General features: G+C 36.1%; 48 protein-coding genes (2 of these 48 only partly in view). 27 read left to right on the top strand and 21 right to left on the bottom strand.

The features are described from left to right. Nucleotides 1-915 carry the 5' portion of an AIPR family protein gene (locus LW139_RS10955; protein WP_166541155.1) on the bottom strand. 885 nt of this gene lie to the left of the window's left edge, so 915 of the gene's 1,800 nt are visible here — the first part of the coding sequence; the start codon lies at nucleotides 913-915; its stop codon lies off the left edge, out of view. Between the two features lie 513 nt (nucleotides 916-1,428). On the opposite strand from LW139_RS10955, the gene LW139_RS10950 reads away from it, so the two are divergent. Then, nucleotides 1,429-2,421: an alpha/beta hydrolase family protein gene (locus LW139_RS10950; RefSeq protein ID WP_166541156.1), complete on the top strand. Its 993-nt coding sequence runs from the start codon at nucleotides 1,429-1,431 to the stop codon at nucleotides 2,419-2,421. 91 nt (nucleotides 2,422-2,512) lie between these two features. Here the strand turns inward: LW139_RS10950 and catA are convergent, their stop codons facing one another. After that, complete coding sequence (gene catA / locus LW139_RS10945) at nucleotides 2,513-3,154, bottom strand: type A chloramphenicol O-acetyltransferase (protein ID WP_247849941.1); 642 nt, start codon at nucleotides 3,152-3,154, stop codon at nucleotides 2,513-2,515. A gap of 247 nt (nucleotides 3,155-3,401) precedes the next feature. On the opposite strand from catA, the gene LW139_RS10940 reads away from it, so the two are divergent. Continuing rightward, nucleotides 3,402-3,887, top strand: a complete 486-nt coding sequence (locus tag LW139_RS10940; protein ID WP_247849940.1) for a hypothetical protein — start codon at nucleotides 3,402-3,404, stop codon at nucleotides 3,885-3,887. A gap of 88 nt (nucleotides 3,888-3,975) precedes the next feature. Here the strand turns inward: LW139_RS10940 and LW139_RS10935 are convergent, their stop codons facing one another. The 3 genes from LW139_RS10935 to LW139_RS10925 are packed head-to-tail and all read right to left on the bottom strand — an operon-like array spanning nucleotide 3,976 to nucleotide 8,457. Beyond that, the gene (locus LW139_RS10935) at nucleotides 3,976-6,489 is read right to left on the bottom strand and encodes a PEP/pyruvate-binding domain-containing protein (RefSeq protein ID WP_247849939.1); all 2,514 of its coding nucleotides are present in this window, start codon (nucleotides 6,487-6,489) and stop codon (nucleotides 3,976-3,978) included. Beyond that, nucleotides 6,473-7,354: a phosphatase PAP2 family protein gene (locus LW139_RS10930; RefSeq protein ID WP_166541159.1), complete on the bottom strand. Its 882-nt coding sequence runs from the start codon at nucleotides 7,352-7,354 to the stop codon at nucleotides 6,473-6,475. Before LW139_RS10930 ends, LW139_RS10935 begins: the two co-directional genes overlap by 17 nt. Then, complete coding sequence (locus LW139_RS10925; protein ID WP_166541160.1) at nucleotides 7,348-8,457, bottom strand: glycerol acyltransferase; 1,110 nt, start codon at nucleotides 8,455-8,457, stop codon at nucleotides 7,348-7,350. The genes LW139_RS10930 and LW139_RS10925 overlap by 7 nt, the downstream gene beginning before the upstream one ends. A 137-nt stretch (nucleotides 8,458-8,594) precedes the next feature. Between LW139_RS10925 and LW139_RS10920 the strand changes: the two genes are divergently transcribed. The 4 genes from LW139_RS10920 (at nucleotide 8,595) to LW139_RS10905 (ending at nucleotide 13,148) form a co-directional block, all read left to right on the top strand. Beyond that, nucleotides 8,595-9,080 (top strand): GNAT family N-acetyltransferase, encoded by a 486-nt coding sequence (locus tag LW139_RS10920; protein ID WP_166541432.1) that lies wholly within the window; start codon nucleotides 8,595-8,597, stop codon nucleotides 9,078-9,080. Between the two features lie 192 nt (nucleotides 9,081-9,272). Continuing rightward, on the top strand, nucleotides 9,273-10,181 hold the full coding sequence (locus tag LW139_RS10915) for an AEC family transporter (protein WP_166541161.1): 909 nt from the start codon (nucleotides 9,273-9,275) through the stop codon (nucleotides 10,179-10,181). Nucleotides 10,182-10,288: 107 nt separating this feature from the next. Next, on the top strand, nucleotides 10,289-11,629 hold the full coding sequence (locus LW139_RS10910) for a hypothetical protein (protein ID WP_227336914.1): 1,341 nt from the start codon (nucleotides 10,289-10,291) through the stop codon (nucleotides 11,627-11,629). 67 nt (nucleotides 11,630-11,696) lie between these two features. Continuing rightward, nucleotides 11,697-13,148 carry an AMP nucleosidase gene (locus tag LW139_RS10905; RefSeq protein ID WP_247849938.1) on the top strand — a complete coding sequence of 484 codons (1,452 nt, stop codon included), beginning with the start codon at nucleotides 11,697-11,699 and terminating at the stop codon, nucleotides 13,146-13,148. Nucleotides 13,149-13,242: 94 nt separating this feature from the next. On the opposite strand, the gene LW139_RS10900 is transcribed toward LW139_RS10905, so the two are convergent. Both LW139_RS10900 and LW139_RS10895 read right to left on the bottom strand, forming a co-directional pair. Continuing rightward, nucleotides 13,243-14,235, bottom strand: a complete 993-nt coding sequence (locus LW139_RS10900; RefSeq protein ID WP_166541164.1) for a tyrosine-type recombinase/integrase — start codon at nucleotides 14,233-14,235, stop codon at nucleotides 13,243-13,245. A 332-nt stretch (nucleotides 14,236-14,567) separates the two neighbouring features. After that, on the bottom strand, nucleotides 14,568-15,602 hold the full coding sequence (locus tag LW139_RS10895) for an isoaspartyl peptidase/L-asparaginase family protein (RefSeq protein WP_247849936.1): 1,035 nt from the start codon (nucleotides 15,600-15,602) through the stop codon (nucleotides 14,568-14,570). A gap of 856 nt (nucleotides 15,603-16,458) precedes the next feature. On the opposite strand from LW139_RS10895, the gene LW139_RS10890 reads away from it, so the two are divergent. The 5 genes from LW139_RS10890 to LW139_RS10870 all read left to right on the top strand — a co-directional run bounded on the left by LW139_RS10890 (nucleotide 16,459) and on the right by LW139_RS10870 (nucleotide 24,820). Next, entirely contained in the window at nucleotides 16,459-17,532 is a 1,074-nt protein-coding gene (locus LW139_RS10890) for an HlyD family secretion protein (RefSeq protein ID WP_166541166.1), read from the top strand. An 8-nt stretch (nucleotides 17,533-17,540) separates the two neighbouring features. Then, nucleotides 17,541-20,297 (top strand): ribosome-associated ATPase/putative transporter RbbA, encoded by a 2,757-nt coding sequence (rbbA, locus tag LW139_RS10885; RefSeq protein WP_227336957.1) that lies wholly within the window; start codon nucleotides 17,541-17,543, stop codon nucleotides 20,295-20,297. Then, entirely contained in the window at nucleotides 20,298-21,425 is a 1,128-nt protein-coding gene (locus tag LW139_RS10880; protein WP_166541168.1) for an ABC transporter permease, read from the top strand. Nucleotides 21,426-21,696: 271 nt separating this feature from the next. Further along, nucleotides 21,697-22,086, top strand: a complete 390-nt coding sequence (locus LW139_RS10875; protein WP_166541169.1) for a hypothetical protein — start codon at nucleotides 21,697-21,699, stop codon at nucleotides 22,084-22,086. Next, nucleotides 22,073-24,820, top strand: coding sequence for a phage tail protein (locus LW139_RS10870; RefSeq protein WP_247849934.1), 2,748 nt, complete (start codon nucleotides 22,073-22,075; stop codon nucleotides 24,818-24,820). The genes LW139_RS10875 and LW139_RS10870 overlap by 14 nt, the downstream gene beginning before the upstream one ends. A 38-nt stretch (nucleotides 24,821-24,858) precedes the next feature. Here LW139_RS10870 and kdpE read toward each other — a convergent pair whose 3' ends face one another. Genes kdpE through kdpA form a run of 5 tightly spaced genes read right to left on the bottom strand, consistent with a single transcriptional unit; the run spans nucleotide 24,859 to nucleotide 32,622 of the window. Next, nucleotides 24,859-25,542, bottom strand: coding sequence for a two-component system response regulator KdpE (gene kdpE / locus LW139_RS10865; protein ID WP_166541171.1), 684 nt, complete (start codon nucleotides 25,540-25,542; stop codon nucleotides 24,859-24,861). Then, nucleotides 25,539-28,241: a two-component system sensor histidine kinase KdpD gene (gene kdpD / locus LW139_RS10860; RefSeq protein ID WP_166541172.1), complete on the bottom strand. Its 2,703-nt coding sequence runs from the start codon at nucleotides 28,239-28,241 to the stop codon at nucleotides 25,539-25,541. The genes kdpE and kdpD overlap by 4 nt, the downstream gene beginning before the upstream one ends. A gap of 1 nt (nucleotide 28,242) precedes the next feature. Beyond that, nucleotides 28,243-28,839: a potassium-transporting ATPase subunit KdpC gene (gene kdpC / locus LW139_RS10855; RefSeq protein ID WP_247849933.1), complete on the bottom strand. Its 597-nt coding sequence runs from the start codon at nucleotides 28,837-28,839 to the stop codon at nucleotides 28,243-28,245. Between the two features lie 10 nt (nucleotides 28,840-28,849). Beyond that, nucleotides 28,850-30,907: a potassium-transporting ATPase subunit KdpB gene (gene kdpB / locus LW139_RS10850; protein ID WP_247849930.1), complete on the bottom strand. Its 2,058-nt coding sequence runs from the start codon at nucleotides 30,905-30,907 to the stop codon at nucleotides 28,850-28,852. Nucleotides 30,908-30,918: 11 nt separating this feature from the next. Continuing rightward, on the bottom strand, nucleotides 30,919-32,622 hold the full coding sequence (kdpA, locus tag LW139_RS10845; protein WP_247849929.1) for a potassium-transporting ATPase subunit KdpA: 1,704 nt from the start codon (nucleotides 32,620-32,622) through the stop codon (nucleotides 30,919-30,921). A gap of 313 nt (nucleotides 32,623-32,935) precedes the next feature. On the opposite strand from kdpA, the gene LW139_RS10840 reads away from it, so the two are divergent. Then, nucleotides 32,936-33,622, top strand: a complete 687-nt coding sequence (locus LW139_RS10840; RefSeq protein ID WP_109408163.1) for an ankyrin repeat domain-containing protein — start codon at nucleotides 32,936-32,938, stop codon at nucleotides 33,620-33,622. Next, nucleotides 33,622-34,083 carry a nucleoside deaminase gene (locus LW139_RS10835; RefSeq protein WP_247849927.1) on the top strand — a complete coding sequence of 154 codons (462 nt, stop codon included), beginning with the start codon at nucleotides 33,622-33,624 and terminating at the stop codon, nucleotides 34,081-34,083. The genes LW139_RS10840 and LW139_RS10835 overlap by 1 nt, the downstream gene beginning before the upstream one ends. 104 nt (nucleotides 34,084-34,187) lie before the next feature. On the opposite strand, the gene dmsD is transcribed toward LW139_RS10835, so the two are convergent. The 4 genes from dmsD to dmsA form a co-directional block, all read right to left on the bottom strand. Beyond that, the gene (gene dmsD, locus LW139_RS10830) at nucleotides 34,188-34,799 is read right to left on the bottom strand and encodes a Tat proofreading chaperone DmsD (protein WP_109408165.1); all 612 of its coding nucleotides are present in this window, start codon (nucleotides 34,797-34,799) and stop codon (nucleotides 34,188-34,190) included. A gap of 174 nt (nucleotides 34,800-34,973) precedes the next feature. Beyond that, nucleotides 34,974-35,831 carry a DmsC/YnfH family molybdoenzyme membrane anchor subunit gene (locus LW139_RS10825; RefSeq protein ID WP_247849926.1) on the bottom strand — a complete coding sequence of 286 codons (858 nt, stop codon included), beginning with the start codon at nucleotides 35,829-35,831 and terminating at the stop codon, nucleotides 34,974-34,976. 1 nt (nucleotide 35,832) lies between these two features. Then, nucleotides 35,833-36,450, bottom strand: a complete 618-nt coding sequence (locus tag LW139_RS10820) for a DMSO/selenate family reductase complex B subunit (RefSeq protein WP_227336906.1) — start codon at nucleotides 36,448-36,450, stop codon at nucleotides 35,833-35,835. A gap of 11 nt (nucleotides 36,451-36,461) precedes the next feature. Continuing rightward, nucleotides 36,462-38,900, bottom strand: a complete 2,439-nt coding sequence (gene dmsA / locus LW139_RS10815) for a dimethylsulfoxide reductase subunit A (protein WP_166541179.1) — start codon at nucleotides 38,898-38,900, stop codon at nucleotides 36,462-36,464. A gap of 675 nt (nucleotides 38,901-39,575) precedes the next feature. Between dmsA and LW139_RS10810 the strand changes: the two genes are divergently transcribed. The 13 genes from LW139_RS10810 (at nucleotide 39,576) to LW139_RS10750 (ending at nucleotide 52,634) form a co-directional block, all read left to right on the top strand. Next, on the top strand, nucleotides 39,576-40,946 hold the full coding sequence (locus LW139_RS10810) for a sucrose-specific PTS transporter subunit IIBC (protein ID WP_109402365.1): 1,371 nt from the start codon (nucleotides 39,576-39,578) through the stop codon (nucleotides 40,944-40,946). Beyond that, a complete protein-coding gene (locus LW139_RS10805) occupies nucleotides 40,947-42,353 on the top strand; it encodes a sucrose-6-phosphate hydrolase (protein ID WP_247849924.1) in 1,407 nt (468 codons plus the stop codon). A 60-nt stretch (nucleotides 42,354-42,413) separates the two neighbouring features. After that, entirely contained in the window at nucleotides 42,414-43,427 is a 1,014-nt protein-coding gene (locus LW139_RS10800; RefSeq protein WP_227336956.1) for a LacI family DNA-binding transcriptional regulator, read from the top strand. Nucleotides 43,428-43,509: 82 nt separating this feature from the next. Continuing rightward, a complete protein-coding gene (locus LW139_RS10795) occupies nucleotides 43,510-44,361 on the top strand; it encodes an AraC family transcriptional regulator (RefSeq protein WP_109408170.1) in 852 nt (283 codons plus the stop codon). 98 nt (nucleotides 44,362-44,459) lie between these two features. Beyond that, on the top strand, nucleotides 44,460-45,173 hold the full coding sequence (locus LW139_RS10790) for an AzlC family ABC transporter permease (protein ID WP_227336904.1): 714 nt from the start codon (nucleotides 44,460-44,462) through the stop codon (nucleotides 45,171-45,173). Next, complete coding sequence (locus LW139_RS10785) at nucleotides 45,170-45,484, top strand: AzlD domain-containing protein (RefSeq protein ID WP_166541182.1); 315 nt, start codon at nucleotides 45,170-45,172, stop codon at nucleotides 45,482-45,484. The genes LW139_RS10790 and LW139_RS10785 overlap by 4 nt, the downstream gene beginning before the upstream one ends. A 314-nt stretch (nucleotides 45,485-45,798) precedes the next feature. Beyond that, nucleotides 45,799-47,043, top strand: coding sequence for a PfkB family carbohydrate kinase (locus LW139_RS10780; RefSeq protein WP_109408172.1), 1,245 nt, complete (start codon nucleotides 45,799-45,801; stop codon nucleotides 47,041-47,043). Further along, complete coding sequence (locus LW139_RS10775) at nucleotides 47,043-47,987, top strand: tripartite tricarboxylate transporter substrate binding protein (protein WP_109408173.1); 945 nt, start codon at nucleotides 47,043-47,045, stop codon at nucleotides 47,985-47,987. Before LW139_RS10780 ends, LW139_RS10775 begins: the two co-directional genes overlap by 1 nt. Nucleotides 47,988-48,018: 31 nt before the next feature. Beyond that, a complete protein-coding gene (locus tag LW139_RS10770) occupies nucleotides 48,019-48,456 on the top strand; it encodes a tripartite tricarboxylate transporter TctB family protein (protein WP_166541183.1) in 438 nt (145 codons plus the stop codon). A 15-nt stretch (nucleotides 48,457-48,471) separates the two neighbouring features. Beyond that, nucleotides 48,472-49,962, top strand: coding sequence for a tripartite tricarboxylate transporter permease (locus LW139_RS10765; RefSeq protein ID WP_109408175.1), 1,491 nt, complete (start codon nucleotides 48,472-48,474; stop codon nucleotides 49,960-49,962). A 138-nt stretch (nucleotides 49,963-50,100) separates the two neighbouring features. After that, nucleotides 50,101-51,096 (top strand): dihydroxyacetone kinase subunit DhaK, encoded by a 996-nt coding sequence (locus LW139_RS10760; protein ID WP_247851195.1) that lies wholly within the window; start codon nucleotides 50,101-50,103, stop codon nucleotides 51,094-51,096. A gap of 2 nt (nucleotides 51,097-51,098) precedes the next feature. Continuing rightward, complete coding sequence (locus LW139_RS10755) at nucleotides 51,099-51,704, top strand: dihydroxyacetone kinase subunit L (RefSeq protein ID WP_247851194.1); 606 nt, start codon at nucleotides 51,099-51,101, stop codon at nucleotides 51,702-51,704. Nucleotides 51,705-51,722: 18 nt separating this feature from the next. Further along, nucleotides 51,723-52,634, top strand: coding sequence for a dihydrodipicolinate synthase family protein (locus tag LW139_RS10750; protein WP_166541185.1), 912 nt, complete (start codon nucleotides 51,723-51,725; stop codon nucleotides 52,632-52,634). A gap of 116 nt (nucleotides 52,635-52,750) precedes the next feature. Here the strand turns inward: LW139_RS10750 and LW139_RS10745 are convergent, their stop codons facing one another. From LW139_RS10745 to LW139_RS10730, 4 genes are all read right to left on the bottom strand, one after another. Further along, entirely contained in the window at nucleotides 52,751-53,719 is a 969-nt protein-coding gene (locus tag LW139_RS10745) for a threo-3-hydroxy-L-aspartate ammonia-lyase (RefSeq protein ID WP_210813175.1), read from the bottom strand. Nucleotides 53,720-53,723: 4 nt separating this feature from the next. Next, nucleotides 53,724-54,113 (bottom strand): RidA family protein, encoded by a 390-nt coding sequence (locus tag LW139_RS10740; protein ID WP_109408180.1) that lies wholly within the window; start codon nucleotides 54,111-54,113, stop codon nucleotides 53,724-53,726. Nucleotides 54,114-54,251: 138 nt separating this feature from the next. Beyond that, a complete protein-coding gene (locus LW139_RS10735; protein ID WP_247851193.1) occupies nucleotides 54,252-55,034 on the bottom strand; it encodes a hypothetical protein in 783 nt (260 codons plus the stop codon). Nucleotides 55,035-55,239: 205 nt separating this feature from the next. Further along, the gene (locus tag LW139_RS10730; RefSeq protein ID WP_247851192.1) at nucleotides 55,240-56,655 is read right to left on the bottom strand and encodes an MFS transporter; all 1,416 of its coding nucleotides are present in this window, start codon (nucleotides 56,653-56,655) and stop codon (nucleotides 55,240-55,242) included. A gap of 93 nt (nucleotides 56,656-56,748) precedes the next feature. Here LW139_RS10730 and LW139_RS10725 point away from each other — a divergent pair, with 93 nt between their 5' ends. Then, a complete protein-coding gene (locus tag LW139_RS10725; protein WP_109408183.1) occupies nucleotides 56,749-57,399 on the top strand; it encodes a helix-turn-helix transcriptional regulator in 651 nt (216 codons plus the stop codon). A gap of 82 nt (nucleotides 57,400-57,481) precedes the next feature. Here the strand turns inward: LW139_RS10725 and glgP are convergent, their stop codons facing one another. Continuing rightward, nucleotides 57,482-57,671, bottom strand: partial view of a glycogen/starch/alpha-glucan family phosphorylase gene (glgP, locus tag LW139_RS10720; protein WP_166541190.1) — the 3' end only. The gene runs 2,261 nt beyond the window's last position; 190 of the gene's 2,451 nt are visible here — the last part of the coding sequence; the start codon falls outside the window, past its right edge — the gene reads right to left on this strand; it ends in the stop codon at nucleotides 57,482-57,484.

Raw genomic sequence — 57,671 nt, 5'->3', positions numbered from 1 at the left:
ACTTTTTAAGTATTTTTGACTCTCTTCAGTGACGATATTAAAGTCATGAACTAATGCTGTAATTCCATTATTAAATACAAAAAAATCATGAGGCGTTTCTTTTGATGAACGTTGTATACCTGCATTTATGATTTTATCATTATCTTTATTATTGGCTCCCATAAAATTTCTTACGTTTGCACTAAATAATTCTGTAGATGTATACTTTTTATAGATATCCGCTAACCATTTTCCATTAATTGTTGTAACAAAAGTTTCCCAATCAGAATTTTTTTTAAGAAAACCAACTCTATTTTCAGGAAAAGATATTTCATCAGAGATAATTATAGATTGTGTAGATGATTTATATAATTCATCTAAAGTTTCTAGTCCAATTTCGCGAATACTGGCTTTAACATTAATTTTTTCATTATTATATTTTTTTAGTTGTTCTTGCATTGGTGTTGACATTGGCTCCATTTGTTTTTTTATTTGCTCACTTTCGGGGCAATTATGTACATACCAAATGTGAATAATATCTATTTCGCCTGCTGATAAAGCATCTCTAGCATCAGAAACATGAGGACGAATTTCTACTGGAATATCATCAAGAGATGAACTAAGTAAAACTCCTATTGCGTATGATAAATCAGCACCTTTGTTACCTTTAGCGGTTGGTTTAAATGATTGAGCTTCATAAGCTTGTATCATAACAATAGATCTAAGTTCTCGGCTAACAAATAAAATATCTATTTTAGCATCATCTCTACCTCCAGTAATTGCTGAAGATATTGTATTTAATGCATCATCTAAACCAAAGAACAATTCTAAAGCAAATACAGCTTCTTTATTTTCTTCAAAAATTTCCAGATCTTCTCTTTTTTTTAATGCTGAAATAAAGTCACTATCATCAAAACTTGTGTATTTTTTATTCAACTTAATATCCTCAAAAATAAAATTTAGAAATAAATTTACCTTATAAATAAATATATTCATGCGGAAAATATTATTTTTGGGTAAATAATCACATTATTGATGAAATACTATTGGAATAAGTATTAAGTTTGTTATATAGATAAAAAATATACTGTATTAATTAACAGTAATTAACAAAAAGCCTCTCTTTTTGAACTTAGGTTGTTCATTTCAAGAGGCTTTCCGAAATGTGGTCAATATGTGGACATTGACGCTGATTAAATCCTTTTATATCAATCTATTAAAGCAGTATAAAAAGCCTCACTTAGCGCATTTGATTACTTAATTCGCACGAGTGCAAAATAAGTAAGCTAGGTTTAAAAATTAACTCTTTTACATTATAAAAGCATCTCAATTGAGATGCTTTTTTTCTACCTTGAATTTTTAATTTATCGAAAAATCTCTATTTATAAACCTCAAACAACCTATGCTATTATCTCACGACTTAAATAATCTATAGGGAAGTTGATTGATATGAATATAAAAATGATGAATTTTAAACAAATTGTTCCTGCAATTCTTTTTTCTTTGGTAAGTATTAGCTCTTTTTCTGTTAATGCAGATATCGAAATTCGTGATGAAACTTTATTTGAAGCACATCAGCGTTTTAAAACCGAAATTATAAATGACAGTTTTGATAATATTGATCCACCTTGGGAAGCGCCACCAGAAATATTTAATGTTATTAAATACCCAGCCAAACCCGGTGATATGTATGCCTATTTAACACCACCTCCAGCAAACAAAAAAACGAAATTACCTGCTGTGATCTGGCTAAATGGAGGCTACGGTGGAATAGGAGGTGATGACTATTTTTGGCAACCTAAACCGGCTGATAATGACCAAACAGGTGCTATTTTCCGAGATCCCAATATGGTACTGATGATCCCATCTTTTCGAGGTGAAAATACCAATCCTGGTCGTTATGAAATGTTCTATGGCGAATTGGAAGATCTTGAATCAGCGAGAGAATATTTAGCATCATTGCCTTACATTGACGCTAAACGTATCTATGTCGTTGGACATAGCACTGGAGGAACACGTGCATTATTAGCGAGTGAATATAGTGATAAATTTAGAGCTGTTTTCTCTTTAGGTGGAATACCTGATCTTAAATTAAGAGCTGAAGGGGATATGATAGTTGAGTTACCTTTTGATAGAAATAAGGAAGAGGAATTTAATGTTCGATCTGTATATCGTTATATTAAATCAATAAAAACACCAACTTTTTATTTTGAAGGACGAGACTATTTTTGGAATGAGTTTAATGAGCTACGTGCCGTTGCAATGGTGCATGATATTCCATTAAAAATATATAGTATTAAAAATGGTGATCACTTTAATATTATTGTTCCAGTCAGTAAATTAATTAAAGATAAAATTTTACAAGATACTGATACAAATAAAGAAAGCAATATTCGATTCACTAATGAAGAAATAAAATGGATCAATAAACAAGTTCGATAATAATTTAATTTATATTTGAACAGATTTTTAATAACTCGCTCTTTTATTTAATTGATAAAAGGGCGAGTTTTTTATCTAAAAGTCAATATGGTTAAACTGAAAACTCATCACATAACTCTTGAAGTTTATTAATCATCCTTGCTATATGAAAACCATCACAAGTAGCGTGATGTACTTGAATGGATATTGGTAATAAAAATTTTTCATTTTGTTGAATATATTTTCCCATAGTAAAAATAGGAGGAAAATAATCTTTTACATTAGCAACATTTAAATTAAATCCATCAAAACTTACCCACGGGATCATCGAAATACAGAAATGATTTTCAGGTAAATTAGGTTTTGCAGATAGATTCAGATTATCTTTATACTTTTGATAATCTTGCTTATATTCTTTTAAAAAAGAACGCCAATCTTCAACATATTTACTCCATAACTCTGAAAAAGTTTCCGTTTCTGGATGAAAAATCGTATATGCAGGATTGATATAATCCCAAATAACCAATTCATCATTCTTTATTGCCATTCTAGATTCAGGATAATAATTTACCGTTTTTGCAATCAAATAGATCATTACAGGGTAAAACTTAAGATTATTTTTAGTTAATATATCCCTTAAGGCCGTAATATCTAACTTAGTTGTCAAACTAAAACCACATTGCAAGTTATGACGATAATGTAAAAAGTGTTCTTTTCTATGCCATTGTTCTAAATCGATTTTTTTATAATTCATTTTTAAGCCCTTCTTGTTAAGTAATAATTTTCTTAGTGAAGAAGGGCAAAACGGGTTGTCTGAATAGGCTGCATAATAACTCCTCACATATTTAATTATTATAAAAGATAATATAACGTATTATTGCACTAATTATTAAATATTAAAGGTATTTTTGTGCTGACACTAACTACAATAACATTTTTTTGGAAAAAGACATTAAGTATATTATGATAAGAAGGTTACTTTTTAAAAAATGAAGGGATTTATGATGCAAGCTAAACTTGCTTATCAATGGAAACAACAAAGACGTGGAAGGCTCTCTTTTTTAGGTTTAGAAATTGCTTGGTCAATTTTATTTGCTATTGTCGAAAACTTAATATATCGCTGGTATATATTACTTTATCCTGAAAGCGCAGATTCAATAATTGAAAGTGCCTTTTATTATCAATTTTCTTTTACGCCATATGGTTTAATCGAAATTGTACTTTTAATAATACAAATCTACATATTTACTCTGATTTTATCACAACGAGTGAGAGATATTGGTATAAGTTATCCAGTCATTATTTCACTTGTTTTTACTATCAGTCCTATATTATTAATGCCATATTTGCTCTTTAATGCGCCAACCATGTTAATGGTGCTTTTTGTTGTTTTACTAATAGGTGGATTGGTTGCTTTGCTTGCACCTTCTGCTTATAAAGTTAATATCGACATTAATAAAACGCCAGAAGAAAAAGAAAATAACTAATTAAAAAATGTGTTGTGTGAAACGAGAAAAAGCATCTAAAAAGATGCTTTTTCTGATCAAGGCATATGGCTCATGGTTTATCAAAAAGTTAGGATAAAATCTCAATGACTCCTTTTTGCCCATCAACTTTTACTCTTTGCCCATTTTTTAAAATATTCAATATATTACGAACGCCCATAATGGCAGGTAATCCCAATTCTCTAGCAGTAACAGCACCATGAGATAATGGTCCACCACTTTCTGTAATTATGCCGGAAGCTCGATAAAAAAGTGCAGTCCAAGCTGGATTGGTTGTTCTTGCAACTAAAATGGCATTTTGTGGAAATTCGGCAAAATTTTCAGGGCCATGAACAAGATAAACTTCACCTTCAACAATGCCTGCACTTCCAGCCAACCCTTTTAATTGGTGCTCATTTGTATTCAGTTCATCACCGCCATCTTCGCCATAAATCCATTGTGGGGTAACTGATTTTGCTTTTAGATATCCAGTTTTGTTTTGGTATATATGATGACGTAACTGATTCCACTCAGTAGGATCATCTGCAAGAATTGCATTAGCTAAAGGTTGTTCATTAGCAAAATAAATGTCCATTGGGCAATCTAAAACACTACGAATAACCAATCGCTCTCCTAATGCTTTTAATCCGCGACGCATAGGTAAAGCTAGTCGTGTTGTTTGATAATGTTCTAAGTCATCAAGTGCAGTATAAACTCGAGCTAATCGAATAATCTCTTGTAAGAAAAAACGTAACTCTTCAGGAGCATCAGAAACAATTGAAAATTCAGTTTCTGATTGTAGAATTTTTTTACCTAATGGATCATCTACTTGTTTATCATCAGCTAAATCAGCCATTGCCTTAATTTGAGTCAACACAATATGGGGGGCATCTAGCCAAGTTGGATGATACGCATCAAAGTCTAATTCTCGATGACCGTGATTTGCTAAAAATAAGGAAAATTGCTGGTGAAAATGAGGATCACATACCTCAATTTCTTGCATAATACTTTCAGGAACAATGGATGTTATAAGTTTGAGAAGTTGAGGGTGCTGTCGAACATAACGAGAGAGAGCCCAAAGTTCAGCGTTCACTTGCCCCGTTTTAGTTTCAGACATCGCAATTAAATTATCGAATGCGGTATGTGCATATTTTTCTTCTTTGAAGAAAAGTTTTAGCAATGCCATCAATGCAGAATAGAGTGAGCGCTGAGTCAAGGATATGGCAATGTTAGGTAAAAAGTAATCAGCGCCTAATTTATTAATTCTTTGCACATAATCCCATAGCTGAGGCAAACTTTTATCCTGCAATGGTTCATTCATCAATGCACCAATAGAGATTAAATATTTATCTAAATCACGCATCCAAGTAATAGGTAATTCCTGTACCCAACTGAATTTTTGTGCAATTTCAGGCAACGATTTTAACAGGGTAGGTAAATCATTCATCATCGATGTAGGGAGACGATTACTATACAAGGAAACTGCATTTTGGTTGCCGTAAATATAATAATCTTGCATACCGAACCATTTACCATTAAATGAAGGAAGCCCCATAAGATTAAGGCTAAAGTTTAATGATGAATGAAAACCCGCTTCACACATATCCCATGTTAATGGTGTGATAGGATTAGGGAATCTTTCTGCTGATTCTTCTCTTGTCCAAATTGGGGCAATTTGTGTCACATTGCGTGATTGCAAAAGCCATAATTTTCCATCATGAAATGCCCATTCTATATCTTGTGGGAAATCAAAATATTTTTCCGCTGAGATAGCAAGTTCAGCTACTTGTTTACACTGTTCTGCTGTCAGCGAGGACATGGATTGTTGAGCAGATTTAAGAGGTAAGACTTTAGTACCATTATCAACCATAACAATGGCATTTATTTTTTGAGCAATCGTTTCTTGTTTTAATGAGAAACTCTCTCTATCAATTAGAAATTCATCGACAGGATCTTCACCAGCAACAACAGTTTCACCTAATCCAAATGCGGCATTAATTAATACAGTAGAAAGAGAGCCTTGAACTGGATCAACAGAAAAAGCCACACCCGCAGCTTCATTCTCTTGGACGTTAATCATTCTTTGTAGCACGACCGCCATTGATGCTTGAGTATGGGGTAAATTTAAATGTTGGCGATAGAGCATAACGTGCGTGTGCCATAAAGATGCATAACATTGGCGAATAGCATCCAGTAAATTAGGCAAAGTTTTAACACCTAATACAGTATCATGTTGCCCCGCAAAAGCGGCTCCAGGCATATCTTCTAATGTTCCAGAAGATCTCACCGCTAAAGCAGTGTTATTTAATTGGAGCTCGTTTAATTTCGAATTTAAAGAATGAATTAAGCTCTCTGGCATGGATGCTTGTAAAATTAAATGGCGAATGTTTTTACTAACGACTTCAATTTCTTGCTTTTTTTCTGATAATAAGTGATTAATTTCAGGCAGTAAGGGCGTGATAAATAACTGATAAGCTTGACAAGAGAGGATTAAACCATCAGGAACAGGCAGTGACTGAATTGTTTTTGCTAAACTCGCACCTTTACCCCCACTAATAGATACTTCAGAAGCAATAGGCTCGTTAATTTTATAAATGAGTTCCATATTCGACCTTATTATTTTTACAAGTGATGTAAAGCACCAATGATGCAAGTAAAGCACCGACAATAACATCAATGCCATAATGGTAATGTAAATATACAGTTGCCAAAATCAGCCCTATTAGGATAGGAAATAAACAATAAGCCGTTTTTTGATAACCTGATAAATAGAAAAAACCAACAATATAAAGCGTTATCCCAGTATGCAATGAAGGAAAAACATCCATTCCTGTAATGCCTTTATCAACGAGATCAGTCAGAAATAGTGTCATAGCGCCAGAGTAAACGGGATAGTTAAAATCAGAAGGAAATGCAGAGTAAGGACCTGCGGCTGGAATAGTAAAGTAACCAATAAATCCAAAAAAATACATCAGCATTAAACCGAAAAAATAGTTTTTAGTTAGCACGTTATTCCGGCTAAAAAAGAAGAACAGGGCACTACCAATAATTAGAAAATAGAAACTAAAATAGCAAAAAGAAAGAAATTCACTTAGCCATCCTGATTGTAAAAAAATAGACCATTCGGGTAAACTTTTTCCAAACCACAAGAACTTATCCAAAGTATATAAAATATCATCAAAACTCCATTGGTATAATCCATAGCGAATTGACTTAAATAAGGGAAAAATGGTCCAGCATACAATCAGTTGTAACAAACCTAACCAATAAAATCGCGAATGATATGTTGAATGTTGATTTTTATATCCGACAAAAACCAATAAAATCCATAAAAACAAACCTAAGAAAATAGGTGTTAGCATCTCTGTAGCATGAATTAACCAACTACCATAAGTACCAAGTCCCCAGATAATAAAGAGTTGCACGGAAAATAGATGGTTAAAAAGCATCCTAGCTTTAGTCGTTAACATATTTGGGCGCCTTTCTTCCTTATCAATATGAAGCCGAATGATGCACTGACTAAGCTTATACCAATAAATAGAGGTGAAAAGAATAGGAGCATGACTAAGATCGGAAGCCAAATTGCTGAGGCAATAGCGCCACCTAATATTTTGAAGAAGCTAACGGTATTACGTGCATCAGCAAAATGAGATGCGATAAATGATGAAAGTAATATTGGGAATAAAATATACATAAATAAAAATGAAATATAACGCCAAATTAGAATAGAAGATTGAGAGGTTTTTTCTATAGTTTTATTGCTATTATCTGCTTGAGATAAATTATTTTGATAATCAATAAAGGATTCAGCATAAGAGTATCCTTCTTTATTTTTATTAAAAGCATAGGATGAGGCTTTTTCAAAAATATCAACATCTGGACAATTAACAGAAATTTTATTTAATGCATTAGATACTTCTTTATGAATATTTTGTTCCCATTCCCTGATTGATAAATTATCTTTTTTCGAGGTTATACATATATTATCTCCAATATAAACTTCAACTTTTGAACTGAATTTATCAGGTGCGATATAAAATAATCCCATAGGGATAATATCAAAATCTACTCCCTCACTGATTAATGTTCTAATAATTCTTGCAGCTCCTCGTTGATAAGGTAAAGGCTGGAAACCCCACTCACTACTGCCTTCTGGAAATAAAAGGAGATCTCCGCCTGCTTTTATATGCGCAATTGCTGCTTCTGAAGGGCTTGAAAATATATTTGTATTTATGCCTAAACGTTGTCTATCCTTTTTTCTAACTACGGGAATGCCCGTAAAAAAAGTCTTCATTATGCAACTATTTAATAATTGTATTGATGCTAAAGCCTGAGCTTTAGGAAATGCCTTCAATGCAATGTAACCATCAAAAGCACTGTTCCGATGACTACAAAGAATTAGCTTTGGATGTGTATTTTCGGATTGAGATCTATTATGGTAAATAAGTGAAACTTTTGAAAAATAGATTTCTCTAATTGAAGTGGATATGAATTGATAATAAAAAGGAAGTTCAGAACCAGCAACAAAAGAGGAGGTTTTTTTTATTGGGGAAGGTAATATTGAATTAGGCATAAGATTTCCTTACATTATCCTTCTGCCAAAACATATCATGCTCTAAAAAAAAGTAACACTAAAAAATTTAAAATGCACTATTAGAATAGTAGTTTTTTACTGATTCGAGGCTTTTAATTCTAATGAATAAGATGGAAATGAGTATGATTCAACTTAGACTTGCTGAACCACAGGAAGCAAAAAGATTGTGGTATTTACGAAATCAAGCTTTGCGATTTGGTTGTGAGAATGTTTATCCAAAAGCTATTTTAGCTGCATGGACTCCCGATGAAATGCCTGATGGATATCGACAAGCTATTATAGATAATCCATTTTATGTAATTGATTATAAAGAGTATAACATTCCAGTAGCTTCTGGTTTTTTAGATGTCAAAACAGGTTTTGCTGAAGCAATTTTTACATTACCAGAATATATGGGGAAAGGATTTGCAGGACTTATTTTAAAACAGTTGAAACATGAAGCAATAAAGAGGGGGCAAAAAAAATTATTTTTGGATGCAACACCTAACGCAGTAATATTTTATTTAAAACAGGGCTTTAAAGCATTAGAAGAGCGAGATTATTATTCAAGTTTAGCAAAAGCAAATCTACATTGTTATCGAATGTACATTGATTTAGATTAGCTTCGGGAATTTATGCACATAAAAAGAAAATTTGTACTGAATGATCTAAAAATAAAAAATGCTATTCTGAAAATGCGATATTGCTATATTTTTATCATATTTTGAGTTGGTTATTGTATTAACAACATAAAATAGCAATCGCCCTGATGTTACGATATTGTAAAGTATCACGACATCTCTAGGATAAATATTATGCAAAATGTGTTATTAACGTTATGGCCATTATTCGCGTTAATTGCGCTAGGTGCAATTTTAAGAAGAAATAAAACGTTTGAGCCCGCATTTTGGGTAGGAGCTGAAAAACTTAACTATTTTCTACTTTTTCCTGCCCTATTGATTAATAGTTTGGCGAATGCTCCTTTATCTGATCCTCAATTACCCCACCTTGCTGGGGCTATTTTTTCTGTAGTTATTATTGTCACTATTTTGTGTGTTATTTTGAAAAAAATAACAGGGTGGTCTGCGGGTCGCTTTGGTGCAATTGTTCAAGGTAATATTCGATTTAACACTTATTTAGGTTTAGCTATTGTTGCTGATTTATTTGGTGTTGAAGGCTTGGGAATAGCGGCTTTGATATTAGCAACACTAGTTCCTCTATCCAACGTAACTTCAGTGCTTTGCTTAACTGCAGGGCAAAATGTGACTTTGCGTCAATTGATATTACCTATCATAAAAAACCCTTTAATTATCTCTTGTGTTATTGGCATCATAATAAATCTGTCAGGAATTGGGCTTCCTTTTGGTAGCGATCAATTCTTGAAATTGTTAGCAGCAACGAGTTTACCTTTAGGACTTATTTGTATTGGTGCAGCATTGCATCTATCAACACTAAAAGCAGAAAGCAAAATGATTGGTATTAACACAGTTACCCGATTGCTTATAGTACCGGTAATCGCGTATAGCGTTGCTTATTTCTTAGGTTTATCTTCATTAGTTATGATGCTTTTAGTTATTTTCTTTTCTATTCCAACAGCGCCAACTTCTTATATTTTAACCCGACAGTTAAGGGGCGACTCTGAATTAATGGCAGGGATCATTACATCTCAGACGATACTTGCAGTAATGACATTACCTATTATTTTAAGTTTTTTAGCAATATAGAAAGGTTTCATTATCAAAATATCATAAATAACTAGATTGTTTTTTTATATCATAAAATCTTTATCCTGATATTTTTATTTCATAATATTAGATATTAGGAGAATATAATGCCAATAAAAATTGCTGATTATTCAATAAGTCCTGTAAATGCAAAGCAAATACAAGATGCATCCAATCCACTAGATGCAAGAACTATATGGGAAAAAATAAAAAATTGGTTTGGCTTTGGACAAGAAAGCACGGTTATCCCATTAATTAAAAATACTTTTTTTAATGATGAAACATCTAAGTTAGATAAAATACTTGGATTTTGTAAATTAGAAAACCTTACTACTGGTAATGAATATAAAAAAAATTTTTTGATTGAAAAAAACGATGATGAAATAACTTGTTCTATTAAATTGGATAAAAATCCTGACAGTGAAGAAATAAGCTTCTCATATAATATAAATGATATTGACAATGATTTGAAATCAATAACAGATATAATAATAGCATTAAAAGAAAATGATTTTGATGAGTTTATATTTGATGCTATAGCAATCTGGGATGAAAAAAACAAGAATAACATTAATAAAATCGATGATATTAAAAAAGAAGTTATTATCAATTTAATAAATAATAAAATTAAGGTTGTAAATGAAAATAAATTTGATAGAAATTTCATATTAACAAACAGATTATATAAAAAAGCTAATTTTGATTTCAAGAAGTTTCCTAGTGAATTAAAGGCACTAATTGAAGATGAAAGAAAAAAAGCAAATAAAGAAGGTAAAAGATTATTAGATAAAATTGAGGCTGAACTACTTAATGACCTATCAAGGATGTCATTGAAAATTAATAGTATTTCCGTTGCTGATCTAAGAAATAAACCACAAGAATTAGACGAAAAAACATTCAAAGAGTTAGAATTTAAAAAATTAAAAAATGAATTTACAGATTTGGATGAAAATGATAAGGAACTAATTTATTCCTTATTATATCAAAAAGGACTTCTTGAATTTAAATCATTTTTGATGAAACAAGATACACTTGCGGGATTAATTAATGTTCCTTATTCAGCAGAAACGGTAATAGATATTATAAAAGATAATAGTAAAAACACAATAAAAATTAAAATAGAAAATAAAAAATCATTACAAGATAAAAGTAATAATAATATAGAAAATATAAAGAATTTAATAAATACAGAGTTACCGTATGTTAATGAGCAACACTGTAACTTAGTCAACCTCGTTAGTAAAGAACTTATAGGAAAGCCTTTTTCATTAGATAAATATATGAATATTATGGGTATTGTTAACTCTAATATTTCAGAGTTATTATTAGTTGGAAGGAATATTACGTTAGAAGATAACACTAAATTAATTTTTGACTATGATATTAAAAATAAAACACTTGTTCTTGATAACAAAAGTGAATATGAATACGCAATCTTGAAGTATTGACTATTGGGCTAAACAAAGCTTCTTGCTATTATGGTTATAAATCAATAATAAGTAAGAGGCTCTTTTTATGTCACAACCTCATCACCTTGAAATCCAAGCAATTATTACCAAACTAAAAGAACAATATCAAAATGCCGTTGATGCATTACGTAATGCAATTGTTGATTATGCACAAAATGGAACATTACCTGATATAAAACAAAGAGCTGAAGGATTATTTGCTTATCCTCAATTAACAGTGCAGTGGTCTGGAGAAATAAAAACAGAAGATAAAACGAGAGCTTATGGGCGTTTATCTCGCTCAGGAACTTATTCTACCACTATTACTAATCCCGCTTTATTTGAAAACTATTTATCAGAACAATTGCAACTTATTGCTGATGCCTACTATGCAACTTTTGAAGTCAGTGCCTCAAAACAAGAGATCCCTTATCCTTTTGTCATTGATGGAACTGGTATTGGTTTTGATAGAAAAATGAGTGCCTCTTTAGCAAAATACTTTCCAACAACTGATCTATCTAAAATTGGTGATGAAATTACCGATGGCTTAATTTGTGATAGGGAAATATTGCCACTTTCTCATTTTGATGCTTTACGTACTGATTTCTCACTGGCACGTTTAAAGCATTACACTGGTACATTGCCTGAAGATATTCAACCCTATATTTTATATACGAATTATAATCGTTATGTTGATGAATTCGTTCGTTGGGCATGTGATCAAGTTGTGGATAAAGATAGTCCATATTGCGCGCTTTCCTGTGCTGGGTTTCAACAAATTACAGCAGATACTGTTGATCCTGAAAAGTTAATATCAGATTTAACTTGGAAGAAATATCAAATGCCTGCCTATCATTTAATTGCTAAAGAAGGCCCCGGAATAACATTAGTTAATATTGGTGTTGGCCCTTCAAATGCAAAAACAATTTGTGACCACTTGGCGGTTTTACGGCCTCATGTTTGGTTAATGATTGGTCATTGTGGCGGATTACGTGAAAGCCAACAACTTGGCGATTATGTTTTAGCCCATGCTTATTTGCGTGATGACCATATTTTAGATGATGTTTTACCGCCTGATATTCCAATCCCAAATATTGCAGAAGTACAACGTGCACTTTATGACGCCACTAAAGCAGTCAGTGGAAAACCAGGGCATGAAATAAAACAAAGATTAAGAACAGGAACCGTTGTTACAACGGATGATCGCAATTGGGAATTACGTTTTTCGGTATCAGCAAGGCGATTTAATTTAAGTCGTGCGGTTGCTGTTGATATGGAAAGTGCAACAATCGCAGCACAAGGCTATCGTTTTCGAGTTCCTTACGGCACATTATTATGTGTATCTGATAAACCATTACATGGTGAAATTAAATTACCTGGTCAGGCTAATCATTTCTATGAGGGCGCTGTATCAGAACATTTGCAAATTGGTATACAAGCTATCGAGTTACTTAAACAAGAAGAAAATAATTTGCACTCTCGAAAATTGAGAACATTTAATGAACCACCTTTCAGATAAATTGTAAGTAATAATAAATCCCAAATTATAATCAATTCAATAGTTTGGGATTTTTATTTGATTTTATCAAAAGTAAATTATTCAAAAATAAAATTTAAAAACGTAAATGGCGTGCTGCTTTTCTTAGTCGATCATCCCCACGTCTGTCATAACGCTGAGTTGTCATAATACTGGCATGACCCATTGCATCTTTTACAGTCACAATATCTTCTCCATTATCAAGCATTGCGGAAGCAAAAGTTCTTCGAAGATCATGAGGAGCAAATTTATCAATACCACTTTCTTGCTGACGAGTTTCTAAAATATAGTAAATAGCTTGGTCTGTAATTCGTTCAGTTGTTACATCGTCAAAACGACGAATTCGAGTGAAAAGAGGGCCATCTTGAGTACCTCTTATTTCATCAATCCATAATTGAACGCGATCCCAAGTATCATCGGGCATATAAGACATTCTTTCTTTATTACCTTTACCTCTGACAAGAAAAGCTTGATCACGAAATTGAATATGCTCGTAATTAATAGCGACTATTTCTGAACGGCGTAACCCGCAACCTAATAACACACTTAATATTGCGGCATCTCTTAAACCTTTCGATGAATTGTCTTTTTCACAACTTTTAAATAAAGCACGAATTTCACTACTCGTTAGAGCTCGACCTTTAGGGAGTCGACTTCCTCTTACCGATTTAACTTGGCGGATATGCTGATAACTTTCAGTATCCATTTGTTTCATTGCCCAAGCTTCTAAAGCGACGCCTTTTAAAGCAGCAAGATAAGTATTGATAGTGGCGGGGGCTTTATTGGCATCAGATAACATATCAATAATGGCTTGAATATGATGCCGGCGAAGTGCTCCCCACTGGCAATTTTTGAGAGAAGAAAAACCAATCATCTTAGCAACAATAGTTAAAAACGATCCCATTGTTTGACGACTACGTTTTGAACCCAAACTCATTAAATATGCCATTGCAGGATTAGTATGAGCGGGTGAGGTGAATGTTGCATTCAGATCCAATAATGCTTGTTTTTCAGACAAAACTAGCGATGTTTCAGGTGTTAATTCCTGATCGTCGTGGTGAAATTCCACTGTGATTTCCTTATTAAATCAACATAACCATGATGAATATTCTAACAGATCCAAAAAAGAAAAAAGCTACTTTTTCAAAGGATCATTTTAATAAGTAGAATGGATCTTGTTTGTTTTATCATCAATTGGAATGTTAATTGAACATAGTTAGTGTAAATAGTAATCGAGTTGAATTGTCTCTAAAATTAAGAATAGATTTCTTTCAGAAAAAATGTAGGGAATAAGACGAATAATAGGAGATGAGCTAAGGTTTCGTACCCAAGATCTTCATTTTTCTCTGTTTAAAAATAAGGAAGAAATTGGGTACGAAATAGAAAAATGACTATTTAAATTTACTCTTTATAAATAGCAACAACAGGTTTTCCATCATTACCGATTGTGCCACGGTACATACCTTCAGAATTAAAACTCATCGTATAGTTGCCTGACTTATCTAATACGATAACACCACCACTTCCATTAATAGCTTTGACTTCATCAAGTGCATTTTGTGCCGCTATTTCTAAAGGTAGATTTTGATATTTAACTTGGGCGGCAATATTAAAGGCGGTTAATGTACGGATAAACATTTCACCAGAACCCGTTGCAGATACAGCAACTGTTTCATTATCGGCATAGTTACCTGCGCCAATAATAGGGGAATCGCCTACTCGGCCATAGCGTTTATTAGTCATTCCGCCAGTTGAAGTTCCAGCTGCTAAATTACCATGTTGATCCAGAGCAACTGCACCTACTGTGCCATATTTATAATCGTACATCATCGGATCAACAAAAAGTGCAGCTGTTTTTCCATCATGATCTAAAACGACTTGTTCTTTTTCTATCGCTTTTTGGAGTTGTTGCCAGCGATTTTCGGTACGGAAATAAGAAGGGTCTACAATTGTCAGCCCTTGTTCTTTAGCAAAAACATCTGCGCCATTTGATACCATTAAAACATGAGGGCTTTTTTCCATTACTGCAATAGCTGCATTGATAGGATTTTTAACTGTAGTGACTCCAGCAACAGCACCGGCATTGCGTGTTTTTCCATCCATAATAGAAGCATCAAGTTCATTACGTCCATCATGGGTAAAAACGGCGCCTTTTCCTGCATTAAAGAGAGGCGAATCTTCCATTACGTTAATTGATTTTTGAACCGCTTCTATACTAGTGCCTCCGTTATTCAAAACAGCATATCCTGCGTTTAATGCTTCAGTCAGTTTTTCTTTATATTCTTTTTCTTGCTCAGGGGTGATAGTGTCTTTAGTAATTGTGCCTGCACCACCATGAATAACAAGGCGAATAGGGGATTGGGTATTAGCATAAACAGAGGTAGCAAATAGAGTGCAAAGTGTCATTGTGGCGAGTTTATATTTTATATTATTCATATAACCCTTCTTATTTTAGATTAAAATTAATTTGATATTTTCATATGTTTTCTTACCGCTTTATTCCTAAGTTCTAATTAATTACGTAAGTTAGCTATAATAACTAACTGCAATAATCACTATATAAAAAGTTTAAGACATAAGTGGTCTGAACACTTGAATTTATTTCTGATTTATCGATCTCTGTCATAGGGTGATTTTACTTTACGATTTATTTTATAACATATTCAAGTGGTTACATTTTTTAGAGGTTATTTTTATATCAGAAGAAATATGTTAAGTAAGTAATAATATATTCAATTTAAAATTAATAATGCTATTTTTACTGATTATTTCTAGGTATTTAAAATAAGTATTTAAAAATAGGCTTCAATTAATTTATGCAATAAATTCAATCTGTTGCTATAGATGGTTACATTACAGTTAACTAATAATTAGTTATTTTATAAAAGAAAATAAAAAGACAAGTATCGTTTTAATATTGATAAGCGATTGATAACAAATTGTTATTATTTCGTTTGTATTTGAATGTAATAAAAAGGTGTTTTTTATATACAATTTGTGTGCTTCTTCGAATAATCAAAAAGGGATAATGGATTCTGTGATAAAAGCACTACATTAATTTGAGTTAAGGCTCTATTATAGTAACATAATATTTATAATTCATAAGGTTAGCTTTTAACATTTTATTTTTTTATTAGGTATGAGTTAGCTTTATTAATACAAATGAACTATTTTTAAATATAGATAAAATAAAAAATTAATCAGTTTTTACTATTTAACTATTTTCTGACATACAGCAGATAAACACATTTTGGGTATTATTTTATGGCTAAAGGAAGGTTAAATAATTTATATGAAAAATCAAAAAAAGAGTCGTTTTTTTGTTTACGGTATTATTCTTATCGCGATAATTGCTGCCGGTGTTTTTTGGTGGAAATCCCAAGCACCGACACTTCCTTCTGGATTTGCTCAAAGTAATGGGAGAATAGAAGCAACCGAAATTGATATATCAACAAAAAGTCCAGGAAGAATAGACTCTATTTTAGTGCAAGAAGGTGATTTTGTTAAAGCGGGTGAAGTTTTAGCCAATATGGATACTCGTACACTTAAAGAACAACTTCATGAAGTTCAAGCACAATTAAATCAAGCAAAAAGCAGTGTTGTTACTGCTCAATCTGCATTATCACAACGTAACAGCGAACAACTTGCTGCCCAAGCGGTGGTTCGTCAACGTATTGCTGAACTGGATGCAGCACAAAAAAGGCTCAATCGTTCTCGCGCATTAGTAAAAACCAATGCTATTTCTATTCAACAATTAGATGATGATATCGCCAGAACTGAAGGGGCTAGAGCTGCCGTTGAAGCTGCCAAAGCGCAAGAAACGGCAACCGTAGCTGCTATTGAATCTGCAAAAGCGGGCATTATTCAAGCAAATACAAAAGTAGATGCCGCAACAGCAACCGAAAGACGCATCATGGCTGAATTAGATGACAGTATTTTAAAAGCCCCTCGTAATGGTCGTGTTCAATATCGTGTTGCTGAGCCAGGCGAAGTTTTAGGCGCTGGCGGTCGTGTGTTAAATATGGTTGATTTAAGTGATGTTTATATGACCTTCTTTTTACCAACTGAAGCGGCAGGTCAAGCAGCTTTAGGTAGTGACGTTCATATTATTTTAGATGCAGCCCCTCATATTGTTATTCCTGCAAAAACGACTTATGTCGCTAGTGTTGCTCAATTTACGCCTAAAACGGTTGAAACGGATAATGAAAGACTGAAATTGATGTTTCGTGTAAGAGCGAGAATTTCACCTGAGTTACTTGAAAAACATCTTGAATATGTAAAAACCGGATTACCAGGTCGTGCTTATATTCGATTAGATAACAATCAATCTTGGCCAACTGATTTAGAGGTGAAATTACCACAATGAGTCAAACAATGAGAACGCAAAGTCATTCTCATATCATTGAATTGACTCATGTATCCCAACATTATGGCGATACCAAAGCACTTGATGATGTGACATTGACTATTCCAGCAGGAAAAATGGTCGGCCTAATAGGCCCTGACGGTGTAGGTAAATCGAGTTTAATTTCTCTTATCTCAGGAGCCAGAGAGATTCAAACAGGGCAAGTCATTGTTTTAAATGGTGATATGAATGATGTTGAACATCGAAGGGCTGTTTGTCCTCGTATTGCTTATATGCCACAAGGATTAGGTAAAAACCTTTATCACACACTTTCTGTTTTTGAAAACGTTGATTTTTTTGGCCGTCTATTTGGTCAATCAAAACAAGAACGAGCAGAGCGTATAAACGACTTACTTGAAAGTACGGGTTTAGCGCCGTTTCGTGACAGACCAGCAGGTAAACTTTCTGGTGGGATGAAACAGAAACTGGGTTTATGTTGTGCATTAATTCATGATCCTGAATTACTTATTCTAGATGAACCGACAACAGGGGTTGACCCTTTATCTCGTGCTCAATTTTGGGAGTTAATTAATCGTATCCGTAAACGCCAAACAAACATGAGCGTGTTAGTTGCGACTGCTTACATGGAAGAGGCTGAGCGCTTTGATTGGCTGGTTGCTATGGATGCCGGAAAAGTTTTAGCAACAGGTCATGCCAATGAATTAAAAGCACAAACTCATACGGATGAATTAGAAGCCGCTTTTATTGAGTTGTTACCTGAAGAAAAGAAAAAGAATCATCAAAAAGTAATTATTCCTCCTAGAGATAAAAGCGACGATGATGTGATTGCCATTGAAGCTAAAGATCTAACCATGCGTTTTGGTCAATTTGTTGCGGTTGATCATGTGAGCTTTCGTATTCCTAAAGGCGAAATTTTTGGATTTTTGGGATCAAATGGTTGTGGTAAATCAACCACAATGAAAATGCTGACGGGATTATTAGAGGCTAGTGAGGGGCGAGCTTGGTTATTTGGTCAAGAAGTTGACCCTAAAGATATCGAAACTCGTCGTCGAGTGGGGTATATGTCGCAAGCCTTTTCACTTTATAGTGAATTAACGGTACGACAAAATCTAGAATTACATGCCAAACTTTTCCATATTCCTGAAGAAGAAATTCCTCTACAAGTTAAGGCGATGAGTGAGCGTTTTAATTTAACTGATGTTGAAGATGTCCTTCCTGATGGTTTGCCATTAGGTATTCGCCAACGTTTATCCCTTGCAGTCGCAGTTATTCATAAACCTGAGATGTTGATACTGGATGAACCAACCTCAGGGGTTGACCCTATTGCTCGAGATATGTTCTGGAACTTGATGGTTGACTTATCAAGACGTGACGGTGTCACTATTTTTATTTCAACCCATTTCATGAATGAAGCCGCACGCTGTGACCGAATGTCACTTATGCATGCGGGTAAAGTTTTAGTCACTGATACTCCGAGTAATTTAGTCAAAAATAGTCAATTTGATACCCTTGAAGAAGTCTTTATTGATTATCTTAAGAAGGCATCGGGTGAACAGGAAAACCCTGAACTTAATGAAAAAACACTACAACTTCCCGCATCTAGCGATGAAAGTGCAGAAAAAGCCTTAAAACAACGATTTAGTCTACGACGTTTATTTAGCTATAGTATTCGTGAAGGAATGGAGTTGCGTCGTGATCCTGTGCGTCTAACACTGGCGTTATTAGGAACGGTTATTCTCATGTTTATTATGGGATATGGAATTAGCATGGACGTTGAAAACTTACGCTTTGGTATAATGGATAGAGACCAAACGGGTTTAAGTCAAGCATATAGCCAAAATCTGTCAGGTTCTCGTTATTTTATTGAAAAAGCACCAATCACTGATTATGACCAACTTGAACGTCGGCTACGTAGTGGCGATATCACCGTTGCAATTGAAATTCCGCCTAACTTTGCCCGTGATGTTGCAAAGGGAAATACTGTAAAAATAGGCGTTTGGATAGATGGTGCGATGCCAAATCGAGCTGAAACAGTACGTGGTTATATTCAGGCAATGCACTTAACATGGATGCTTGATATGGCAATGCGTCAACCAACAAACGTGGTTGATAAATTATCACCAATTAATATCGAAACACGTTATCGTTATAATCCAGATGTAAAAAGCTTACCTGCTATTGTACCGGCTGTTATCCCACTTTTATTAATGATGATCCCTGCAATGTTAAGTGCATTGAGTGTGGTACGTGAAAAAGAGCTGGGTTCTATTATTAATCTTTATGTTACACCTGTTACCAAGGCTGAGTTTTTATTAGGTAAACAATTTCCTTATATTTTATTGGGAATGTTTAACTTTTTTATGCTCTGTGCGCTTTCAGTCTTTGTATTTGGCGTCAGTTTTAAAGGCAGTATGCTTACGCTCTCTTTAGGGGCATTGCTCTATATTACGATCGCAACAGGGATGGGGTTATTAATCTCTTGTTTCATGAAAAGTCAGATTGCCGCTATTTTTGGTACTTCAATTATTACCTTAATTCCAGCAACACAATTTTCAGGAATGATTGACCCTGTTTCATCATTAGAAGGCATTGGTAAATGGATAGGGCATGTTTATCCGACTTCTCATTTCTTAACTATCGCAAGAGGGACTTTTTCTAAAGGATTAAACCTTTTTGATTTGCCTTGGTCTTTTATTCCTTTGCTTATTACTATCCCTATCGTAATTGGGCTAAGTGTCTTTTTCTTGAAAAAGCAGGAGGCTTAAATGTGGCACACAATGCAAAATGTATTTAACTTAGGTATAAAAGAGCTACGAAGCCTCTCACGTGATAAGGCCATGCTGGCATTAATTGTGTTTGCTTTTACCGTATCGATTTACTCATCTGCAACGGTAACACCGGGTTCATTACACCATGCACCGATTGCGGTTGCTGATCAGGATAAATCACAATTATCTGCACGTATTGTAAATAGTTTTTATATGCCTTATTTTTTGCCACCTGCAGATATCACTCCTGAGCAAATAGATGGTTTGTTAGACAGAGGCGCTTATACGTTTGCATTAGATATTCCACCTAATTTTCAGCGCGATCTTTTAGCGGGTCGTAAACCGGAAATACAAGTTAATATCGATGCAACACGAATGAGCCAAGCTTTTTTAGGTAATAGTTATATACAAAATATTGTAATGGGAGAGGCGAAAACCTTTTTAGCCAAAAACAGAACCAATGACCCATTACCTGTTGATTTAGAAGTAAGAATGAGCTTTAACCCTAACCTAACACAATCTTGGTTTGGCTCTGTGATGGCAATTATCAATAATATCACTATGTTATCAATAGTATTAACAGGAGCTGCATTAATAAGGGAGCGAGAGCACGGAACCATTGAACATTTACTGGTTATGCCTGTAACTCCGTTTGAAATCATGCTTTCTAAGATATGGTCAATGGGTTTGGTTGTACTATTGGCATCGGTAATGTCGTTAGTCTTAGTGGTAAAAACCTTGCTTAATGTACCTATTGAAGGCTCGGTTTTACTGTTTATGTGTGGTGTTGCTTTAAGCTTATTTGCGACAACTTCTATTGGTATTTTCTTAGGTACAATGGCGCGTTCAATGCCACAATTTGGTTTATTGATGATTATGGTTTTACTACCACTAAATATGCTATCTGGTGGTATGACATCACGAGAAAGTATGCCTCAGTTTGTACAAGATGTAATGCAAACAATGCCAACAACACACTTCGTGAGTATAGCTCAGGCCATTTTATATCGTGGTGCTGATTTCTCTATTGTGTGGCCTCAATTTATTGTCTTAATTGTTATTGGGTCGGTATTTTTCTCATTAGCCTTATTACGTTTTAGAAAAACCATTTCGGCTATGGCCTAATAAATTTTAAATATTAATCGATAATTTAACCTATTCTCTTCTATTATTAAATATAGAAGGGGATAGGTTTTTTATTAATTAAATTATCTCCGCTTGGTGTTTTTACTTAAATATGGGGTTTTAATAATTAATATTTACAAGGGTAAATAGTATATTTAAGGTAAGACATTAAGTAAAACTCATTAGTAAATAACCTTACCCATTATCAAAATAATGAAATTAATATATTTTTATTGATTGTTTTAAAAATATTTAAAATAAGGTTGGTTTTATGAAGATAATAAGAATATTTAAAGTTGCAACAAGAGAAAGTAAATTTAATAAAGAAGAACAAATTGGTATAGATATAATGGATATTAAGCCAATTAGAGATAAATTATATTTACCTCACTCTATAAATGCTTGGTACACCACAACACTTAATGAACCGATGACTTTTATTCAACTTCCTACAGCGACATCCGGCTCCCAAATTTTACTTCATATCACTCAAGGTTCAGGTGCAAATCAAGTGACTTTTGTTGATGGTGTATTATGGCCTTTAGGTCGTAAACCTCTATTGTCATGGGATGAAAATGCTATTGATATGATCCAGTTTATTGCACTTAACGGGAAATGGATGGGGCGATTTATTGGGGGAGGTATGCATGTATCAGAATGATAATTTAATGTCTATATATAATTTGTTATTTGGTCATCAACGATTCTTAGATAATAATACCGGTTTAACAATGGATAGAAATAAACAACATTTTGTCTTTAATCTTGATGGTGTTTTATCAAATAATAGACACACAATAGGATATACACGTTTAGAATCACAGCCTAATGGAGATGCAACAACAGAAGGTCAATCTTTACAAATATTGGGTTATCTTTATGTATATAAGGCAACAAAGGATAAATATTGGTTAGATAAAGCAATTTGGTGCTTTGATGCCTATATTAAATATTTCTATCAAGATCAAACAATTCCCGACCCTCCTCATAATAGATGGTTAAGCCAATGGATTATTAATGGTAAAGAGCCCACGTTATCTAATTGGCCAATTAATTTTGATGAACCGACTAATTCAGGATTTATTGATACTGAAATTATGTTTGTTGATGGTATATGTCAAATACCCCATGGCACGCCTTATTGGGGAGAATATCTTGATATAGTGACACAAGCCTATCGTGGAGTATTATCTTATTCAAATATAAATGCCAGAGTTGTCGGAATTAATAATGATGGAAGTATTAATTGGAGTAAAAAGGGTGAATCCGTTGAATTAGCATGGTTGATTGATTTATACGGACGAAAAATTGATAAGCAAGGTTATGTATTAGAAGAAAATGCGATTGAACCCAAAGGCTATGTAAAAATGGCATCGCCAATTAATGGATTATGGAAATTGTGTCATGCAAATATTCAACCTGTAGAGAAAGGTGGCTTTCTGATAAAACGAAATATGGCATGGCATAATAGACCTCTTAATATCCCTATTATTGATAAACAGAACTATGGGAATGCTGCTGATGCAGAAGAGTGGTTTTTAGAGGCAAGTTATACATTATGGAAAATAACGAATGAACACCGTTATTGGTTAGCTTGGCGAAATAGCGCATTAATGTGCATGAGATATGCAAATATTGATTCTAATGATAAGTTCTTCAGACAATCTACTACTGAATTAAGTCCGTTTACTGACGGGATCTCCTATGAATATCATTATCCCAAAAATCGCCAGATTACTCTTGATAGGAATAAACAGGGATTTATCAGAATAAAAACGGATGGAAATGCTACGGTGACTTTAGAGCAGCAAAGTATTTCTAAGAAAATTGATAAAAACTCTAAAATAATCATTAATGTAGGAGGAGTGGATAAAAATAAAGCCCCATTAAACGTCAGAATTAATATGGGTATTATTCCGCAAAAGAACAGTCATGTTGTGAAAAATTGGTTTTTGTCACTACCTCATACTTATACAAATAATAACGTAATAAAATATGAATTCAGTGTGAGTTCGTTTATTCAAAAAGATGAAGATATTGAATACCTTACTGTTAATGATGTAGGGTATGTTGAACTGGGTGAAGATATCAAAACTTCATTTGAGTTTGAGGATAATGTTGTTGATGGTCGTTCAGCTGTTGTACAACATGTGGAACTTAAAAATAGCAGTAAAATGATGGTGGGTTTTTGGTTAACAGAAGAAGAAAAAACGGTTCCGACATCATTTACGTATAAATTGAATAGAAATAAATGGGAAATCATTATTTATGATGCTGAATTTTGGCGCTGGCACTGGACATTACCTGTAACAGGAGGCAAATGGTCTACTATTCAGCTAACACCTGAATCTCTTGAATTAACGACTTATCAACCTTATTACTCAGATGGCGAAATTAAGCCTAAGTATCCAAAATTACAAGCCGTATCTAGCGTTACTCTTGCTATAAATGAAGCTGAAAAAGAGAATAGCTCCGAACTTACTTGGTATTGCTTTAACGATATTCCCATTCATTTTAATGATCTTAATGGTTGGACGCATAAATTTTCAATAACCCTATCAGGTGATGATAGTTTTGAAGGACTTATTGGTGATTGTGATATTAGCTATAACGATCTCAATAAACTCGCTTATACCCCCGGAATTATTCCTTTTTCCAATAATTCTACAAAAGATTCCTCTCAATTCGATTCATGGCGTGGATTACCTTATCCTGGCTATCAACATCCTTTTATTTATATCCATGAAGAAAATGCACAAACTCATTTAGAAAATATGTGTCAGTTTTTGTTTGATGCCCAAAAGGCTTATGAAGAGAAGTTTAAGGTGAAAGGACCTGTTGCTATGGCCTATGTTTGGGATCGCTGGGATAACATTGAGTATGGTGAGGCAGATACCTTTATTTTTAATCATTGGGGGAGTGATGCTTGGGCAGGTTATCAACCTAGGGCTTTTGCTTCAGCAGCTAGAGCGTGGTATGAATTAGCCTTATGTGAAAAAAATATTCCTGAAAATCTTATTCAATTTACAAATAATTGGGTTGCTTATCTTATTCATTTTTTCGAAAAAGTAGGTGGATTCCCTTGCGAATTTCCTGCGGATTCTCCACCACCAGAAAAGCGAGATTTTGTCGGTCATATGACAGGATTGTGGCTATGTGGCCTTTGTTTTGCAGCACTGTCTGGGTGTAAAAACAGTAAATTAAATTGGATTATTGAAAAATCAGTTACTGAACTTATTGAACATTATCAAATTGTGTCTCCAACAAGCCCCATGAATGGGAGTTGGTCCCCAGCTGTAAGAGTCGGGAGCGATAATGGTATGTTCTATGGTTTTTGGTCTGGTGAGATCTTACGGGGATTAGGTATGTATATTTTATATAAACAAGAAAACTAATTAATAGATTAACTTTACCCATCCTCTAATAGTGTCAGTCATGGCATAAATCGATAACCGATCCCTGTTTCTGTTATTAAGTGTACAGGACATGTGGGATCGGTTTCTAATTTTTGACGCAAATGCCCCATATAAATACGTAAATAATGGCTATGCTCGACAAAATTAGGCCCCCAAACATGTTGCATTAAATGTCGTTGAGTAAGCACTTTACCACTGTTATTAACTAGTTCACTCAGTAAGCGAAATTCTGTTGGTGTCAAATGAACCTGTTCATTTTGGCGTGTGACAATACGATTAACCCAATCGATAGTAATATCACCAAAGGTAAATTGTGTGTTTTCAGTTTCTTGCTTTACAAAACGACGTAGTGAAGCCCTTACTCTGGCAAGTAGTTCACTAATGCCAAAAGGTTTCGTTAGATAATCATCAGCTCCAGCATCAAGTGCGTTTACTTTATCTTGTTCACCATCTCTTGCAGAAAGGACGATTACCGGCGTACTACTCCATTGGCGAAAATCTTGAATAAAACAGAGTCCGTCTTTATCTGGTAAACCGAGATCAAGAATAACCAAATCAGGTTTTCTTGATGCCGCTTCAATTAATCCTCGTTGACATTCAGAGGCCTCATAAACACGAAAACCTTCGTTCTCTAATGCTAGCCGAACAAAGCGTAAGATCTCTTTTTCATCTTCAACAATTAAAATGTTATATGGAGTCACTGTTTTATTTCAATCTCATCAATATCAGGGAGTGATTTTAAAGGTAAAACAAAGTGGAAACTTGCTCCACCTTTTTTATTGTTTTCAGCCCAAATTTCACCTTCATGTAAGCGAATAATCGCATTGCAAATCGCTAAACCTAATCCAACTCCAGGAATAGCTGATTCTTTTACTGCGCGTGAAAATTTATTGAAAATAAGCTGTAGCTGATCACTGGGAATACCATGACCTTCATCCCAAATTTCAACATGAATTTTTGTTTCTTCTGTGTAGGCTTTTATGCCTAACTTCGTGTTTGATGCTGTGTATTTAACTGCATTTTCTAGCAAATTAGTGATAACTCGTTCAATTAAATTGCTATCACAATAAAGCAATAGATCGGCTGAAATATCAATTTGTAATGGATGTTTATCTAGTAAATAAGAGAGTGAACGAATGGCACTTCCTGTAATTTCTTGTAGTGAGTTCCATTGTAAATTGACATGGAATCCACCTGATTGGATCCGAGCCATATCCAGTAAATTATTGACTAATCGTGAAGTTGTGAGAATTTGTTGTCGAATTTGGTTCACTTGCTCAGTGTGTGATGAACCTTCGGCACTTAAATCTAGAAGTAAAATCTCAGATTGACCAAAAAGCACAGTAAGAGGGGTTTTTAAATCATGAGAAAGAGCCGCTAAGAGGGCATTTCGTAATTGTTCTCGTTCTATATTAATTCGTGATTGTTCGGCCATTTCTGCCTGCTGTAATCGCTCAAGTGCATTGGCAATCAGTCCATTAAACGTTTGTAATAACTGTTGTTGTTCAGGAATAAGTAGCTGGCGAAGATTATTGGGTTCAATGGCTAAAATAGCTAAAACTTGTTGAGATGCCGTAATAGGGTGTAATTGATAAGGTACACTTGGAAGCGTATCAGTGCCTGCGCCAGCGATCTGATCTTTGTCATAACACCAACGCGCAATTGCATTATCAAGAGGTAAATGCCCCATTCCTTGAGCATGAAAAGGAGTTAATTCGTCTTGTTTATTGGGAATAAGTAAACAAACTTTGGCGTCAAATGCACTTGATAGAAAATGATAACTTGTCTGAGCAATTTCTTGTAAAGTTACAGCGCGACTAAGTTCTCTGGTCATTTCAAATAAATGGCGAGTGCGTTGTTCTCGATAACGTGCAACTCGTGTTTGATAACGCATACCTGCGGTTAAATTTCCCACGACTAGCCCAACAATAAGCATTACAGTAAATGTAATTAAATACTGCATATCTAAGACAGCGAGAGAAAAGTGAGGCTGTACAAAGAATAGGTCAAAGCTAATAACATTTATTAATGCGGCAAAAATGGAAGGGCGGCGACCAAAAAAGAGCGCGATTAATACAACACCCAATAAATAGAGTGTGACTAAATTGGCCTTATCAAGCGCTAATAGAAAAGTACGAGAAAATAAGGTTATTACTAAACATAATCCAATGGCTGTGAGATAACCTTTTAGATTTTGTCGCCATTTATCATTTTGCAGTTGTGGTATTTTAGTTTTGTAACGAAGCTCCTCATCACTAAGTGCAACGCTGATAACATGGAGATCGGGAGCGTATCGCGCTAATTTTTCAGCAAAACGCATACGTATCCAACGTTTTAGCCACTGCCACTTTTGATAAGCGCGCTGTCCAATAATGACTTTTCCTAAATTATGCTCTCTGGCATAACGGATCACCGCTTTTTCTGCATGATTGTCGGAGAGGATCGCGGTTCTTGCACCAAGATGTTGGGCCAGCTTTAATGAATGTAAAATTGCTCGGCGTTTATGTTCTCCAATTTGGTGAAGTTTAGGTGTTTCAACATAAATGGCATGCCATTGGCAACCAAAAGCAGCAGCATAACGTGCCGCTGTACGAACTAATTTATCATTACCACCATGAGCCCCCAGGCAAACCATTAAACTATCTGTAGTGTGCCAGACTGGGGCTGTTCCTTGACTATCACGGAATTCTTTAACTTGTGTATCAACACGATCGGCCATACGGCGTAAAGCTAATTCACGCAAGGCAATTAAATTACCTTTACGAAAAAAGTGTTCTATTGCACGCTCGGCTTGTCCTGCAATATACACTTTGCCTTCGTGTAATCGCTGTTGTAAATCGTCAGGTGGCAAATCCACCATAACCACTTCATCGGCACTATCAAAAATATAGTCAGGGATTGTTTCTTGAACTCGAATACCCGTAATACTACCAACAATATCATTAAGACTTTCAATGTGTTGTACATTTATCGTAGCAAGAACATCAATACCCGCATCCAATAACTCTTCAATATCTTGCCAGCGTTTAGGATGTCGGCATTTATGGGGATTACTAAATGCTAATTCATCCATTAAGATCACCGCAGGGTGCCTTGCTAAAGCGGCATCTAAATCAAATGCCGTTAATTTTCTACCATGATAATGAATACGTTGTGGTGGCAATACCGGCAATCCACTTAATAATGCTGCAGTTTCTTGGCGTTGATGTGTTTCAACCACGCCCACAAGAATATCTATACCTTGCTGGTGGAGGCGTTGAGCTTCTTGCAACATGGCGTAGGTTTTCCCTACGCCAGCACAAGCACCAAAAAATATTTTTAAACGCCCACGAGTTGTTGTTCGCGTTGAAGCGAGTAAATCATCAGGAGAAGGGCGTTGCCATTGTTGATCGTGTTCCATTCTATTGAATACTCGCTTTCTGTTGTTTTTCAGCACTTAATTTATCAAGTGCTTGATTCAGCATAAATACATTCACAACAGGCTCTCCCATAAATGACATTAATGGAGATATCGTGTTGTTTTTTATTAATTGTTCTATTTCATTTTTTGAAAGTTGACGTAACTGTGCAATATTTTCAACTTGGTAATAGGCTGCTTGTAATGAAATATGCGGATCAAGCCCACTTCCTGATGCAGTTACTAAATCCACGGGTACTATATGATGATTACCAACGTTTTTTTGCCATGTTTGAACACGTTTTACGACTTCATTTAGTAATAAAGGATTAGAAACTGCCAATTGGCTAGCACCTGATGCCATACTGTTATAAGGCCTTTCTGTTGTCATTGAAGGTCGGCTTTTAAAATAATCGGTTCGATTAAATTGTTGACCAATTAATTCAGAGCCAATGAGCGTGTCATCTTGATAAATAAGAGAACCCTTCGCTTGCCATGGGAATATTAAGTTAGCTAGTCCCGTTACTAAAAGAGGATAGGCCAGCCCAGTTATTAGTGTAAGTAATAATAACATTACTAATGATGAACGAAATAGAGGCATATATAACTCCTTAAAACCCAATAAGCGCTAAAATCATATCGATAACTTTAATGCCAATAAATGGTACTAATAGACCGCTGATCCCGTATAAGGAAAGATTACGACGAAGTAATACATGTGCTGATACTGGACGGTAATTCACACCTTTAAGTGCAAGTGGGATCAAGAAAACAATAATTAAGGCATTAAAAATAACCGCAGATAGCATTGCCGATACGGGTGAATGCAAGTTCATCACATTAAGCATATTGAGTTGAGGATAAGTGACGGCAAAGGCTGCTGGTATAATGGCAAAATATTTAGCAATATCATTGGAAATACTAAAAGTAGTTAACGCACCTCGTGTCATTAGCATTTGTTTGCCAATATGCACAACTTCGATTAATTTTGTTGGATTAGAGTCTAAATCAACCATATTGCCTGCTTCTTTAGCGGCTTGAGTACCTGAGTTCATCGCAACAGCAACATCGGCTTGTGCTAATGCAGGGGCATCATTAGTACCATCACCCGTCATTGCGACTAATCGACCTTCTGATTGGTATTGACGAATTAATGCTAATTTTGCTTCTGGTGTTGCTTCTGCGAGGAAGTCATCAACACCAGATTCTGCTGCGATAGCTGCTGCCGTAAGATGATTATCACCGGTGATCATGACGGTTTTTATCCCCATTTGGCGAAGTTGGGCAAAACGTTCTTTAATACCGCCTTTCACAATATCTTTAAGTTCAACCACACCTAAAATTTTCTGATTTTCAACGACCACTAGTGGTGTTCCACCAGCTCTTGCTACTTGCTCGACTATAGCGGTGACTTCATCAGGAAAATGACCGTGACTAACTTCAATATGACGACGAATAGCATCAACAGAACCTTTGCGGATCAATCGCTCCCCAATATTGACTCCACTCATTCGTGTCATTGCAGAGAAGGGAATAAAAGATGCCCCAATGGATGCTAAATCGCGTTCGCGCAAATTAAAACGTTGTTTAGCGAGGATCACAATGCTTCTGCCCTCAGGTGTTTCATCTGCAAGCGAGCTTAACTGTGCTGCATCAGCAAGCTGTTTTTCGCTAATACCCGAAAGAGGGATAAAACGAGAAGCTTGACGATTACCGAGAGTAATTGTGCCTGTTTTATCAAGAAGTAAAACGTCAACATCGCCAGCCGCTTCAACAGCACGGCCACTAGTTGCGATAACATTTGCATCTAGCATTCGGCTCATACCTGCAACACCAATCGATGAAAGCAACCCACCTATCGTGGTAGGGATCAGACATACTAACAAAGCAATCAAGGTTACTACTGAAATAACGTCGCCATGGCCTTGATATTCGACAGCGAAAACACTGAACGGGTAAAGGGTGATGCAGGCTAATAAGAAAATAAGTGTGAGTGCTGTTAATAAAATAGTTAAAGCCACTTCATTTGGTGTTTTTCTGCGTTTAGCGCCTTCAACCATTTCAATCATGCGATCGAGAAATGAATTCCCCGCTTCTGCAGTACAACGAATGATCAACCAATCGGATAACACACGAGTACCACCAGTGACAGAAGAAAAATCACCACCTGATTCACGGATCACCGGTGCAGACTCACCCGTAATAGCACTTTCATCAACTGAAGCACCACCTTCAATTACTTCGCCATCACAAGGAATAACTTCACCCGCGTTGACTAAAACAATATCACCTTTATGTAATGAAAAAGAATCAACGGTTTCTTTCGGTGCATTGATGTCAGCGTGATGCAAACGCACTGCTTTGGATTGTTGTTTCGCACCACGTAAACTAGCTGCTTGTGCTTTGCTTCGGCTTTCTGCTAATGATTCAGCAAAATTGGCAAATAACAATGTCACCCATAACCAAAACATCACTTGTGAAGTAAAATGATTATCACTAGGGAGATATCCTAATAGCGAAGCAATCCAAATACCGGTAGTTAAAAGCGCACCAACATAAACAATAAACATAACGGGGTTACGCCATTGAGCCTGAGGGGTACATTTTCTCATCGCATCAAAGAAAGCCGACATTATTGTTTTTCTGTCAAAAAGTTGGGTTGTTTTCATGATAGGTTTCCTTATTTAGCCCAAAACAGCTGTAAATGTTCTGCAATAGGGCCAAGTGCTAATGCCGGAACAAAAGTCAAAGCACCGATCATTAATACCGTGAGGATCAATAAAAAAATAAACAGTGGTGAAGTGGTAGAGAGTGTCGCCAAGCTTTCTGGTTGACGTTTTTTCACCGCTAAACTACCCGCAATAGCAAAAACAGGTAACATGACACCAAAGCGACCAATGAGCATTGCGATACCTAATGACAGATTATAAAAAGGTGAATTGACATTGAGCCCGGCAAAGGCACTACCGTTATTATTCGCAGCAGAAGTAAAAGCATATAACACTTCGCTAAAGCCATGAGGGCCTGGGTTTAAAATGGCTTCACGACCAACATCAGTAAATAACGCAAGGGTAGTACCTAATAAAACAACGGCTGGAGAGATTAAAATGGCAATGGCTACCCATTTCATTTCGGCAACACCAATCTTTTTACCGAGATATTCCGGTGCACGACCAACCATTAAGCCAGCGATAAATACAGCTAATAATACATAAAGGATCATGCCATAAAATCCTGAGCCTACACCGCCAAAAACCACTTCACCTGTTTGCATTAACCACATTGGCACCATGCCACCTAATGCCGTTAATGAATCATGCATTGCATTAACGGCACCACAAGAAGCGGCCGTTGTGACAGCAACAAAAATGGCGCTACCAATTATTCCAAATCGTGTTTCTTTTCCTTCAAAATTCAGTGAGCTATTGGTACCTGCGAGTATAAATTCTGGATTTCCTTGCCATTCAGCCCAAGTAATAACACCAACGGCAACGATAAAAATCAGCGTCATTGCCCAAAGTAAGGTGTAGCCTTGGCGCTGAACTCCACTTAAACGACCAAAAGCAAAACATAAGGCAGTAGGAATAAGAAAAATAGCGAGTATTTGTAAGAAGTTACTTAATGAAGTTGGATTTTCATAAGGATGTGCAGAGTTTGCCGCAAAAAAACCACCGCCATTTGTGCCTAATAACTTAATTGCTTCTTGAGAAGCAACTGGCCCCATTGGCAACCATTGTTGTTGACCATCAAGACCTTGACTGAATAGCGCAGGTTGAAAGTTTTGTATCACGCCTTGGCTGACAAATAACAGAGACCAGATAATCGCTAAAGGTAGTAAGACATATAATGTAATACGCCCAATATCGACCCAAGCATTCCCTAAAGAAGTACAAGAAGATTGTGTTAATGCTCTAATTAAAACAAAAGCTACCGCAATTCCCGTTGTGGCAGATAAAAAGTTTTGTACTGCGAGCCCCATCATTTGGCTCAAATAACTGACAGCAGTTTCACCGCTATAAGCTTGCCAGTTAGTATTTGTAATAAAGCTAATAGTTGTATTTAGTGCTAAATCCCAGTTCATATTAGGGGCAAATTGGGGATTTAACGGTAAATAGCCTTGGTTAAGTAGTATGACAAATAATAGAATTGCCCCCATTAAATTAAAAATAAGCAGAGCGAGCATATACTGATACCCGCTCATAGGCTGAATAGATTTACCTGCGGGTTTAAAACCACAGCAACGCCAAATGACATGTTCAGTTTGAGTAACCCAATGAGGTAAATCACCTTCAATCAGGCGAGCTAAATAATGTCCAAGCATTTTTCCCATTACAAATAGTGTAATAAGAAAAACAGCAATATATATCAACGCTGTTATTGCCATTTTTAAAATGCCTCTGCATGAAATAACACATAAATAAGATAAGCAGTGAGCAAAACAACTAATGTCACAGCACCGAATATCACCATCAGAATGATCCTTTTACTATTTAGATTAAGAGAGCGTACTTAAAGGTCTGTAAAGATGTTGATAAAAGAGATAGGTGAAGTGTAAAAAAAGTATAAAAATGGCAGATAGGTGATCTATTGACTCCTTGATTGGTTGAAATAATGTCATGCCTTTGTTAGATCTAAGTTAGGTTCAAATAATATGCTAATTAAGTGAATAGAAATTAGCACTCTCTAGGGGATATTGAATGAATACTCTCTATCTAAAGGCCAAATGGTTTTTATACTTCTTAAGCTTATTAATAATTTCATCTATCTTCATGGTTAAAGCGATGGCAAATTCTGATAAGGCATACCTAGTTACACTGGCACAAGAGGGAAATTTATCTGAATTAAAACGTCAGATAGAACAAGGTGCAGATATTGAACAACGTGATCTAAAGTTACGCACACCGCTAATGGCGGCCACACATGCCAACCAAATTGAGGTTGCAAAATATCTGATTGAGCATGGTGCAGATGTTAATGCTCGTGATGCTATTCATGATTCACCATATCTTTATTCAGGCGCTAGAGGTTTACAGGAGATCTTAGAATTAACGTTATCGCATGGTGCCTCGCTTAAAAGTGTTAATCGTTATGGTGGAACAGCATTAATTCCTGCTTCAGAGCGAGGTCATGTAAAAACAGTAAAAACATTGATTGATGCTGGTGTGGATGTTGATCATATTAATCGTTTAGGTTGGACGGCTTTAATCGAAGCTATTATTTTAGGTGATGGTAGCCAAAAATATGAAGAGATTGTGACTTTACTTATTGAAGGCGGAGCTAACGTTAACCTCGCCGATGGCTCTGGCCACACACCATTAACCTTAGCTAAAGATAAAGGCTATACAAACATCGTTAATATACTTGAAAAAGCGGGGGCAAAATAATGTCAGATAAGCAATTTATACAACAAGCTATATCGCTTGCAATGGATAATGTGAAAGTGGGGGGAAGGCCATTTGGTGCGGTTATTGTGAATAATGATCAAGTGATTGCAAGTGCTGTTAATCAAATAGTAACGACAAATGATCCCACTGCCCATGCTGAATTATTAGCATTACGAGAAGCAGGTAAAGTATTAGGGCGAACAAAATTAGATGACTGTATTGTTTATGCCAGTGGACAACCTTGCCCAATGTGTCTTGCAGCCATGCGTATGGCGGGGATCTCTAAAATTTTTTATGCTTATTCTAATGAGGATGCAGAGCCTTACGGATTATCGACAGCCCGTATTGCTAAAGTATTAAGAAAGGAGCCAGAGCAACAAGAAGGCCTTCAATTTGTACAGATAAAAGCTGAGAATGAAATGCAACCTGAGCTTTATCAGTATTGGTCACAGCAATCTTAAAGATGCTAAGTATTCTATAAATAAAAGCCCTAAAAGCGAGAATTGAAGTAACAGCATAAGATCAGATACTTTTAGGACTTTTTATTTTTACTATTGATGATTAATCAACAAAATAATTGTTTTTCAGCAGGGGTCACATTTAACTGCGATTGCCAACTTTTGAGCGTTAACGTCGCCAACATGGCTAAACCTTCATAATAAGGGAAGGCCCCTTGTAAAGATAACTTTTCTAAATAACGATAAGCCCATGGCAGAAGGTGTTCTGCTAATAACTCATTGAGCTTTTCAGGGCGAGTTTCTGCAATCCATGCCACCATCATTACCATTAATCCAAAGTGATCTTCAGGCTCATTTTGAGTTAACGCAATATCAATGCCATTTTCTAGCATCCATTCACGTAAATCTAATGTTGAATTACCAAATAATACATTTTCATGATCAAGATAGACTGAGCCCCAAGGCGGTGCTGGAAGTGCGTAAGGGCCGACAAATAAACGCTGATAAGCTTGTGCTAAAGTTTCTTCATTTAATGAGGTTTGTGAAAGTAGACTTGCAATACGTTGCTTCTCTTCCTCACTGCCATACGGCCATTCATCAATCCACTTTGGGCTCGACAGCAGTTCGACAATGTCATTTTTTTCAGTGGGTGCATAATAAAATGCCGCACCTAAAATACGGGCAGTAAGAGAAATGTCAGTAATAAGTTGTTGTTCCATAATATTTTTATAATCCGCTTAGATTTATTGTCTTTACTATATGCGATTTTCTATCTAAACATAATGACGAAGATTAAAAAAGAGTGATACCGCATTATAAAAGGAAAACCGCCATAACAGATAAAAAGTATGGGCTTTTTAACTATTACAGCGGTTTAAAGGCAGTACTTTTAATTAACCAACCACAGCCATACCGACAGTCATATGTAAACCATAGAACACACCGCGTCCGATAAACTCACCGGCAAACACTAAAATAAAGCCCAATGCTAATAAAGCAACAGAAGGGTTATTTTTACGCAGAAGTGGTGCAATCCAGCAACTTAAGCCTAAAACTAAAGCTACTAATTTAATTCCCATTAAAGCACCATAGTTAGGGACTAAATCTACTGCTTTTTGTACAGAAGTTTGAATAGAGCCTAATTCAAAGCCTTGTGATGTTGCCACAATAGCACTCACAACAATTGCGATAACACTTAATAATGGCAATGCACTGACACAATTGAGGTTAAAACCCGCAATACGCAGTAAAAGTGCCGCTAAAATAGGGCCACAGATAAAGGCGGTTAGCACAAAATTAAATGTAGTGTAGCTGTTATACCATGTTGGAACGGTATCAATTTGGTATACGCGAGATATTGCTGTAATAAATAATGCAGCTAATACTATCACAAGGGCGACCCATAATTTGCCCAATGCAGCCGGCATCTTATTAAGTACAGCCAGTAACCAGTAGATCCCACCCAGAGCAAAGAAAATTGAACCGCTGGCAATTTCATTACTTAATGATGAGTGACCCAGACGAAGTAATGAGTTAAATGCGCGTAATGGGGTTCCCATATGCATCATGGATAATAAGAAACCAATACCCATTAATACCCAAAGACCAAACATGCTGTAATGTACTTTTCTGTTCATTTCAGGAGAAAGCTTCCCCGAAAGAATAGCGCATCCCATGATAATAAATGCGCCAGCAACACTTTGACCGATAACAGTAAAGAACATCAGTGGCCATTCATGCAATCCCACCATCTTACACCTCCTCTGGGTTTGCCAGATGACCGGTGGTATCACCCACAGGACGGCTATTGGCATTTAATTTAAGGACAATATTTGGCTTGGTATATTTTGCTGAAGGAAGTGGGGCGATTTCAGCTAAATCACCATATTTAGCACGTAATTCTTCAATCGGTGCCATATCTAATGCACGTAGTGGACAAGACTCAACACAAATCGGTTTTTTGCCTTCAGCTACACGCTCATAACAACCGTCACATTTGGTCATATGACCTTTAACTTCATCAAATTGCGGTGCGCCATAAGGACATGCCATGTGACAATAACGACAACCGATACAAATATCTTCATTAACGACAACAAAGCCATCTTCACGTTTATGCATTGCACCACTTGGGCAAACTTTTGCACAAGCAGGATCGTCACAGTGGTTACACGAAATGGATAAGTAATAGGCAAAAATATTTTGTGTATAAACGCCGTCTTGTTCAGTCCAATCGCCACCTGCATATTCATAGATCCGACGGAAATTGACTTCAGGGGATAAATTTTTAAAATCCTTGCACGCCAGTTCACAGGTTTTGCAGCCGGTGCAACGACTTGAATCAATGTAAAAACCATATTGCGTTGACATAACCAGACTCCTTACGCCTTGACGACTTCAACAAGATTACTGTGAGAAGGATTACCCTTGGCAAGTGGCGAAGGGCGTTGTGTCGTTAACACGTTAATACTACCTGCGTGATCAATGCGGTTACTATCTGGGTTATACCAAGCACCTTCACTTAAACCGACTACACCGGGTAAAATACGAGGTGTCACTTTTGCGTTGATCCTAACTTCACCACGATCGTTATAAATACGTACTAAATCACCGTGTTTAATGCCTCGTTTTGATGCATCAACAGGGTTTATCCATATTTCTTGTGGACATGCGGCTTTTAAAACATCTACGTTGCCATAAGTTGAGTGAGTACGTGATTTATAGTGGAAACCCGTCATTTGTAATGGATATTTTTCCATTGCTGGATCACCATAACTTTCAAAACCAGCAGAATAAATCGGCAGTGGATCAATGACATCGTCAGATGCAAGTTCCCATGTCGCTTTAATGTCAGCAAGTTGAGAAGAATAAATCTCAATTTTGCCTGATGGTGTCGTTAATGGGTTGTTTTCAGGATCATCACGGAATTTACGATAAGCAACATGATGACCTTCAGGGTCGCGTTTTTTGAAGATCCCTTGAGTACGGAACTCTTCAAAAGTGGGAAGTTCAGGTAAGTTTTGACGAGATTGTTCGTAAAGGTGACGTAACCATTCTTCTTGAGTACGATTTTCAGTGAATTTTTCACCTACACCCATGCGTTTTGCAATTTCGCTGGTCATTTCATAGATATTACGGCTTTCAAAGCGAGGTTTTATTGCTTGATCTGCAAAAATTACATACGCCATATTACCCGCCGATGCATCCATACAGAAATCCATCTGTTCTGATGCAGTGCAATCAGGAAGTAGAATATCGGCATATTTAGCAGATGCTGTCATATGGTTATCGATCACCACAATCATTTCGCATTTTTTATCGTCTTGCAAAATATCGTGAGTACGATTAATTTCAGAATGTTGGTTAACTAAACAGTTACCTGCGTAGTTCCATACCATTTTAATAGGCACATCAAGTTTGTCTTTACCACGAACACCATCACGAGTTGCTGTCATTTCTGGGCCACGTAAGATTGCATCCGTCCACATAAACATGGAAATGCTGGTGGTGACAGGGTTAGTGAACGTAGGCATACGAACAAAAGGAATGCTGTAAGAGCCTTCGCGAGCACCAGTATTACCGCCGTTAATTCCTACATTACCAGTCAAAATAGAGAGCATCGCAATAGCACGAGAAGCAAGTTCACCGTTAGAACGGCGTTGAGGCCCCCATCCTTGTGTAATATAAGCTGGTTTTGCTGTTGCAATTTCACGAGCCAATTTCACAATACGTGAAGCGGGAATACCTGTAATTTGCGCTGCCCATTCTGGTGTTTTAGGTTGACCGTCAGCGCCGTCACCTAAAATATAGGCTTTATAGTGCCCATTTTTTGGCGCACCTTCAGGTAGAGTGGTTTCATCGTAACCTACGCAATATTTATCTAGGAAAGGCTTATCAACTAAGTCTTCTTTGATCATGACATACGCTAAGGCATTGACTAATGCTGCATCCGTTCCTGGGCGAATAGGGATCCACTCATCTTCACGACCTGCACCCGTATCGGTATAACGCGGATCGATGATAATCATTCGTGCATCAGATTTCTCACGGGCTTGTTCAACGTAATAGGTGACACCGCCACCACTCATCCGTGTTTCACCTGGATTATTACCAAACATTACAACCAGTTTGGTGTTTTCAATATCTGAAGGGCTATTACCATCTGCCCAACCACCATAGGTGTAATTTAAGCCAGCCGCAATTTGTGCCGTACTGTAATCACCGTAGTGATTAAGATAACCACCACAACAATTCATTAAACGAGCAATTAATGTTGCTCCTGGTGGCCATGACTTCGTCATCGTGCCACCTAAAGTACCTGTGCCGTAGTTCAAATAAATAGATTCATTACCATAATCTTTAATCAAACGTTTCATGGTATCTGAAATCGTATCAAAGGCTTCATCCCATGAAATACGTTCAAATTTACCTTCACCACGCTTACCCACACGTTTCATTGGGTAGCGTAAACGGTCAGGGTTGTAAACACGCCGACGCATTGAGCGACCACGTAAACAGGCACGAACTTGGTGTAATTCTTCGTAGATATCATTACCCGTATTGTCGGTTTCTACATATTTAATTTCACCATCAACAACATGCATACGTAATGGACACCGACTACCACAGTTTACTGTACAGGCACTCCACACCACTTTTTCGCTATTCGTTGTCGGTTTTGTCTCTGTGGCGATGGCTTGATTAAAGGGGAGAGATAATCCCCCTGCAGTTATTGCTAAACCACTCGCTGCACCTGTTTTTACAAAACGACGGCGAGATAAGGGAGTGGAAAGTAACGCCATCTCTTTGATGTTTTTCATACATTACTCACTTGATTATTTATATTTTTAAGAAAAAAGAAGCCAACAAGCTTATAGAAATAATTATTGTTATTGTTGTTAAAAAATAAGCACTTTAACGTAGGTAATAAAACCCAACTGTTAATGTGGATATTACGTATTTTCTAAAAGTTGTAGTTGCTTTACATCAAAGAAAAGTGATTTATTACAAGCGTTACCAGTTTTTGAGGTTAACTTAAGTTTTTGTATTAGTTAAATTTAATCAAATGATTGACAGTGTTATATAATAAAATATATAACGATTAATAAAGTATTATAATGTTACTGATAACAGAGAATAGACGAAATAATAATGCACTATCTATCAGATTTGACTGGATAATTTGCCAATAAAATTAATGAATGGAATATTTTTTTCTCAAATAAAATTATTTAACATTATATTAATTTGTTTAGCTAAATAAAAAATAATTTGTTTAGCTATTAGGTTATTTTAATTTCCTTTTTATTATCTAATTAAGACTGTCTATGTGTCTTTTTTGTCGTTTAGATCACAAATAAAGCGCTTTTATTCGTATATTTATTGCCATTCGAGATAGGTTTTTATTTAATCAGGTTATTAGCTAAACCGTTTTAGTTTTTATGGCTGCTATTAATGATTGGTTTATAAACGAAGTAAGACTTACCGAGGCTATGATGAATATTGAGAATATTGCTCGCCAACTAGTACCTTTATTGGGAGGTGCTGAAAACATTGCCAGTGCGGCGCATTGTGCTACTCGTTTAAGACTTGTATTAGTCGATGACACTAAAGCTGATAAAGAGGCAATCAATAAATTAGAAGGTGTAAAAGGGTGTTTTAGTAATGCGGGGCAAATTCAGGTAATTTTTGGTACTGGCTTAGTTAATAAAGTGCATGCTGCCTTTATTGCTGCGGCGGGTATTGGTGAATCAAGTAAATCTGAAGCGGCAAATATTGCAGCCAAAAAGCTTAACCCATTTCAGCGAATAGCTAGACTGCTTTCTAATATTTTTGTACCTATTATCCCTGCCATTGTGGCATCGGGTTTATTAATGGGGTTACTTGGGTTAATGAAAACTAACCAGTGGGTGAGCCCTGATAATGCACTCTATATCATGTTAGATATGTGTAGCTCTGCGGCATTTATTATTTTGCCTATTTTGATTGGTTTTACTGCGGCAAAAGAGTTTGGCGGAAATCCTTATCTTGGCGCTACATTAGGTGGAATTTTAACGCATCCTGCATTAACTAACGCATGGGGCGTTGCCGCTGGTTTTAACACCATGAACTTCTTTGGGTTAGAGGTGGCAATGATTGGTTATCAAGGTACTGTTTTTCCAGTCTTGCTTGCCGTTTGGTTTATGAGTGTCTTGGAAAAACAATTACGTAAAGTTGTTCCTAATGCTCTCGATTTAATTATCACGCCATTTTTAACCGTTATTATTTCGGGCTTTGTGGCGTTATTAGTCATAGGGCCTGTTGGTCGCCTTTTAGGTGATGGTATTTCATTACTATTAAGTACCTTGATCACACAAGCAGGCTGGATAGCAGGGCTGATCTTTGGTGGCCTTTATTCTGTGATTGTTATTACGGGTATTCACCACAGTTTTCATGCGGTTGAAGCGGGTTTATTAGGTAACCCTAATATTGGGGTTAACTTTTTATTGCCGATTTGGGCAATGGCGAATATTGCTCAAGGTGGTGCTTGTATAGCCGTTTGGTTTAAAACTAATGATGCAAAAATTAAAGCAATCACAATCCCATCTGGTTTTTCCGCTATGTTAGGTATCACTGAAGCGGCAATTTTCGGGATTAATTTACGTTATGGAAAACCTTTTATTGCTGCGTTAATTGGTGGTGCAGCTGGCGGTGCTTGGGTTGTAGGCTCGCATGTTTATATGACAGCCGTAGGGTTGACTGCTATTCCGGGTATTGCAATCGTGCAAGCAGGTTCAATTATGAACTATATTATTGGCCTTGTGATTGCCTTTGTGACTGCGTTTGTTATCTCTCTTTTGCTGAAATACAAAGTGGAGTCTGCATAAATGAACACAAACGAAGGGTTATCTGCGATTTTACAATCGGTCATGCGTAATAGCGCTAAAGCCATAAAAGATAAATATTATCCACATTGGCATTTAGCGCCAGTAACTGGGTTATTAAATGATCCCAATGGATTTTGTTTTGATGGTGAATATTATCATCTGTTTTATCAATGGAACCCTTTGTCTTGTGAGCATAAACATAAATGTTGGGGTCATTGGCGCTCAAAGGATTTGATTACTTGGCAGCATCAACCTATTGCTTTACTACCTGATGAATTTTATGACAAAGATGGCTGTTATTCTGGTAGTGCCGCGATCTACCAAGGGAAATTAACTCTTTGCTATACCGGTAATGTCAAATTTGAGGATGGCTCACGTACAGCATGGCAATGTTTAGCCGTTGAAAATCAACAGGGAGGTTTTGATAAGTTAGGGCCTGTATTAGGGCTTCCTGAAGGCTATAGTGGTCATGTCCGTGATCCGAAGATTTGGCAATATAATGATGTCTGGTACATGGTATTAGGCGCACAGAACTTAGATAAACAGGGTAAAGTTTTACTCTATCGTGCATCTCACTTATATCAATGGCAATTAGTCGGCGAGTTAGCGGGAAGTTATTTAGGCGGGTTAGCTGATGCGGGTTATATGTGGGAATGCCCAGATCTCTTTGAACTAGATGATCGCTTTATTTTATTAACATGTCCCCAAGGGATAAAAAGAGAACAACAACGATTTTTAAATTCGCATTCTAGTGCCTATTTAATCGGGGATTTTGATTATTCAACATTGCAATTTCAGCATGGTGATTTAGTCGAACTAGATGCAGGTTTTGAGTTTTACGCACCTCAAACAACATTAGCGAATGGCAGACGTTTATTATTTGGTTGGATGGGAGTTCCTGATGGTGAAGAGATGTATCAACCGACTATTGCTAATGGCTGGATTCACCAAATGACTTGCCCTCGCGAATTACACATAAAAGAAGGGAAGCTTTATCAACAACCCGTAAAAGAGTTACAGCAATTAAGACAAAAGCCAGCATATTGGCAGGGTATTGCTGATGATGCGCCAGATATCAGCGGATTTTCGTTTGAATTTGAAGTAGAGCTATTTGGCTCTCTTACTATTTATTTTTCTGATACTCTTGCTTTATTCATTGAAGATGATCAAGCCGAGTTAAAACGCCGTAGTGTTAAAAATGGGGAGTGGCAATCACGTTTCTGGTCTGGTGATATAAAACATCTTCAAATATTATGTGATAGCTCCAGTGTAGAGATTTTCTTTAATGGCGGAGCCGGTGTGATGAGTAGCCGTTTTTTCCCTTTAGAAAAACAGACTATTTGTTTCTTGGGAAAAGACACAATAAACCTCACAACTTGGCCATTAAAGAATGCATTACTCAGTTAGATCCAATTATATAAACAATAAAACAGTTTAAGTTTAGCGAATGTGACATTAAGTAGAATAATAGTGAAAAAACAAAAACGTATCACGATCACCGATATTGCAAAATTAGCGAGCGTTTCAAAAACAACGGCAAGTTTAGTATTAAATGGCCGTGGTAAAGAGATGCGTGTATCTGATGATACTATCGCACGTATTACGGCTATTGCTGAACAATATCAGTATCAGCCTAATATTCATGCTCGCTCTTTACGTGATAATCGTAGTTATGCATTAGGGTTGGTTATTCCTGATATTACTAACTATGGTTTTGCTTCTGTGGCGTATGAACTAGAAATATTATGCAGAGAAGCAGGTATTCAATTACTTATTTCTTGTACTGATGAAAATGCGGCTCAAGAAACGCTGGCAATAGAACATCTATTATCACGTCAAATAGATGGTTTGATTGTGGCTTCTTGTTTACAAAGTGATTTTGAATATCAACGTTTAAGTAAACAAATACCTGTTGTGTTATTTGACCGGTATTTTGAAGGAACAACATTACCTTTTGTTGTCACCGATTCAATAACGGCAACACAACAAATTATTGCAGAAATTGCTTCGACAAAAGGTATTGATGAGTTTTATTTCCTTGGTGGGCAATCAACGCTTTCACCAACTAAAGATCGTCTTTTAGGTTTCACCCAAGGGCTTTCACAAGCACAAATCAATCTAAAATCAGAGTGGATCATACATGGGCATTATCACCCAAGTTCAGGTTATGAAATGTTTGGCTCTTTGTGTGCATCGTTAGGACGATCGCCTAAGTTTGTTTTTACTTCTGCTTGTGGCTTATTGGATGGCGTGTTGCGCTATCTAAGTCAAAATAAAATTATGCAAAATGAAGTCTATTTAGCCGGTTTTGATGATCACTATTTGTATGATTCATTATCAATACCAATAGATACTATTGCACAAAATAATCCTGAATTAGCATCACACTGTTTCCGACTGGTCATGGGATTAATAAACCAGACAAACTTAGAAATTCATCAAATTTTTGTTCCAGCAAAAATTCATCAACGACATGAGTAAGACTGAGCAATTTTATGCAATCACCAGTATAGTGTTTATGATACAAGCTGATGATTTTTACTGTTGATGGAGTCTATATTCAATGCGCCAAGAGCAGGCTAAACTTATCCACCTTCCTGAGCTGAATAGCCTTGCTTATCTGCAAGCTGAATATTTACACCAAACTTTCTCTCGCCATACCCATGAAGGCTTCTGTATTGGTGTAATTGATGATGGCGCACAGCAGTTTTATCGCACAGGAAGCGAACATATCGCTCCTAAAGGAGACATCATTATTGTTAATGCAGATGAAGTTCATACCGGCTCCTCTGCAGTTGAATCTGGTTGGGCTTATCAAGCTATTTATCCCACACCAGAATATCTGCAAACATTAACGCGTGATCTACAACAAGAGCAGGGTGCCACGCCTTGGTTTCCTGATGCTGTTATTCACGATCCTGGTTTAAGTCAGCAACTTTTATTACTTTTTTCATTACTGGAACAACCTAATAATTATCTTTTAAAAGAATCGCTATTGCTTTCAACAATGGCAATGTTGATTTTGCGTTATAGCAAAACAAGAACCCAAGAAAAACCATTAAGTGCTATAGGGCAACGGTTACAGTGGGTGAGTGAATTAATGAATGACACACCTGAAAATGAGTTTTCACTCAACACGTTAGCTGAAATGGTGAATTTAAGTCCATGGCACTTTTTACGTCAGTTTAAAAAAGAAATAGGTATGACCCCTCATGCTTGGCTTATTCAAGCCAGAATTCGTAAAGCAAGGCAGTTACTCTCTTTAGGTCATACACTTACTGATGTAACACAACGTTGTGGTTTTTCAGATCAAAGCCATTTCCATCGTCATTTTAAAAACGCTATTGGTGTTACACCGGGAAACTATTTAAAAGGGCTTCGATTATCTTCCTCTTTAAAATCCCCCTTGTTGTAATAAAAAATTAAAAGAGCAATTTTATACAATCCCATTTATCTTTACTGACTGATAATCATTCTCTATAGAATTAATGTATTAGACGTGAAGACAGATAAATGGAAAAAATCAAAAATAACACTGAAGATAAGCAAACTATGCGTGCCTTTGGTTTAGGCGCTTTACATGTTTTGCCTTTATGCCTTGCGGTGATCCCTTGGGGAATACTCGCAGGTTCAATGGCTGTGGATGCAGGATTAACCTTTGCACAAAGTGTCGGAATGTCTGCTATTGTTTTTGCAGGTGCGGCGCAATTAGTAACATTAGGGTTAGTTGTTTCTGGGGCAGGGATGCTAACCATTATTGTTTCTGTCTTTTTTATTACTGCCCAACACCTTTTATATGGTTTAACCTTACGGCCTCATGTTGCTCATTTAAAATGGTATCAACGCATTACGATAGGTTTTTTATTAACGGATGAGCTTTTTGCAGTATCAGCACAACCTAAAGTGAAACTAACACCTGCTTATATGATCGGTGCAGGATTATGTTTTTATTTAGCCTGGGTAGCGGTCAGTATTGTTGGCATTATTATGGCAAGCCAAGTTTCTGATTTATCACGTTATCATCTTGATTTCTCTATTGTTGCTACGTTATTGGCAATTGTGATCCCGTTAATAAAAACATTTAGTACGTTAGTCGGTGTTATTGTCTCATTTTGCCTTTCAATTGTTTTCAGTTGGTTAAATATAGAGGGTGGTGTCGTTATTGGTGGGCTAACAGGTATGTTTATCGCGGTTTGTGTTGCAAGAATAAGAGGAGAGCAAAAATGACATGGTCGTTATTATTAATTTTGGCACTGGTCATTTTCATGCTGCGTTATTTCTTTCTCGAACCAGCAGTACCTGTCAAATTACCGCCAGTGATCAGACAAGCCTTAGGATACTCTGCACCCTGTTTATTAACCGCAATCTGTGCGCCAATTGTACTGTTAGAAAAAGGCGAATTTAAAGGTATTTTAGATAACCCTTATCTTTGGGGAACTTTATTATGTGTAGGATTAGCGCTTAAAATACGCAATACATTAATAGTGGTTTTACTGACCTTGGTTGGTTTTTATCTTCTTAATGCCTTATTAAACTGAATACTAAAGGTGATTTTATTTAACGTAATATTTACATTTAAAAATAATCATTTTTGTATTAATGTAGTTCGTTATTTTATCGGCCGTCTTTGAACGGCTGATTCTACCTCTCTTTTCTGTATTACCATTCATTATCCGACTCGTTTCACCTCTCATTTTTAACGTATACCAATTGATGTTGTGTTAAAAAAATGTGATCTAAATTGCTTCGATTTGGTTTTGCTTCTGTTTTTGGTTTTTTGTTTTGAATACCATCGCAGAATCACAGACCTGATCTCCTTATTCTCGTTATCAATGATACGGAGGCACTTTATATGTTTTCAGAAGAACGGCGGCAGGAAATTTACACCATCATCAGGGAACAAAAGAAAGTTAAAGTGGCTCAGCTTGCGGAGAAATTCAGTGTCACATTGGAGACTATCCGTAGCGATTTGAAATACCTTGAAGGAGAAGGGTTGATCAAACGTTGTCATGGTGGCGCCATACTAGGGAAACAAGAAATTAAAAAAATAAGTAAATTCAGTGATAGTTTTGATATTTCATGTTTATTGCACGACTTATTAATTGTTAGAGAACGTAAAGATAGAAAACCGGAAGGTAAAGTCTGTGTTTTAGGATCGTTTGTAGTAGATATTATCGCCAATGTCGAATCTTTTCCGAAAGTTGGTGAATTAGTTAATTCAAAAAGCAATTCGATAGGTCCTGGTGGTAAAGGAACAAATCAGGCGATGGCAGCAAGTTTTTCTGATGCCAAAGTCCATTTAATAACAAAAGTCGGTGAAGATCATTTTAGTAAATATGCTTATAAATATTTACAAGAAAGTGGCATTGATTCTTTCACTATTTTTCAAACAGAAACCGAGCCAACAGGCAGTTCGATTAGTTATTTAGCTGACAAAACACAAAACAATATTACAGCAACTTATCTAGGCGCAAATAACACTTTTTCTGAACAAGAGATTGATATTTCATTGCCGTATGTCAGTGAAGCCGATGTGTTATTGCTCCAAGGCGAAATTAATATAGAAGCCAATATTAAAGCCGCCTTATTTGCTAAGTCGGTTAATAAGATCATCATACTAAATGTTGCACCTTATAACGAAAACCTAAAACAACTTTATTTGTATCTTGATTTTATTACTTTAAATGCGAACCAAGCATCTCATTGGGCTGACTTTGAAATAAACGATATTAATGATGCAAAGCAGGCGATCAATATTATTTCCGGTGACGAAAGTAAGAAAGTGATTATTTATATGGATGAGCTTGGTGTGGTTTATTTTGATGGTCGAGCCACATTTCATATTCCACCTATGCCATCGTTACGCGTAGATACGATGGCAGCAACAGATGCGTTTAATGGCGCATTTGCATCAAAGATAGCAGCAGGAGGCACAATGCATGAGAGTGTATTATTTGCCAGTGCTTTCCTCTCTGCATTTATAGAACAAAAAGGCGTAACAGCAATGCCTGTGCTTTCTCAAGTTCAGGCTCGCCTTAAATCAAGGCTTGAAGATATTCGGCCACAAATAATCTGCAATGAGAAAAGGTGCATATAATGAAAAAAACACTTCTGGCATTTACCCTATGCAGTTCCATTTTTACACTTCCGGCTTTCGCGCAATACCCTGAAAAACCGATTACTATTGTTGTTCCTTGGGCTGCAGGTGGTAATACCGATACGGTTGCACGCTTAGCAGCAAAAGGACTACAAGAAGAATTAGGCGTTACTGTTAATGTAGTCAATAAAACTGGCGGCAGTGGTGTTGTAGGTCATGATGCCATTAAAAATGCAAAACCTGATGGCTACACATTAGGAATTGCAACAGTTGAAATTACCATGATGCATCATCAGGGAATGACGAATTTAACATATCAAGATTACACACCGATTACACGTCTTGCCGTTATTTATGGTGGATTGCAAGTTGGAAAATCTTCGCCATTTAAAAATGCACAGGAAATTATTGATTATGCGAAAGCAAATCCAGGTAAATTAAAAGCATCAGGCAGTGGCTTAAATTCAATTTGGCATCTGAATACTATTGGTATGTTGCGTGCAGCTGGATTACCAGATAATGCTATTCGCTTTATTCCTTCTCAAGGTGCGAGTGCGGCGTTACAAGAATTAGCATCAGGGGGTGTTGATATAGTGACATCTTCATTAGGTGAAGCCGATAGTATGGTAAAAGCGGGATTAGTAAAACATATGGCCATTATGTCCAATGAAAAGTCGGCTTTCTACCCAGATGTACCCTTATTCAAAGAAGCTACAGCTTATAATTGGGATCTGCAAGCGTGGAATATGTTAGTTGCCCCTAAAGGTCTTGATAAAGAAGTACAAGATAAACTTACCGCAGCCATGAAAAAAGTATATGCCTCTGGTGAATTAGCCGAATTTGCAAATAAACAAGGCTTTGAAGTTATCGAGTTATATGGCGATGATGCCACTCAATTTATGGCCAATGAAGATAAAAAGTTTGGCGAAATTATAAAGAAATAACTGAGGGAACGGCTGAGCAACAGCCGTTTTTATGCCTATGCTAAATCGTCATATTCTATCGCTCATATTTTGTTGCTTTGGTTTATTCCTTATTGTTTATAGTGCATATTCATTAGGCGATTTTAGTGAATATGGTGCTGCGTTTATGCCTTCTATTATTGGCGGTGGCATGATCCTATTTTCATTAATAGATATATTTTCACGTAAACAAGAAAGTGACATTCCATTAGTGACGTGGCATGAAATAAAATTTGTCTTATTAATTATCAGTATTATTCTTTTTTATGTGCTTGCATCTGATTATTTAGGATTTATTTTAACCGGATTAATTATTACAGCACCATTAATGATGAAATATGCAACAGTAAAATCTATATATAGTTTTATTATTTCAGCAGGAGTGGTGTTAGGTGTGTATTACTTATTTACCGCTGTACTGTTAGTACCGCTGCCTCAGCTATTTTCATAAATAGAGAACAACAGTATGGATATATTAATTAGCGCACTTGCTTATATTGATTACACAACAATTCTTGTCGTTATTGGAGCCTGTTTATTTGGCTTATTTGTTGGTGCAATTCCCGGATTAACATCAACAATGGCTATTGCATTAATGGTACCGTTTACTTTTTTTCTTGAACCCATTCCTGCTTTAGCCTTAATGATCTCCGTTGGAGCATCATCTATATTTGCAGGGGATATTCCCGGAGCCTTATTAAATATTCCGGGTACACCTGCATCGGCAGCTTATACCAATGATGCACATTCCTTAGTTAAAGAAGGTAAAACAAATCGTGTATTGGGTATGTCATTAACCAGCTCTGTGATTGGTGGCGTAATTGGTACGATTATATTAGCCTCAACAGCACCAATATTAGCTGAATTTGCTTTAAAATTTAGCTCTTACGAATATATGTGGTTGTCTCTAATCGGTTTAAGTTGTGCAACTATTGTTTCCGGCTCTCATATTAGAAAAAGCTTATTAGCTCTGTTCTTTGGTATTGCATTAGCCACCATTGGTTATGATGAGTTTACAGGTCAAGCCCGCTTTACTTTCGGTGAAGTTTCTTTAATGCAAGGTGTCAGCTTTATTCCAGCAATGATAGGGCTATTTGCTATTTCTGGTGCTATCAAATATTACGTTGAACGTTGGAAAGAAAAGCAAATTACACTAACAGAAGTGAATGTGGAAAATAACTCTTACAATATCTTTAAAGGTGTGGGGGGTGTTGTTCGTCAACGTAAGGGCGGTATTTTCCGTAGCGGAATAATAGGAACATTAATTGGTGCTTTACCTGGTGCTGGAGCCGATATTGCCGCGTGGATCTCTTATGCTGTTTCAAAGAAACTCTCTAAAAAACCAGAGAAATATGGTCATGGCTCTGAGGAAGGTATTGTTGATGCATCAGCGAGTAATAATGCAAGCTTAGCCGGAAGTTGGATCCCATCTCTAGTCTTTGGTATTCCCGGTGATTCTGCGGCTGCAATTATTATCGGTGTACTATATATGAAAGATATGCAACCGGGACCAACGCTATTCTTATTTAATCCCGATAAATTGTATGCTGTCTTTATTATCTTTTTTATTGCTAATCTTATTTTACTGCCGATTGCTTTTATTGTTGTCAATTTATTGAAAAAAATTGTTGCTATCGATAATGCGATTATTTACCCAGCAATCATTCTATTTAGTATCGTTGGCTCATATGCAATCACAAATACGATGTCTTCTATTGTGGTTATGTTAGTTATGGGTGTTATTGGCTATTTCCTTCAAGAACGAAAATTCCCAATCTCGCCAATTATTTTAGGCATGATATTAGGGCCTATGTTAGAAAAAAACTTACTCTCATCATTAATGAAATCTGATGGTGATTTTATTAATTTTGTTAATAGACCTATTTCGATGGTATTAGCCAGTGCATTTTTTCTCATTGTTATTATGCAAATTAGAGGTGCATTGAAAGCTAAATAACGCATCTCGTTTTTATACCAAATAAATTAAATATAAAGATACTTTTTAAGTATCAGGGAAAGCTCATTTTAAATAAACAAAATAACGTTTTTTAAGATGTTAGAAATCAGCAGATAAATAAAAATATCGGGTGATCGAATGAAAAAAATATTAAATAAGCCAGAAAATTATGTCGATGAAACATTAGCCGGTTTATGTCTTGCACATAGCCATATTTATCGACAACCGCAGCCAAGATTGATTGCTCGTTCAAAAAAAGCAGATAAGCCGAAAGTGGGTATTGTAACAGGCGGAGGCTCTGGCCATTTGCCAGTATTCACAGGATATGTCGGTAAAGGTTTATTAGATGCAGCTGCTGTGGGAGATGTTTTTGCTTCACCTTCAGCGGATTTAATGGCCGATACTATTCGTGAAGCAAATAGCGGCTTAGGCGTATTGCTACTTTATGGCAATTACGGTGGCGATGTAATGAATTTTGATATGGCAACTGAAACGGTTGATTTTGAAGATAATATTCGTTGCACAACGGTATTAGCTACGGATGATGTTGCTTCAGCAAAGCCTGAAGAGGCGCATAAACGCCGTGGTGTAGCTGGGATGGTTTATGGTTTTAAAATGGCGGGCGCCAAAGCAGAAGAAGGGGCATCACTTGATGAAGTAACACGTATTGCTCAAAAAACCATGGAGAATACCCGAACGATTGGTTGTGCGTTAACATCTTGTACCTTACCAGCGGTAGGACATCCTACCTTTGAAATTGGTGAGGATGAAATGGAAATGGGCATGGGAATTCACGGTGAACCGGGAATTTGGCGTGATAAGTTACGCAGCGCTGATGAAATTGCCCAAGAAATGTTCGATCGTCTGCAAGCTGAATTATCATTCAAAGCAAATGATAAGGTTTCAGTGTTAGTCAATTCATTAGGCGCAACACCTCTTGAAGAGCTCTACATTCTATATAACAAAGTTGCACAGCTTATTGAAAAAACAGGTGCTACGATTATTCATCCATTAGTCGGCCGTTATGCTACATCAATGGAAATGACGGGGGTAAGTTTAACGTTGTGTAAATTAGATGATGAACTCGAAGCTTTAATGAATGCACCGGCTTATTGTGCATTTTGGAGAGTCTAGCGATGAATATCACTCTTGATATGCTAAAACAAGGCGTTGCACGTATTGCTATTGCTTGTGAGCAATCACAGTCAATGTTGTGTGAAGCTGATAGTCGTTTAGGTGATGGTGATTTAGGGATCACCATGCAAAAAGGGTGGCGGCAAATTGCAGATGATGCACAAGATTGGCCTGACGATTTAAGTAAATCACTTTTTCAATGCAGTAAATCACTACAAAAAGCCTGCGCTTCTTCTTTTGGTACGTTGCAAGCGACTGCTTTTATGGCAATGGCGAAATATTGCAAAGAAAATCAACTGCAAGAAATAGCCCCCGCCGATATTTCACCACTTTTAACTGTCGCGTATCAAAGCATGATGGCGAGAGGAAAAGGGGAGTTAGGGCAAAAATCGGTACTTGATATTATTTACCAATTATCTGAAGCGCTAAAACCTGTTTTATCTCTATCGGAATTAAAAGCGGCAGCCTTATTCAGTATTGATAATACGCTTACTGAATTTCGTCAAAAACCTAATTTATTAGGTCGAGCGCGTATGTTTCCAGAAAAATCTATTGGTTTAGATGATCCTGGCATGTTGGCAATTAAAGTTATTGTTGAAGCAATCTGATTTAATAAAGGTCTTAATATGAAAAAATTATTTGGCGTTACAGTGGCAATGGTTACTCCGTTTGATTCGAACGATCAAGTGGATATTAATGCGTTATCTACATTAACAGACATGTTAGTCACTCAAGGTGTTGATTGCCTCTATCCTTGTGGCACTACGGGAGAGATGCTACGTTTATCAGCTTCAGAGCGTAAAAGTGTTGCAAAAACTGTTGTCGAAACAGCCAATAAACGCTTACCCGTTTTTATTCATGTTGGCGCAATGACATTAACCGAAACCATTGAATTAGCGAAACATGCCGTTGAAATTGGCGCTGATGGTATTGGTGTGGTGACACCACAATTTTTTGGTGCGACAGACAGAGAATTAGAAAATTATTTTGTGACGGTGGCAAACAGTGTGCCGGATAATTTCCCTGTTTATCTGTATAACATACCACAATGTGCGGCAAATAATATCAAGCCTGAATTAGCGGCAAAAGTACAACAACAGTGTAAAAATGTGATTGGGATTAAATACAGTTTTGCTGATAACAATACAACATTAAGTTACCTTGCTGTAGCTGATAATTTTTCAGTGCTTCATGGCTACGATAAATTATTCCTAGGCCTATTAGATGCAGGTTGTGATGGTACTGTTTCAGGTTGTGCTTGTGTATTCCCTGAACCATTTGTGAATATGTATAAAGCCTATATTGCAGGTGATCATCAAGAAGCAAAACACTGGCAACAATTTTGTGTGAAATTTAGTGATGCACTCAAATCAGGTGCAAATATGGCAATATTTAAATCAGCATTAACCATGCGTGGTTTAGATGGCGGTCATATGCGTTTACCACAACTCGATTTATTACCTGAAGAAAATCAACAATTAAAAGAGAGTTTAACGCAATTGTGTAAAGAAGCAGGGATCACTTTTTCACTTAATTAAAAGAGACTAAGCAAAAAACATCTTCGTTATCTTAATTGAGTGGCAATATATTGATGATTTTAAGCAGTATGAAAAATAATCCATACTGCTTTTTTTTAATTGTTAATAACATCTTTTTATTGTGCTAAAAAACGACCATATTGTGCGATATCGACATTACCACCGCTGATAATAATTCCGATTTTCTTACCTTTTAATTTATCACTAAATTGACGAGCTGCCGCTAAACTTAAACATCCCGTTGGCTCTACAATTATTTTCATTCGCTGGGCATAAAACTGCATGGTGGAAATTAACTCTTCATCTGTTGCAGTTAAAATATCATCCACATTGTTACGAATAATCTCAAAAGTATAATTACCAAGATGTTGTGTTTGCGCACCATCTGCAATTGTTTTCGGAGTATCAATATGAATGATTTCGCCTTTGCGTAATGATTGTTGTCCGTCATTTCCAGCTAAAGGTTCAACACCAAATATTTTACAATCTGGTGAGAGGGCTTTGGTTGATAATAAAGAGCCAGAAAGTAAACCACCACCACCTAATGGAACAAATAGCATATCTAATTCACCAACTTCATCAAACAGCTCTTTTGCTGCAGTACCTTGCCCTGCAATAATATGAGGATGATCATAAGGTGGAATTAACGTTAATCCTTCTTTTTGTGCCAGATGTTGGCCAATTTCTTCACGATTTTCTGTATAACGGTTATAGGTGATCACACGACCACCATAGCCTTTTGTCGCTTCCATTTTAGCCTTTGGCGCATCTTCTGGCATGATAATTGTTGCAGGAATACTTAATAATTTTGCTGATAAAGCAATAGCTTGTGCATGGTTACCTGATGAGAAAGTCACGACACCCATTTTACGTTGCTGTGTGGTAAATTGTGATAACGCATTTATTGCCCCCCGAAATTTAAATGCGCCCATACGCTGAAAGTTTTCACATTTAAAATAAAACTGCGCCCCGGTTAGCGCATTAATAGTACGAGAAGTTAAAATAGGTGTTTTATTAAGATAAGGCAAAATGCGTTGATGGGCCTGTGCAACATCTTTATAGGTAGGAATAGGTAGCTTATTCATAAGATTACTCCTTGATCACCACGGCTTCAATTTCAATTTTGCTTCCAAAATGTAATTCTTTTACGCCAGCGACTAATCTTGCGGGTCTATGTTCGCCAATCCATTTTGCATATAGCTCATTAACAACGGGCCATTCATTAATATCAGTCACATAGACTTTTACTTGAGCAATATCGGTTTTCTTTGCATTTATTCCGAGAAGACAGGCATTTAAATTTTCAAGAACTTGTGTGATTTGAACTTCAACTGGCTTGTTTGCCAATGGATTTCCTTGTTTATCTAAAGGCAATAGTCCAGAAATAAATGACATATTATTTGCAGTAACAACATGAGAGTAATGCCCACCAGGTGAGGCAAGGGTTTCAATATTTTGTAGTGTAAGATGTGATGCCATGGTATTTTCCTATTTCACTTAAGTTAGATAAAATGTATACTTATTTATACATAATGTCTAATGTTAGATCAATAGTTCATTTACTTATTTGCCAATAAATTTTTTTTATAAAAAAATCAAAGAATGGTTATGATCTTGTCATTGTTTTAATGTTAAATAATTGACTTTTTGAATGATATCTTCAAAAGAGATTGGTTTGATTTTATCATTATAAAACAATGTGTTATAAACACTTTTTGCCAAATCGTTATACAGATCTCCTTTTATTTTTGAATACTCGATATTTATCATCATATTATTATCATTAGAAATATTACTAATGGTATTATTATTTTCTTGAGAATTGTTTTCTATTTTTAATAATTCATTATTAAGAGTTTTAATAGCTAAATTATTTCTTAATATATCATCTATCTTTAGTGATGATATTTTCTCCATTACTTGAGTATCACGTAATAGTGATTGAATAATGGAACTTTGGGCACATTTACTATTTATTTCAATGTGATATTCCTTGCTCAATTCATCGAATATTTTTTTTCGATTTTCATCTGTTAAACGTGTACCTTTTTTAGCAAAAATATGATCAATCTCTCTATTAATTATGGCTGATATAAGCGTAACTCTTTCTTCTTGTTCCCATTTTCCTATCATCTGTTCTAGTGTCAGCTTCTTAGTTATTGGCGAGTCTAAATCTTTTACCGTGCTTTCTAGCATCATAATTGCGAGTCTTTGACTTACATCTTTAAGATTAATATCTATCTGTTTTTCTTTGTATTTCAATGTGGCAAATGTATTTTTCGCATCATTAATATTTTTTAACAACGCTTGATAGTTTGAAATTTCATCAATCTTTACTGATTTTTTCTGATCTATCTTATGAGATATTCTGCATTTATTTCCAAATAAAACATTGATCATTTCATTATCCTAAATATATAAAAATAATACTTTATTATATTATTAGACTAATAAGTAAATACGTCTTTTATAAAATGCACGATTATATTTATTTTTAATTTAAAGATAAAAAAAGAATGAAATATGTAAGCTGTAAAAAGATAATGTAAACAAAAAATAAAAAGAGGTGAAAAAATCACCTCTTAATTATTTGACTATAGAAGCTTTAGTATGAGCACCGCGTTATTTTCCACGCTGTATAAATCGCTATTAATGGTGCGAATGCTAAAAATAAGAAAAGGGCAGATGCAGAAGAAGAAAGTCCTTCCGGTGTACCGCTATTAAAGCCATTTAAGTTAACTATCATACCAGCAAGAGCAGAACCGAGTGCAGTTGCAAATAACTGTACCGTGGTAATCGAAGCACCTGCAATATCTTTATCTTGTTCTGATGCGGCTTGTAATATTCGTGTTAATAGGTGTGGCCAACCAAAACCAATACCATATCCCACTAAGAATAAAGCGAATAATATAATAGAAAGACTAACCGCATTTTCCGATTGCAGCAGTGGATTTGGAATAACGAAAGCTAACGCTAATAAACCAGCAAAAACAATAATAGGACCACTTAAAATACTAAAACGCATTTTAGCGCCTTGCCAACTTGCACTAATCACTTCAGCAACTGTCCAACCTAACGCCATTAATGCACTCATATAACCAGAAGCTAAAGGTGTTTGCATATGCAAGCTTTGTAGATAGTAAGGGACAAAGATCTCACATGTCATGCCAATCGCTAATAACGAGATAGTCAGATATAAAAGGGCATGTAAAGAAAGACCTTTAAAAGTATTTGACGGTAATAACCGAACAGAAAGGCGTTTCTCACAAAAAATAAGTATACCAATTAAACCAAATACCACCACGATACTGAGTAAGTTGATGATGAGTGAAGAAGAAAGGCTACCTGATGAAATAAGCAAAACTGCCGCTGTTAAAATTATTAGCTGAAGATAAGGTAAACTTTGTGATGATGATTTTGGAGCCTCGTTGTTATTCTTTGGTAAGATAAACCACAGGTAAATACCATAAAAAAGCATGATAGGTAACATAATACCAAAGGCATAACGCCAAGCATCTAATTGAGCAAAAATTCCACCAATAGCAGGGCCAATTAATGTAGCAACCCCCCACATTCCTGAAATTAATGCCATTGCTCTTGGCCATAATGCTTGATCATAAACGATATTCACCATGGCGTAGGAAAGTGCAAATAAAAGCCCACCGCCAAGGCCTTGAACAAATCGACCAATTAGCATGACTTCCATTTTAGGTGCTATTGTACACAATAAACTACCAATAAAAAAAAGTACCGTTGCTATCAAATAGGCACCTTTGGCACCTAATAAACTTAATAAGCGTGCAGATAATACCGAACCAATAATAGAGGCCGCAACAAATAGCGTGGTGTTCCATGCATATAATCCTATTCCACCAATATCGGTTACAACTGAGGGTAAAATCGTGGTTGCCATTAAAATATTAATTGCGTGGATCACGACACCAAAGGAAAGTGCAAATGAAATTGCCCCATTTTTCCCTGAGAAAAGATCACGCCATTGGCTATTGTTATCTGGGATCATTAGAAAAAATATCCTTCTTTTATTGCTATTACGACATAGCTTCGTTAAATTACCAAGGTAAAACTTGGATTAATAAATACTGAGACGTCTAATATGTCAAGAAAAAACTTGGAATATAATTATCCTGCTCAACGTAGTGTTGGCGATAAAATTCTGTTTTTAATTAAAAAACATGGGCCAATGCAAGCAAATGATGTTGGTCAACGTCTTGGTACAAGTAGCGAAGCGGCAAGGCAACAATTTGTAAAGCTTGCCAGCGCAGGATTGGTTGAAGCAATAACTGAGCCAAGAGGGGTTGGACGACCTATTCAATATTGGCACTTAACAGAATTAGGGCAAAAGCAATTTCCAGATACTCATGCTGAATTAACAGCACAAATTCTGATGACTATTCGTGAAGAATTGGGTGAAGATGCGATTGATAAAATTATTCTTGCACGAAAAAAACAGAGCTATGAACGCTACACACAAGCAATAAGAGAAGCTGATGAACTAACAGAACGCTTAGATATTTTAGCTTCTCTGCGTAGTCAAGAAGGCTATATGGCACACTGGGAACAAGTAAAAGATAACGAATACCTGTTTATTGAAGATCATTGCCCAATATGTGCCGCAGCTAAAGTTTGCCAAGGTTTTTGTAATACAGAAAAAGAGTTATTTTCTGAAACACTAGGGGTAGAACTACAACGTGTTGAATATATCTTAGAAGGTGCAAGACGTTGTGCTTACCGCATTAAAATCTAATCTTATTCATGCTTGAACAATAAAAGCAAAACCGCGCAATAAAGCGCGGTTACGTTCTGTCCTTAGAAAATAAGTTTATTTTTTACAAGGTAATTGCAGAAGCTTTCCAAATTCGTTGCATATACTCTGTTACCGCACGATCTGCAGAAAAATAACCCATTTGGCAGATATTTAATGCAGATTTTTTCAACCAAGCATCTCCATCTTGATAGAGAACATCAACACTATCTTGAGTATCCACATAGCTACGATAATCGGCTAATACCTGATAA

The sequence above is a fragment of the Proteus vulgaris genome (assembly GCF_023100685.1).
Lineage (GTDB): Bacteria > Pseudomonadota > Gammaproteobacteria > Enterobacterales > Enterobacteriaceae > Proteus.
Note: the sequence above shows the minus strand (reverse complement) of the source record. Positions and strands in the feature narration are given on the sequence as shown.

Excerpts from the sequence above, each read along its gene's own strand:
- LW139_RS10930 (WP_166541159.1), bottom strand. The coding sequence starts at position 7,354 with ATGTTAACGACTAAAGCTAGGATGCTTTTTAACCATCTATTTTCCGTG.
- LW139_RS10825 (WP_247849926.1), bottom strand. The coding sequence starts at position 35,831 with ATGGTGGGATTGCATGAATGGCCACTGATGTTCTTTACTGTTATCGGT.
- kdpD (WP_166541172.1), bottom strand. The coding sequence starts at position 28,241 with ATGGAACACGATCAACAATGGCAACGCCCTTCTCCTGATGATTTACTC.
- kdpC (WP_247849933.1), bottom strand. The coding sequence starts at position 28,839 with ATGCCTCTATTTCGTTCATCATTAGTAATGTTATTATTACTTACACTA.
- LW139_RS10735 (WP_247851193.1), bottom strand. The coding sequence starts at position 55,034 with ATGATCAATGTTTTATTTGGAAATAAATGCAGAATATCTCATAAGATA.
- LW139_RS10935 (WP_247849939.1), bottom strand. The coding sequence starts at position 6,489 with ATGGAACTCATTTATAAAATTAACGAGCCTATTGCTTCTGAAGTATCT.
- LW139_RS10775 (WP_109408173.1), top strand. The coding sequence starts at position 47,043 with ATGAAAAAAACACTTCTGGCATTTACCCTATGCAGTTCCATTTTTACA.
- kdpA (WP_247849929.1), bottom strand. The coding sequence starts at position 32,622 with ATGGCAATAACAGCGTTGATATATATTGCTGTTTTTCTTATTACACTA.
- LW139_RS10820 (WP_227336906.1), bottom strand. The coding sequence starts at position 36,450 with ATGTCAACGCAATATGGTTTTTACATTGATTCAAGTCGTTGCACCGGC.
- LW139_RS10880 (WP_166541168.1), top strand. The coding sequence starts at position 20,298 with ATGTGGCACACAATGCAAAATGTATTTAACTTAGGTATAAAAGAGCTA.
- LW139_RS10920 (WP_166541432.1), top strand. The coding sequence starts at position 8,595 with ATGAGTATGATTCAACTTAGACTTGCTGAACCACAGGAAGCAAAAAGA.
- LW139_RS10785 (WP_166541182.1), top strand. The coding sequence starts at position 45,170 with ATGACATGGTCGTTATTATTAATTTTGGCACTGGTCATTTTCATGCTG.
- catA (WP_247849941.1), bottom strand. The coding sequence starts at position 3,154 with ATGAATTATAAAAAAATCGATTTAGAACAATGGCATAGAAAAGAACAC.
- LW139_RS10755 (WP_247851194.1), top strand. The coding sequence starts at position 51,099 with ATGAATATCACTCTTGATATGCTAAAACAAGGCGTTGCACGTATTGCT.
- LW139_RS10840 (WP_109408163.1), top strand. The coding sequence starts at position 32,936 with ATGAATACTCTCTATCTAAAGGCCAAATGGTTTTTATACTTCTTAAGC.
- LW139_RS10870 (WP_247849934.1), top strand. The coding sequence starts at position 22,073 with ATGTATCAGAATGATAATTTAATGTCTATATATAATTTGTTATTTGGT.
- LW139_RS10730 (WP_247851192.1), bottom strand. The coding sequence starts at position 56,655 with ATGATCCCAGATAACAATAGCCAATGGCGTGATCTTTTCTCAGGGAAA.
- LW139_RS10950 (WP_166541156.1), top strand. The coding sequence starts at position 1,429 with ATGAATATAAAAATGATGAATTTTAAACAAATTGTTCCTGCAATTCTT.
- LW139_RS10810 (WP_109402365.1), top strand. The coding sequence starts at position 39,576 with ATGAATATTGAGAATATTGCTCGCCAACTAGTACCTTTATTGGGAGGT.
- LW139_RS10740 (WP_109408180.1), bottom strand. The coding sequence starts at position 54,113 with ATGGCATCACATCTTACACTACAAAATATTGAAACCCTTGCCTCACCT.
- LW139_RS10805 (WP_247849924.1), top strand. The coding sequence starts at position 40,947 with ATGAACACAAACGAAGGGTTATCTGCGATTTTACAATCGGTCATGCGT.
- rbbA (WP_227336957.1), top strand. The coding sequence starts at position 17,541 with ATGAGAACGCAAAGTCATTCTCATATCATTGAATTGACTCATGTATCC.
- LW139_RS10910 (WP_227336914.1), top strand. The coding sequence starts at position 10,289 with ATGCCAATAAAAATTGCTGATTATTCAATAAGTCCTGTAAATGCAAAG.
- LW139_RS10835 (WP_247849927.1), top strand. The coding sequence starts at position 33,622 with ATGTCAGATAAGCAATTTATACAACAAGCTATATCGCTTGCAATGGAT.
- LW139_RS10750 (WP_166541185.1), top strand. The coding sequence starts at position 51,723 with ATGAAAAAATTATTTGGCGTTACAGTGGCAATGGTTACTCCGTTTGAT.
- LW139_RS10795 (WP_109408170.1), top strand. The coding sequence starts at position 43,510 with ATGCGCCAAGAGCAGGCTAAACTTATCCACCTTCCTGAGCTGAATAGC.
- LW139_RS10725 (WP_109408183.1), top strand. The coding sequence starts at position 56,749 with ATGTCAAGAAAAAACTTGGAATATAATTATCCTGCTCAACGTAGTGTT.
- LW139_RS10905 (WP_247849938.1), top strand. The coding sequence starts at position 11,697 with ATGTCACAACCTCATCACCTTGAAATCCAAGCAATTATTACCAAACTA.
- LW139_RS10940 (WP_247849940.1), top strand. The coding sequence starts at position 3,402 with ATGATGCAAGCTAAACTTGCTTATCAATGGAAACAACAAAGACGTGGA.
- LW139_RS10780 (WP_109408172.1), top strand. The coding sequence starts at position 45,799 with ATGTTTTCAGAAGAACGGCGGCAGGAAATTTACACCATCATCAGGGAA.
- LW139_RS10895 (WP_247849936.1), bottom strand. The coding sequence starts at position 15,602 with ATGAATAATATAAAATATAAACTCGCCACAATGACACTTTGCACTCTA.
- LW139_RS10760 (WP_247851195.1), top strand. The coding sequence starts at position 50,101 with ATGAAAAAAATATTAAATAAGCCAGAAAATTATGTCGATGAAACATTA.
- LW139_RS10925 (WP_166541160.1), bottom strand. The coding sequence starts at position 8,457 with ATGCCTAATTCAATATTACCTTCCCCAATAAAAAAAACCTCCTCTTTT.
- LW139_RS10915 (WP_166541161.1), top strand. The coding sequence starts at position 9,273 with ATGCAAAATGTGTTATTAACGTTATGGCCATTATTCGCGTTAATTGCG.
- LW139_RS10770 (WP_166541183.1), top strand. The coding sequence starts at position 48,019 with ATGCCTATGCTAAATCGTCATATTCTATCGCTCATATTTTGTTGCTTT.
- LW139_RS10875 (WP_166541169.1), top strand. The coding sequence starts at position 21,697 with ATGAAGATAATAAGAATATTTAAAGTTGCAACAAGAGAAAGTAAATTT.
- LW139_RS10890 (WP_166541166.1), top strand. The coding sequence starts at position 16,459 with ATGAAAAATCAAAAAAAGAGTCGTTTTTTTGTTTACGGTATTATTCTT.
- dmsD (WP_109408165.1), bottom strand. The coding sequence starts at position 34,799 with ATGGAACAACAACTTATTACTGACATTTCTCTTACTGCCCGTATTTTA.
- LW139_RS10745 (WP_210813175.1), bottom strand. The coding sequence starts at position 53,719 with ATGAATAAGCTACCTATTCCTACCTATAAAGATGTTGCACAGGCCCAT.
- LW139_RS10765 (WP_109408175.1), top strand. The coding sequence starts at position 48,472 with ATGGATATATTAATTAGCGCACTTGCTTATATTGATTACACAACAATT.
- dmsA (WP_166541179.1), bottom strand. The coding sequence starts at position 38,900 with ATGAAAAACATCAAAGAGATGGCGTTACTTTCCACTCCCTTATCTCGC.
- kdpB (WP_247849930.1), bottom strand. The coding sequence starts at position 30,907 with ATGAAAACAACCCAACTTTTTGACAGAAAAACAATAATGTCGGCTTTC.
- LW139_RS10790 (WP_227336904.1), top strand. The coding sequence starts at position 44,460 with ATGGAAAAAATCAAAAATAACACTGAAGATAAGCAAACTATGCGTGCC.